Genomic DNA, 57,671 nt, shown 5'->3' with positions numbered 1-57,671 from the left:
CGCAGTTCGATGTCGCGCATGACAAGAAGCGGCCCTTCATCGTCAATGCCGACGGAACGCTGGTGCGCGCCGTGGGCACGATGTTCAACGTCCGCCTGCGCGCCGACGTCACCGAACTGACCGTGATCGAGGGGATCGTGGCGGTCCGCAACGGCGACTCCGCCGTCCGCCGGATCGAAAGCGGCCGCAGCGCCGCCGTGCGCAGCGGCAGCATCGCCGTCACCCATTTGGAACCGGCCAAGATCCGGCAGCGCACCGCCTGGCAGGCGGGCATGGTCGAATTCGAGGGCGACACGCTCGCCCAGGCGGTCGAGGAGTTCAACCGCTATCGCCCCACCCCGCTGGTGATCGGCGATCCGGCGATCGCCAGCCTGCGGGTCGGCGGTGCCTTCCGCCTCGATCGCTCGCAGGATTTCGTCGACGCGCTCGAAAGCGGCTTCGGTATCCGCGCCGTTCCGGGCAGCGACAATTCGATAATTTTGGTGTCCGCCGAAGGCAGTTAGCAGAACGCACCGGGCCGTCCGTATCAACGGGGATGGAAAATGTTTCGTCTCTCTCCCCAGCCAGTCTTTCCCGCCAGGATCGCCTGAAATCCATCCTTGGCGGATCGATCGGTAATCTGATCGAATGGTATGACTGGTATGTCTATTCCGCCTTCACCCTCTATTTCGCGCCAGTCTTCTTCCCCTCGGACGACAGCACCGCCCAGCTGCTGAATGCGGCGGCGATCTTCGCCGTCGGCTTCCTGATGCGGCCGATCGGGGCCTGGGCGATGGGCATCTATGCCGACCGCAGGGGGCGCAAGGCGGGCCTCACCCTGTCCGTCATGATGATGGCCGGCGGATCGCTGATGATCGCCGCCATCCCCGGCTATGCCAGCATCGGCGTCGCCGCGCCGGTCCTGCTGCTGCTCGCGCGCCTGATGCAGGGGCTGTCGATCGGCGGCGAATATGGCGCCAGCGCCACCTATCTGTCGGAAATGGCGCAGAGCGACCAGCGCGGCTTTTTCTCCAGCTTCCAATATGTGACGCTGATCGCAGGCCAGTTGCTGGCGCTCTGTGTCCTGCTGCTGCTCCAGCTGTTCCTCACCGAACATCAGCTGGAAGGCTGGGGCTGGCGGGTGCCGTTCGTGATCGGCGGGGTGATGGCGGTCGGCGTCTATCGCCTGCGCCGCGGCCTCAAGGAAACCGAAGCCTTCGTGGAAAGCGCGGCGGTCGGGGAACAGCCCCGCTCCAGCGGCCTCAACCTCATCCGCCGTCATCCGCGCGAAGTGCTGCTCGTCATGGCGCTCACCGCCGGCGGCACGCTCGCCTTCTATGCCTACAGCACCTATATGCAGAAATTCTTGGTCAACAGCGCCGGCTTCGGCCGCCAGACCGCGACCGCGATCATGGCCTCGGCGCTGTTCATCTACATGCTGTTGCAGCCCATGGCCGGCTGGCTGTCCGATCGCATCGGCCGCAAGCCCCTGCTGATCGGCTTCGGCGTCAGCGGCGTCCTGTTCACCACCGCGATCTTCACGGCGCTGGAACGCGTCACCTCCTCCTTCGGCGCGTTCCTGCTGGTGCTGGGCGGCCTCGTGATCGTCACCGGCTACACCTCGATCAACGCGATCGTGAAGGCGGAACTGTTCCCGGCCCATATCCGGGCGCTGGGCGTCGCGCTTCCCTATGCGCTGGCCAACACCCTGTTCGGCGGCACCGCCGAATATGCCGCGCTCTGGATGAAGCATGCCGGGATGGAAGGCGGCTTCTACTGGTACGTCACCGCCATGATCGCGGTGTCGCTGATCGTCTATCTGCGCATGCCCGACACGCGCAAAACCAGCCAAATCTGAAAGAAAGAGGGGAATATCCATGCCATCGCTCAACCGGACGCTTTGCCATATCCTGCCGCTGATGCTGCTGTGCCAGCCGGCAGCGGCTCAGGATGCGGCCTCGCCTGCCGAGCCGCCCTTCACCTCCATACAGCCGGGCGATTTCGCCATTGCCGGATCCTTGTCCAATAGCTGGGCGGACTTCGACAATGATGGCGACCTCGACCTCGTTGTCTCGCTCAAGGGCGGCGATATCCGCCTCTATCGCAATGACAACGGGAAGTTCGTCAATGTCGGGCCGCAATTGGGGCTCCCCACATCCGGCCCGGAAATGCGCGGCGTCGCCTGGGGCGATTATGACGGCGATGGCTGGGTCGACCTGCTGGGCGGGGCGACCATGCCGGGCGAACTGAGCCTCGTCTTCCGCAACGAAGGCGGCAAGAAGTTCACCAATGTCGCACTCGAGCTGGGCCTGACCATCCCCAACCGCTCGGCGCGCCAGACCAGTTGGGTCGATTATGACAATGATGGCGACTTGGACGTCTATGCCGCCAATCGCATCGGCCCCAACAGCCTCTATCGCAATGACAAGGGCAAGTTCGTGCAGGTCTCGGCAGGAACTGGCGTATCGGATAGCCGGCCGACCGTCGGCGCCTGCTGGTTCGACTATAATCGCGACGGCTTTCTGGACGTCTTCCTGGCCAATCAGTCAGGTGCGACCGATGCGCTTTGGCGCAACAATGGCGACGGCAGCTTCACCGATGTCGCGCCCGAACTGGGCCTCGATAATCCGGGCCGTTCCAAGGAGGAGGGCGGGGTCGGCTGCGCCGTTGGCGATTATGACAATGACGGCAATCTTGACCTGTTCGTGCCCAATTATGGCGTGAACGCACTCTACCATAATAATGGCGACGGCACCTTCACCAACGTCGCCAAGGACATGGGTGTCGGCATCGACAATCATGCCGTCGGCGCGGTGTGGGGCGATTATGACAATGACGGCTATCTCGATCTCTATGTCACCTCCTATCATGGTCCCCGCGACCAGCAGCAGCCCAGGGATAGTCTCTTCCATAATGAAGGGGGCAAGGGGTTCCGCCAGGTTCTGACCGAAACGTCGCAACTCAATGTCGGCGACCATGGCGTGCAATGGGTCGATTATGACCGGGACGGTGCGCTCGATCTGTCGGTGATGCGTGGCTATACCAGCCAGGGCGGCCATTTCCTGTTCCACAATGATCTGGACCGCGCAGCGGCCAGGCGCAGCCTGTCGGTCACGCTGCTCGACGCGAAGGGGCGTTTCACCCGCATGGGGGCTGAAGTGCGCCTCTATGACAAGGCCGGCAAGATATTGGCGACTCGACAGCTTTCGACCGGCGACGGCTATAATTCGGAAAATGCGGCGCCCCTGCATTTCGGCCTGAAAACCATGGACACGGTCAAGGTCGAAGTCACCTGGATGAGCCGCAAGGGGCGCAAGATCCAGACCTTGCCGAACGTAGATCCGGCCAACTATGCGGGAAAATCGCTCGTCATCAAGGAGCGATGAGGCCGGCAGGTGTGAAAGGCGATGCCGGATCTGGTGACAGTCCGGTGCGCTGACAAACCCCTGGAGTGTGAGATAATCGCGAAAAAGCGCGTGCCGGATAATGCTCAATAACGCGATGTCCCACACCCCCGGCTCCCTCTTTCGTAACAGCCAAGGCATTGGGTAAGGTTGGACGGCAGTCGGGGCTCAATAGGTTCATCAAGCCCCACTAATAAGCCGCGTAGCATTGCTTGACAGACATATCTCTACTTTGTTGATAGATAAAATGCCTCGCAAATTTCGGGGTGTCGACGTATATGAGATGGGCGCTGCAATGGAAAAAACGATGGACGCGTCTGGCACATGCGACACGCAGGGAAGTGCTGCGGGATTCCACGGTCATCCTGTTTGAGCGTGACGCCGTTGCCGTGACGGCGCGGGATGCTGTTGGCGGCCGCTGAGATGGTCTCCAGACGCAATCTGCTGGGCGCGGCCGCGGGTGGCCTGCTGCTTGCCGCCTGTGGCACCGCCGGCAAAGGTCACCCGAAGCTGCGGGTCTCGATCACTGGCAAGGGCGACGGCGACACCCGCCTGCTGTTCAAGGCGGCGGGTATCAAGCCGAGCGGCTTCGATCTCGTCTATAGCGAGTTCCAGTCCGGCCATCTGGTGGTCGAGGCGCTCAATGGCGGTTCGCTCGACTATGGCGGGATGAGCGAAATTCCTCCGATCTTCGCTGCCGCCTCGACCATCCAGAGCTTCCGCCAGATCGCGGTCGCCCATGGCGACGTCAATAATCAGGTGGTGCTGGTGCCCAAGGGATCAAAGGCCCGGACCATCGCCGACCTCAAGGGCAAGCGCGTCGGCTATGTCCGTGCCACCACCGCCCAATATTTCCTGATCCGGATGCTGGAGGAAGTAGGGCTGAGCTGGGACGACATCACCCCCGTCGCGATGGGCGTGTCCGATGGTGCGGCCGCCTTCTCGCAAGGGGCGCTCGATGGCTGGGCGATCTACGGCTTCCCGATCCAGCGCGCGATCGCGACCGAGGGGGCGCAGATCTTGCGCACCGCCGATGGCATCCTCTCGGGCAATTATCTTGTCTCCGCGCATGTCGATGCGCTGGCCGATCCCGCCAAGGCGGCCATCATCCGCGAATATCTGGCGCTGGTGCAGCAGGGCTTTGGCTGGGCGGCGGCGCATCAGGAGCAATGGGCCGGTATCGTCGCCCAGGATATCGGCGTGCCGCGCGACTATGTGCTCGACCAGTTCCGCCGCAAGAGCGCGACCTATGAGCTGCGCCCGGTCACGCCCGAGGCGATCGGATCGCAGCAGCAGGTCGCCGATGTGTTCTTCAAGGCCGGGCTGGTTCCCAAGCGGGTGGATGTCCGCCCGCTGTGGGACGCCCGCTTCAACGACGCCATTCCCAAGAGAGGCTGATATCATGGCCACCCAGGCAATTTCCGTGCAGCCGCTGCCACCCGAAGGACCGGTGCCGGCTGACCAGCTCGACCGGCTGACCCGGCTGCTGGCCGCCAATGCCGAGCAATATGACCGCAGCGCCGAATTTCCCCGCGCCAATTTCGACATATTGGCGCAGCAGGGGCTGATCGCACTGACCGTGCCGCGCGCGCTCGGCGGGCGGGGGGCATCGGTCTCCGAAGCGCTGCGAGTATTGGCGGCGGTGGCGAAGGGCGATCCCTCGACCGCGCTGATCCTGTTCATGACCTATCATTATCATGCCACGCCCAACCGGGCGCGGGGCTGGCCGGCGGACATCTATGAGCAACTGGCGCGCGATGCTGTGGCGGGCAGGGGTCTGATCGGCGGGCTGCGGGTCGAGCCGGAACTGGGCACGCCGGTGCGCGGTGGCCTGCCCGCCACGATCGCGCGGCGCACCGCTCATGGCTGGGCGATCAGCGGCACCAAAATCTATTCGACCGGGTCGACCGGGCTGGACTGGTATTCGGTCTGGGCCAAGACGGACGAGGATGCCCCACGCGTCGGCAATTTCCTGGTCCGGGCCGGCAGTCCGGGGGTGGATATCGAGCCGGCCTGGGATCATCTGGGGATGCGCGCCACGGTCAGCCATGCGGTCCATTTCACCGATACGCCGACGCCGATCGACCATGCGGTCGACATTCGCCGGCCGGAGGAATGGGGCGCCCCCGATCCGGTTCAGACGCTCTGGAATGCGCTGTCCATCTCGGTCATCTATGACGGGGTGGCGCGGGCTGCGAGAGACTGGCTGCGGGCTTATCTCAACGATCGGGTGCCGAGCAATCTCGGCGCGTCGCTCGCCACCCTGCCGCGCGTGCAGGAAAAGTTCGGCGAGATCGAGGCGCTGTTGCAGGTCAACCGGACGCTGGTGCGCGACGCGGCCGCGCGCATTGACGCGGGCGATCCGCCGCCGGCGGTCGAGGCCAATGCGATCAAATATGTCGCCACCGCCAACGCCATCCGCGCGGTCGAGATCGGGCTGGAACTGACCGGCAATCCCGGGATCAGCCGACATAACCCGTTGGAACGCCATTATCGCGACGTGCTGTGCAGTCGCATCCATTCGCCGCAGACCGACACCATCCTGATTGCCGCCGGTCGCGCGGCCCTGGGGAATTGAGCCCATGTCCCTGATCATTGCCAGCCAGATGGAACCGGATTTCAACCGGAGCCTGGCCCGCCATCCGTCCGCCCCCGTGCTGATCGATGTTGCCGAGGACGCACCCTGGAGCGCGGCGGACGAGGCCGACATATTGCTGATCCGCCCGTCGCCGGCCTGGCGCGCGCCGGAGGTGCGTCGTCCTGCGCCCTGGCCGGGGCGCCTGAAATGGGTCTACAGCGCCTCGGTCGGGGTCGATTTCTATCCCGACTGGCTGCTCGATGCGCCGCTCGTCACCTGTGGCCGGGGCGTCGCTTCGGAGGAGATCGCCGATTATGCGATCGCCGCCATCTATGCCCATGCCAAAAATCTGGACGCCGTGACCGTCCGTTCGCGGGCGCAATGGGGGCCGGCACAACTCGGCCGGGTATCGGGCACGACCATCGGCATCATCGGCATGGGGGCGATCGGCGCGGCGGTCGCGCGGCGCGGTCTGGCGCTGGGCGCGCAGGTGATCGGCGTGCGGCGCTCCGGCGCGCAGCCCAGCGTGCCGGGCGTGCAACTGGTCGGCGATGTCGGCACCTTGGTGGATGAGGCGGATCATATATTGCTCGCCGTGCCCGCCACTGCCCAGACCCGCCATCTGGTCGACGATGCGCTGCTGGCGCGGGTGCGGCCGGGCGCACATCTCATCAACGTCGCGCGCGGATCGGTGGTCGATCAGGCGGCCCTGGTGCGGGCGCTGGATGATGGTCGGCTGGGTTTTGCGACGCTCGACGTCACCGACCCCGAACCGCTGCCCGAGGGCCATGTCCTCTACACCCATCCCAGGGTGCGGCTGACCCCGCATATTTCCAGCAATTACCAGCTGGTGCGCCATCGCCTGCTGGAAAAGATCCAGGATGATCTGACCCGCTTCGTCCGCGGCGAGGCGCCGTCCGACATCGTTGATCCGGCGCGCGGTTACTGATGATCGGGGTGACCGGGCGTTAAAGCCCGGTCACCGTCTCGCGCGCCAGTTCCGCCAGCCGATGCGCGGCGCGGTCCAGCTTGTCGCTGGTGCGCAGGATCGCAGCGACGCGGGGCAGGGTGGGCAGGCGCTCATGTTCCAGCACAGTCATGTCATCCTGGAACAAATGGGTGCGCGCGGTGATGCCCAGGCCTGCGGCCACCGCCGCGCGCAGCGTGGCGAGGTTGGGCGTCTCGACCGCGATGCGCCATTGCAGCCCCATATCCTCCAGCGCGCGGATCGCCGCCTCGCGAAAACGGCAAGGCTCTTCCAGCACCGCCAGCGGAATGGTGTCGCGATCGACCAGTTCGGCGGTGCCATACCAGCTCATCGGCGCCACCGTGACCGCGCTGCCGTCATTAGGGGCGGCAAAGCCCAGCAAGATATCCAGTTCGCGCCGGTCGAGCAGCGCCTGCAACTCGGCCGTGCCCGCGACCCGCGCATAGATTTGCGCGTCGGGGTGCAGTTCGGCAAAGCGGGAGAGCAGGCCCGAGAGCAGGCTGTCGGCAAAATCCTGCACCATGCCGATCCGCGCCGGGCCGGCAAAGCGCCCGGCACTGACCGCGGCGACGGCTTCATCATGCAGGCTCAGCACCCGTCGCGCATAGTCGAGCAGCACCTCGCCCGCAGCGGTCAGGTGCAGGCGGCGGCCTTCGCGCAGAAACAGAGACTGCTGGACCAGTTCCTCCAGCCGCTTGATCTGCAGGCTGAGGGCGGACTGGGTCACGAACACCTGTTCCGATGCATTGAGCATCGATCCGGTGTCGACGATCGCGACGAAGCTGCGCAGGAGATTGGTCGGCAGATTGACCGGCACGGCATATCCTTTTGATGGTGAAAGGGGCCGATCCGATGCCGGGCACGGGCCTGCTGCTTATGATCCATGCCAATATATCAATCAAAATAGTAGAGTTTGTCCGGGCACAGGAAAAGCTATCTCGCTCGATCCACGCCGGAACGCCCGGAATTGGGGGCGAATGACCATCTATAATTTTCCCTCATAAGGCGGCGCAATAAAACTCAATTGAATGAGTAGAGAATTGATGTTGGATGAAGCCTTCTTCACCAGCATGACGGATGGACATGACCGCATTGGTAATAGGAAGCGAAACGGCGCCGCCGCGCGCCAGACGCCGCTTTTCCCTCGCCCGCTTCGGCGGCCGGTGGCTGTCACCTTTGCTGTTACTTTTGCTGTGGGAACTGGGCTCGCGCACCGGTCTCATCCCGGAACGGACGCTGGCCGCGCCCTCCGCCGTCATCGGGACGCTGATCGGGATGGTGTTGAGTGGCGAGCTTCCCTCCAACCTGCTCGTCTCCTTCGCCCGCGTCGCCGTCGGCCTGTTGATCGGCGTTAGCCTCGGGCTGGGGCTGGGCCTCGCGGCCGGCCTGTCGCGCGGCGCGGAACTGGCGATCGATCCGCTGATGCAGATCAAGCGGACCATTCCCGCGCTGGCGCTGACGCCGCTCTTCATCGTCTGGTTCGGCATTGGCGAAACACCCAAAATCGCGCTGATCGCGTTTGGCACCATCTTCCCGGTCTATCTCAACCTTTACGCCGGCATTCGCGGCGTCGATCCGCGCCTGCTCGATGCCGCCAAGAGCTTCGGCCTCAGCCGCTGGGAACAGGTGTGGCATGTCGTGCTGCCCGCCGCCTTGCCCTCGCTGCTGGTCGGGCTGCGCTACGCCTTGTCCATCTCCATCCTGGTGCTGGTGGTGGCGGAACAGATCAACGCCTCGGCCGGGCTCGGCTATCTCATCAACAACGCCCGCGACTTCATGCGCACCGACATCATCGTCGTCTGCCTCATGGTCTACGCCATTCTCGGCCTTGGTGCCGACTGGCTGGTCCGATCCCTCGAAACCCGCGCCCTCGTCTGGCGCCCCAGCATAGTGGAGAATTAATCATGGACGCGCGCCTGGGATTTTCCACCATCGACAGCGCGGCAAGTCCGTCGCACCCCGAACCGGTCGTCCGCCTGCATGATTTCGTTCGCAGCTTTGGCGCCAACCGCATCATCGACGGTCTGAACCTGGAAATCGCACCCGGTGAGTTCATCGCCCTGCTGGGCCGGTCGGGATCGGGCAAGACCACCTTGCTGCGCACCCTCGCCGGGCTGGACGATGCCGGGGCACAGGATGTCGAAGTACCCGACAGCCGTGCCGTCGTGTTTCAGGACGCCCGCCTGCTGCCGTGGAAACCGGTCTGGAAGAATGTCGCTCTCGGCCTCAAGGGCGGCGACATTCGGGGCCGCGCCGAATCCGCGCTGAAGGAAGTCGGCCTTGGCCATCGGCTCGACGCGTGGCCGCTGACCCTGTCGGGTGGCGAGGCGCAGCGCGCTGCATTGGCTCGCGCGCTGGTGCGCGAACCCCAATTGCTGCTGCTCGACGAGCCCTTTGCCGCGCTCGACGCACTCACCCGCTATCGCATGCACGACCTCGTCCTCTCGCTCTGGCGGACGCACAAGCCGGCCGTGCTGATCGTCACTCATGATGTCGAGGAAGCGATCGCGCTGGCCGACCGGGTGCTGGTGCTCGACAAGGGACGGATCGTCGCGGAGGAGCGCATTCACGCCGCGCGCGGCGAACGGGCTGGCCTTGCCGGGCGGCTGCGCGAACAGCTTCTGTCCCACCTGGGCGGCGACCATCATGGCGAGGGCGTCTTGCCCTTCGCGCGCCAGGCGGAAGCGGCGGAATGAACGCCGTCACCGCCATCGACCGGCCGGTCGATACCAGCCGGCTGCGCGGCTTCGTCACGGCATTGGCCGACCTGATCGCCTGTACCCGAGACGAACAGGCGCTGCTGGAAAGCGGCCGCACTTTGCTTGCCCGGCTGGTCGCGCGCGACGACTGGCTTCCGCCCGAATATGCCCGACCGGATCCCGATCGCTACCAGCAATATCTGCTCCATTGCGATAGCCGCGAGCGGTTCAGCATCGTCAGCTTTGTTTGGGGACCGGGCCAGTCGACCCCGATCCATGACCATGGCGTCTGGGGCTTGGTTGGCGTGCTGCGCGGCAGCGAGCAGGTCGAGCGGTTCCATCGCCTGCCCGGCGGCGGGCTGGTCGCGCAGGGCACTGACATATTGCGCGAGGGCGAGGTCGATGCCGTCTCGCCCCGGATCGGCGACATCCACCGTGTCTCCAACGGCCGGGCTGATGCACCGTCGGTCAGCATCCATGTCTATGGCGCCAATATCGGCGCGGTCGAGCGCGCGACCTTCGCCGCCGACGGCACGCCCAAAAGCTTCATCTCCGGATACGCCAATCGCGTCATCCCCAACCTCTGGGACAGATCGAGAAACGCATGACCACCGACATACTGGACCGTACCCAGGTCGCCACCCCGGCCGATATCCGCACCGCGCTGATCGCCCGCGACGAGATCGCCCTGATCGACGTGCGCGAGGAACATGAGTTTGCGCAGGGCCATCCGCTCTTCGCCGCCCAGATTCCGCTGCGCCGCATCGATGAGGAAGCGCGCTGGCGCATCCCTCGGCTCGACACGCCGATCATCGTTTATGATGCGGGCGAGGGGCTGGCGCGCCGCGCCGCCGTGCGGTTGCAGGGCCTCGGCTATACCGACGTTCGCGAACTGGAGGGCGGGCTGCAGGGCTGGCGTGATGCCGGCTATGAATTGTTCGAGGACGTGAACAGCTATTCCAAGGCGTTTGGCGAACTGGTCGAGCATCGCCGTCATACCCCCAGCCTGGCGGCGGAAGATGTGCAGGCGCTGATCGACGAAAAGGCCGATATCGCGATCCTCGACGCCCGCCGCTACGACGAATATCACACGATGAGCATCCCGACCGGGACCAGTGTTCCCGGCGCCGAACTGGTGCTGCGGGCCGGCACCATCGCGCCCGATCCCGACACCACGATCATCGTCAACTGCGCCGGTCGCACCCGGTCGATCATCGGCACCCAGTCGCTGGTCAATGCGGGCCTGCCCAACAAGGTCTATGCGTTGCGCAACGGCACGATCGGCTGGACGCTGGCCGGGCAGGGGCTGGAGACCGGCCAGATACGCGCCGCGCCGGAGGTCGATGGCAAGGCGATCGAGGCGGCCCGCGCCCATGCCCGCGACGTTGCCTATCGCGCCGGGGTCAAGTGGATCGGCTGGGACGATCTGGAACATCTGAAGGCCGATACCGCCCGCACCCTCTATCTCTACGATGTCCGTCAGCCGCGCGAATATGAGGCAGGGCACCTGCCTGGCTTCCGCAATGCGCAGGGTGGCCAGCTGGTGCAGGAGACCGATCATAACGCCCCGGTGCGCGGCGCCCGTATTGTCGTTACCGACGATCTTGGCCCGCGCGCCGACATGAGCGCCTCCTGGCTCGCCCAGCTTGGCTGGGAAGTCTATGTTCTGTCGGTCGACTGGTCGGCGGTGGTGCTGGAACGTGGCAGCGACGGCGCGCCGAGTCCGCGCGGACCCGAGGGCCGCTACAAGCGCCCCTATGAGGGCACCGACAACAAGGCCGAGAAGATGCAGGCCTATCTCGACTGGGAATACGGCCTTGTCGCCCAGCTCGAAAAGGACGGCACCCACGGCTTCTACGTCATCTGATCTTCGGGAAGGAATGATCCCATGAGCGTCAAGTTCATCGGCTATATCGGCTTCAATAACGGTTCGGAAACCCAGGCGGCGGTGCGCAGCCGCGTGCTCGACAAGGACTATGTCGAGGCGGCGGCCAGGGCGCAGGAGGCGGGCGGCTTCGACCGCGTCCTCATCCCCTTTGGCTCCAACAGTCCGGAAAGCCAGATCGTCGCGGCCCATGCCGCTGCTTTGACCAGCAAGCTCGGCTTCCTCGTCGCCCATCGCCCCGGTTTCACCCAACCGACCGTGGCCGCGCGCCAGCTCGCGACGCTCGACCAGCTGTCGGGCGGGCGAGTCGCGGTCCACATCATCACCGGCGGCGCGGACGAGGAAATGGCGCGTGACGGCGATACCGGCACGGTCAAGGCCCAGCGCTATCAGCGCACGGACGAATATCTGACCATCCTGCGCCAGGAATGGACGGCGGCCCAGCCGTTCGACCATCAGGGCGACTTTTACGACATTCGCCAAGCCTTCAGCGCGATCAAGCCGGACAATCTGCCGGTTTTCTTCGGCGGGTCTTCGGCCGAGGCGATCGAGGTCGCCGGGCGCCATGCCGATGTCTATGCGCTCTGGGGCGAAACGCTTGAAGCGGTGCAGGACACGGTGCGCCAGGTGCGTCGTGCCGCCGCCCGCCATGGCCGCAATCCCGGCTTCTCGCTGTCGCTGCGCCCGGTGATCGCCGATACCGAGGAAGCGGCCTGGAAGCGCGCGGCCGAGATCGAGGAGCAGGTGCGCGAAAACCGCGTCGCTGCGGGCCTGCCCCTGACCGGCCATCGCCCGCCCAATGTCGGATCGCTGCGCCTGCTGGAGGCGGCCAAGGCCAATCGGCAGGACAAACGCCTGTGGACCGGCGTAGCCGCGCTCACCGGCGCGGCCGGCAATTCTACCGGCCTTGTCGGTACGCCCGAGCAGGTGGCCGATGCGATGCTCGATTATTATGATATCGGCATCGATCATTTCCTGATCCGCGGCTTCGATCCGCTGGGCGATTCCATCCTCTATGGCCGCGAACTGCTGCCGGTCGTCCGCCGCAAGGTGGCCGAGCGGGAGAAGGTCGACGTCGCGCTCGCGGGCTGATCCATGTCGAAGAAAAAAGTCGCCATCCTGTCGGCGGCCCTCGTCGCGGTGGCCGGGCTAGGCCTTGCCGCCGCGACCTTTAAACGCAGTGATGACAAGATACTGCGCGTCGCCAATCAGAAGGGGCAGGTGAAGGCGATGATGCTCGCCTCTGGCGCGCTCGATGGCGCGCCCTATCGGGTGGAATGGTCGGAATTTCCCGCCGCCCAGCCGCTGCTGGAAGCGGTCGGCGGCGGCGCGGCCGATCTGGGCCTTGCCGCCGACGCGCCCTTCATCTTCGCCTATCAGAGCGGCAGTCCGGTCAAAGCGATCGCGGTGCAGGCGCCGGCCAATCAGGCGTCCGAGGCGCTGGCGATCCTCGTGAAGAACGGATCGCCGATCCGATCAGCACAGGATCTGGTCGGCAAGACCGTGGCCACCACGCGCGGATCGATCGGCCATCATCTGCTGCTCCAGGCGCTGGAGCGGGCGCATATTCCAGCCGACAAGGTCAACGTCACCTTCCTGCCGCCGGGCGACGCGAAGGCTGCATTCGACAGCGGATCGATCGACGCCTGGTCGACCTGGACCCCCTACACCAATGTTGCGGTCAAGGAAGGGGCACGGGCGGTTGCCGATGCCAAGGATTATGGCCTGCCGCTCTATATCGACATCGCCCATGATGCCTCGATCGCGCCCAAGCGCGCGCTGCTCGCCGACTTCCTTCAGCGCGAGGCGAAGGCGGTGGCTTGGGCACGCGCCCATCCCGACGAGTTTGCCGCCGTGCTGGCCAGGGAAACCGGCCTGCCGCTGGACATCGCCCGCGCCAGTTTCGAGCGCAGCAACCGCATTTCGCAGCCCGTCGATGCCAAGGTGATCGCCCATGAACAGGCGATCGTCGAGCGTTATCGTCGTGCCGGCCTGATCGATCCCAGGCGGGACGTGGCGCAGGCCTTCGACACCAGTTTCGGATCCTGACGCAAGGAGCTTTTCTCATGGCCACCATCCTCAAGGATGATCGTTTTTCCCGCACCGGCATCAGCGAAGCCGAATGGAAGGTGCGGGTCGATCTCGCCGCCTTCTACCGGCTCTCGGCGCTCTATGGCTGGGACGATTTCATCTACACCCATATCTCCGCCCGCGTGCCGGGGCCGGACCATCATTTCCTGATCAACCCATTCGGCCTGATGTTCGACGAGATCACGGCGTCGAGCCTGGTCAAGGTCGACCTTGACGGCAATGTCATCGGGGAGAGCGACTATGGCATCAACTATGCCGGCTATGTGATCCATTCGGCGATCCACGGCGCGCGCGACGACGCCCATTATATCGCCCATTTCCACAGCGCCGACGGCATGGCGGTGTCTGCCCATGCCGAAGGCCTGCTGCCCTTGAACCAGCGTGCCCTGGCGCTGATTCCGCGCCTGTCCTATCATGATTATGAGGGCGTGGCGCTGAACCTGGACGAGCGCGAGCGGCTGGTGGCGGACCTGGGCGATACCAAGGTCATGCTGCTGCGCAACCATGGCACGCTGGCGCTGGGTGCCTCTCCGGGGGAAGCGTGGAGCGGCATCTATCAGCTCGAATCCGCCTGCACCGCGCAGGTCCGTTCACTCAGCATCGGGCGCGACCATGTACTGATCGCGCCGCAGGAGGCGCAGGAGGAAGTGAAGCGCCAGATGTCACGCGAGCGCCAGCCGGTCGAAGGGCGGCGCACTCATTATGACCTGGTCTGGGAAGCGGCATTGCGCAAGGCATCGCGCCAGGCGCCGGGCTATGACGCCTGATCTATAAGCATTAATCGGCGGCTTTCCGCCAAGTCTCATTGGCGTCGCGTCACACGCGGCGCCATTTTCCTATCTCCAGCAAAGGAGACAGGCAGATGGCGACGATCGTCGGCGACAATTTGAGGGCGCGCTATGCCGCGCTTCAGGCGGAACGGGAACGGGACTGGCCACCCGCCCAACTGGCACGTAACGCGGCGCAGCGGCAGCAGCTGGTGGCGCGCTTCGATGCAGCGACAGTGGCGCAACCCGGCGATGTCCTGCCCGACCTGGCGTTCGATGATGTCGAGAGGGGTGAACTGAAGCTCGACGCGCTGACAGCGCAGGGACCGGCCTTGCTCATCTTCTTCCGCTTCGCGGGTTGCCCGGCCTGTAATATTGCCTTGCCCTATTATGCCGAAACGCTCTGGCCGGTGCTGCGCGCGCGCGGCGTTCCGCTGGTCGCGCTCAGCCCACAGCAGCCCGATCGTCTGGTAGATATCAAGCACCGCCACGATCTGCCCTTCACCGTCGCGACCGATCGCGACAATCAGCTTGCCCGCTTGCTCGGCATCAGCTTCGTCCCCGATGACCGGCCGTCGCCGCCGCCCGCTGGCTGGATCGGCGAAGTGACCGGCACGGGCAGCTGGGAATTGCCGCAGCCCGCCGTGCTTCTGCTGGGGGCGGGCCGGGTGGTGCAGCGGTTGCAGGTCAGTCCCGATTGGCTCGATCGGCCGGAGGCGGGCGATATTCTCGCCTGGCTGCGCTGACGGTCCGACGAAAAAAAAGCGCCCGGCAATTGATTTGCCGGGCGCTTTTGCGTGTGTTCGGTTGGATCAGGCGGCCGACTTGGCGTTCCGTGCCGTGCTGTAGCGATTGTCCGGCACAGTTAGTCCCAGATGCTCGCGGAAGGTCGTCCCTTCATAATCGGTGCGGAACAGGCCGCGCTGCTGCAGGATGGGGATTACCTTCTCGACGAACTGCGCCAGTTGCCCCGGCAAGGGTTCGAACAGGACGAAGCCGTCGGCGGCACCGCTCTCGAACCAGCGCTGCAACTGGTCGGCGACCGTTTCGGCCGAACCCACGAAGGCGCCGCGCGGCGTCGCCAGCCGTTCGGCCACCTGGCGCAGGGTCAGGCACTCCGCCTCGACTTCGGCCAGGATGCGTAACGTCCCGCTCTGCTGGCTGTTGAGGCCCAGATGCGCGACATCGGGGAAGGGCGCGTCCAGATCATATTGGCGGAAATCATGGTCGTTGAAGGTGCGCGACAGGAAGCCGAGGCCAGTATCGATCGATTCCAATGCCGCCAGTTCGCGGTAACGCGCTTCAGCGTCCTCATCGCTGTTGCCCACGATCGGGGCGATGCCCGGCAGGATGAACAGCTGGTCGGCATCGCGACCAAAGCCCTTCGCCCGCGCCTTCACATCGGCATAATAGGCCTGACCCGCCTCGATCGTCTCGGCATGGGTGAAGATGACCTCGGCCCGGCGCGCGGCGAAGTTGCGGCCATCGTCCGACGCGCCGGCCTGGAAGATTACCGGCTGGCCCTGCGGCGTGCGCTTGATGTTGAGCGGGCCGCGCACCTGGAAGAACTCGCCCTTGTGGTCGAGCGCATGCAGCCGGTCGGGATCGACGAACTGGCCGCTCGCCTTGTCAGCGACATGGGCGCCGTCTTCCCAGCTGTCCCACAGGCCCTGGACCACATCGAGATATTCGGCGGCGATGCGATAGCGCACGGCATGGGCAGGATGTTCGGCCTTGCTGAAATTGGCAGCGGTATCGCCCAGCCAGGAAGTGACGACGTTCCAGCCGGCGCGCCCGCCGCTGAGATGATCGAGCGAGGCGAATTGCCGCGCGACATTGAAGGGCTCGGAGTAACTGACCGTCAGCGTGCCGACCAGGCCGATCCGGCTGGTGGTCGCAGCCAGGGCCGACAGGATGGTGATCGGCTCGAACCGGTTGAGATAATGGGGGCTGGATCGGTCGGTGATCGACAGGCTGTCGGCGACGAACAGGAAATCGAACTTGCCGCGCTCGGCAGTCGTCGCTTGCTCCTGATATCGGGCGAGGCTGGTGCTGGCATTGACGTCGCGGTCGGGATGGCGCCAGTCATGCCAGGTGCGGCCGACGCCATGCAGGATGAAGCCGAGCTTGATATGCGGAGAACGGGCCATGGCCTTGTCCTTCTGCTGGAGGGGAGGGTGAGCCCATTCCATCTATGCCGGTATGCCCAGCGCGACCAATGCGGTCTCATCAAGCGCATATGAAATGGGCCAATAGGGCGGGCGTCAGTAGGAAAAGCGGGCGCTCAGCAGCACCGTCGCGGGATCGGCGTAGTTTTTATAATAGACCCCGGTCGAGGGGATGTAGGCCGAACTGACCGGCTTGTTCGCGCCCAGGATATTCTTGCCCTGGATGGCGAACTGGAAACGGTCGTCCGGCAATATCCAGGTGATCGAGCCGTTGACGAAGGTTTGGCCCGGCACCTCGTCCTGCGGCCGGGCGAGGGCGTTCTGATAGAAGCTGCTCTGATATTGGGCATTGGCCGACAGGCGCAATATGCTGCCGGACGCGCCCAGCGGCAGCGCATAATTGGCACCGCCCGAGAGGGACCATTTGGGTGCGTTCAGCAGTGGATTGCCGTCGGCATCCACGCCATTGCCGCCCGCGCCCTTATAGTCGTCATATATCGCCTTGAGATAGCCGGCCGATGCCTGGAGCGAGAGGCGCTCCGACAGGCGCAGGTCATTTTCCAGCTCCACGCCCCAGCTATGCGCCTTGCCGGCATTGCCCCGGCGCGAGCCGACATAGGCAGGGTCGTAGAAGGAGACCTGGAGATCTTTGTAATCATTGTAGAAGATGGCGAGATTGCTGCGCAGCGCGCTGCCGAACAGGGTGGCCTTGAGGCCCCCTTCATAGGTCGACACCTTTTCCGGATCGAAGGGCAGGGTTGCCAGATCAAGCCGGGTCGCGCGATTGTCGAACCCGCCCGATTTGAACCCACGCGAATAGGTCAGATAGTTGAGAAGGTTGGGCGTCCATTGCGCCTGTACTGACACTTTCGGCGTCAACGCCTTCCAGGTCTTGTCCGCCTCGCCGGCGATCGACTGGGCCACGACATTGCGATCATCATCGATCACTTTGTTGTCGAAGACGAAGCGCTTCTTCTCGATCGTGCCGCGCAGGCCGGCGGTCAGGCTGAATATGTCGTTCGCCTTCCACGTGCCCTCGCCGAACACGGCATAGGCGTCGGTATAGGTGATGTTGTGGGCGCGCAGCCGGTTGATGGGAGCGGTCGCGGCGGTGCCAGTGCGGCTGAAGCCGTCACGCTCCACGAAGAAACGTTCGTGCAGGTAGAAGAGGCCGCTGGTGAAGCTGATGTCGCCAAAGTCGCCGTTCAGCTGCACCTCCTGGCTGAAGGCCCGGTCATTATAATGGATCAAGTTCTTCTGGATCAGTGCGGCCTCGCCGTCATTCTCGTAATTGACGGGGTTGAGGTTGAAGCCGGTATAGGCGCTGATCGACTTGATCGAGAGGCTGGGCGACAGATCATAGACCAGCCGCAATGACGCGCTGCGCGAATTGAGATGCTGGTCCGGTTCGACCTCCGAATAGGATCGGCGACGACTGAAGCTGCCGGGCTGGTTGACCGGAATATAGGACCGCGTATCGCTGCGATCGCGCAGGATGTTGACGGTCAGCAGCGCGTCGAGATTGGCGATGCCGGTATAGCGCAGCTTGCTGCGCCAGGCGTCGAGGTCGATCCGGTTGACGTCATGGCCCAGCGTCGGGTCATAGGTGACACCGTCGCGGCTGCGGTGAATCCAGGCGATGCTGCCTGACAGGTCGTTCGCGATCTTGCCGCTGACCAGCGCCCGGCCCTGTACGTCATTATAGCTGCCATAGCCCAGTTCGGCGGTGACATGGGTGGTCTCGTCGGGCGCGCGGGTGATGATGCGCAGCGCACCGGCCGAAGAGTTGCGGCCATAGAGCGTCCCCTGTGGTCCGCGCAGCAGCTCGATCCGTTCCAGATCGACGAACTCGCTCATCGAGGCGATCTGGCGCGGGATGTAGACATCATCGACATAGATGGCGAGCACCGGCTCCTGGATGGGGTCGGATTCGCCCACGCCGCGCAGCGAGAAGGTCTGGGTGGTATGGCTGATCGACGTCCGCGCCACGAAGAGGTTGGGCACCTGGCCGGCCAGGTCGCGGACATTGGTGATGTTGCGCTGCTCCAGCGTCTCGGGCGTGAAGGCGGAAATCGCGATCGCGGTCTTCTGCAGGTCGGTCGCGCGCCGTTCGGCCGTGACGATGATGCCGCCGCCCCCTGCTGCATCGATCGCCTCGGCGCTGTCCGCCGGCTGGACGGTCTGGGCATCGGCATTCGCAACGGTCAGTGCGATCGCGGCAATGCCGGCGCTCGTCAGCAATTTGTTTTTCATGAGTCCCCGCTTGTCCTGGTCCGCCGGGGCCTGGCCCCAGCGGTATATTGCCAACTAAAGAGGTAGACAAATTGAACAAACGAGTTCGACCAATGCGATCGGCCTGAAACTCATAGATGTAGCACCGGTCAATCGCGCAAGTGGCGAGACGATCATTGAACGGGTAGCATAGGTTTAAACGGTAGCGCTTCGGCTGGTGGGAGCACGTGCGCTCGCAAGTCCGTTGGAGTCATTTTTCGTATCGAAAATCCTGAAAAATTGACGATGAATTTGACGTTTATGCATATTCCAGGTCTTCTGCTCGAGAATAGCAAGGGAACAGTTGGATCAGCAACTGCCGCCAGAAATGCGCGCCCATGTTCTGTCGGCACCTTGTGTATCACGCCTTTCGCTATCGACCAGGAGCTACGCAAGAATTCTGAAGGCGGGACTATTTGAAAAAATATAATATATTTCATTGCATTATCAAAATATTATGAAACTTCTTAATAGGGGGGGGCTGCCCAAAGTCTTGATGGCCAATGCCTTCGATATTAATCACGGATCTATTGCCAGGGTCGCGCCGGGCCGAATCATTTCCTATCGGGAAAATTTGGCCTCTCTTGATTTAAAGGGAGGTGGGACATGACTGATTACTATGGCGGCTCTGAAAATAATAGCTACATCATAAGCTTATCAGATGGCACATCCTATATTGATGGGGGCGGAGGAAATGACGCCCTGACGCTGGATTGGTCCGGGTCATCGGGGCCGCAATATGGCTATGCCTATGGCTCCGCCTATAGTTACTCAAGTTCTTTCTATGATTATTCAACCGGTTATTCAGTAAGCGGTACGAATGTGGAGAAATTGACGATCAAATTTGGCGGTGGGGATGATAATTTTTACGCGTACGACAACGCTATCGTGATCTTCAATGGCGGTACGGGCGTCGACCTGTTTAACGGCGATTTTTCGTCCAGTATTGCCAACATTAGTTTCACGTTGAATGCGACGGCGGGCAGTAGCTCGACCTTCACCGGTCAGGGCTCCTCGCTCACCAATGTCGAGCGCGTCTCGATCACGACAGGCGCGGGTAATGACAGCCTGACGGGTGGCGCCCTAGACGACAGCTTCAATGCGGGCGCGGGCACCAACACGGTGAACGGCAGAGCTGGTAACGACAACATTATATCGTCCGGTATCGATATCATCGATGGTGGGGCTGGCATTGATAATTGGACCGGCAATTACGGCGCCATGACCGCCGCCTTGACCATCACAGAAGCTGTCGGCGTCTTCACCTTCTCGAATGGCACGAGCGTCACTGGTGTAGAGAATTTTACGGTTACCAGTGGTAGCGGCAATGATAGCCTGCTGGTGAAGACGCAGGGCAATTTCTATGCCGGTGCGGGTGCCGACGCGCTGACGATCGACTGGTCGAGCAGTGTTGGTCAACAATATGGTTATGCCTATGGCGCCTCCTCCGGCTTTTCGATGTCGGCCTATGATTATGGCACGGCCTATTCGGTCAGCGGAAACGATATAGAACAGGTGACTGCCAAGTTCGGCAGTGGCGACGACAGTTTCTATGCCTATGACAATGCCGTCGTAGCCTTCAATGGCGGCGCAGGTGTCGACCTGTTTACTGGCGATTTCTCGCCCAGCGTTGCCAACATCAGCTTCACGTTGAACGCGACGGCGGGTAGCACATCAACCTTTAGCGGCCAGGGCTCCTCGCTTACCAACGTCGAACGGATCTCGATCACGACCGGCTCAGGCAATGACAGCCTGACCGGCGGCGCTCTTGATGACAGCTTCAATGCTGGTGCGGGTACCAACACGGTTAACGGTGGCGCAGGTAATGACAGCATTACGTCGTCCGGTGTCGATACCGTGAATGGCGGGGCCGGCATCGATACCTGGACCGGCACTTACGGCACGATGACTGCCGCCTTGACCATCTCAGAGGCAGCGGGCGTCTTCACCTTTTCGAATGGCACGAGCGTCACTGGCATAGAAAATTTTACAGTTACCAGCGGTAGCGGCAATGATAGCCTGCTGGTGAAGACACAGGGCAATTTCTACGCTGGGGCGGGTACGGACGCACTGACGATCGACTGGTTGAGCAGTGTTGGCCAACAATATGGCTATGCCTATGGTGCTTCCTCCGGCTTTTCGATGTCGGCCTATGATTATGGCACGGCCTATTCGGTCAGCGGAAACGATATAGAACAGGTGACTGCCAAGTTCGGCAGTGGCGACGACAGTTTCTATGCCTATGACAATGCCGTCGTAGCCTTCAACGGCGGCGCAGGTATCGACCTGTTTACTGGCGATTTCTCGCCCAGCGTTGCCAACATCGGCTTCACGTTGAACGCGACGGCGGGTAGCACGTCAACGTTTAGCGGTCAGGGCTCCTCGCTGACCAACGTTGAACGGATATCGATCACGACCGGTTCAGGCAATGACAGTCTGACCGGTGGCGGCCTTTCCGACATGATGAGCGGTGGCGACGGGAACGACATTATCGATGGCGGAGCAGGTGATGATCTCCTTTATGGTGGGGCAGGCAGCGATACGCTTAGCTTTGCCTCATCGCTCAACGCGATCACCATATCGCTCGCAGCAAACCAAGGCGGCTATTATGATTTCGGTAATGGCCTCGACCATGTCGAAGGGTTCGAAAATCTGACGGGGTCGGCGCTCAATGACATGTTGAGCGGCGATAGCGCGGCCAACATGATCGATGGCGGCGGCGGGGCAGACACAATGGCCGGCGGCGGCGGTAACGACATCTATATCGTCGATAATGTCGGTGATGTCGTCACGGAATCGTCCAGCGCCGGCGTTGACGAAATCCGCACGGCGCTCGCGAGCTACACATTGGGCAATAATGTCGAAAAGCTCAGGGGGACGGCCTCAACCGGCCAAAGTTTGGTTGGGAATTCGCTGGCAAATACCATTACCGGGGGGAGCGGCGCAGACAGCCTGAATGGCGGCACCGGCGCCGACAGCCTGGCCGGTGGCGCAGGCAACGACCTCTATTATGTCGACAATGTGGGCGATGTGGTGAGCGAAGGAAGCGCCGCGGGCATCGATGAGGTGCGTACCAGCCTCGCTAGCTACGTGCTTGGCAGCAATCTCGAAAATCTGACCGGTACCAGTGCGTCGGCTCAAACGCTCACCGGGAATGACCTTGCCAATCGGATCGCCGGTTCGGCGGCAGCGGATGTGCTGGCCGGCGGAGGCGGCAATGATGTGCTCGACGGCGGAGGCGGCGCGGACAATATGTCGGGTGGTTCCGGCGACGATGTCTACTACGTCGACAATGCAGGGGATGTCGTAACAGAAGCGGCATCGGCCGGCATCGACGAGGTCCGCACCAATCTAGCCAGCTACATGCTAGGCAGTAATATCGAAAATCTGTTCGGCACTCTCGCCGCTGGCCAGACGCTGACCGGTAATGATCTCGCCAATAGCGTTACCGGCGCAGGTGGAGCGGATCTCATTGACGGGGGAGCCGGCGCGGACATCATGGCTGGCGGTGCCGGCAATGATATTTATTATGTGAACGATGTTGGGGACGTGGTAACCGAAATCGCATCGGCGGGTGCCGACGAAGTACGCACAGGCCTGGCGAGTTATACATTGAGCGCCAATGTCGAAAATCTGGTTGGCACCCTGACTTCTGGCCAAACGCTCACCGGCAACAGCCTTGCAAATACTATCACTGGCGGCGCTGGTAACGACGTCATCGATGGCGGTGGAAATGCCGATGTCATGGCGGGCGGTGCCGGCAGCGACATCTATTATGTCAACAACAGCAGTGACATGGTGGTCGAGGCAGCGTCGGCTGGCACGGACGAAGTGCGTACGACGCTGGCCAGCTACGCCCTGACTGCTAATGTCGAGAAATTGACCGGGACGTCAAGCAGCGGTCAGACGCTTATCGGCAATAGTCTTTCCAACACAATCAAGGGATCGAGTGGAAACGATATAATCGATGGTGGCAGTGGTTCCGATACGATGAGCGGCGGTAGCGGCAATGACATATATTATGTCAATAGTGGCGGCGACAATGTTGTCGAAACATCATCGGGTGGTACGGATGATCGGATTTTCTCTTCAACATCCTACTCGCTCTCGGGCCGATATGTCGAAACATTGACGCTGACGGGTGCGAGCGCGATTAACGCGACCGGCAATGACCTCGCGCAAACACTCAATGGCAATAGTGGAGCGAACCTGCTGACGGGACTGGACGGAAACGACATATTGAACGGCAATGATGGTGCGGACATTCTGGATGGCGGCATTGGCGACGACCTGCTGAATGGCGGTGCTGGCCTCGATACAGCCTCTTATGCCGCGGCGGCAGGAGCGATTACCCTAAGCTTGGCTGTCACCGGTGCCCAAGCCACCGGTGGAGCCGGTAATGACACGCTCACCGGCATCGAAAATATCACGGGCTCGGCTTTCGGCGATCAACTGACGGGTGATTCGGCGGCCAATATATTGAAGGGCAATGCAGGTAACGACATTCTGGATGGTGGTAGCGGCGCGGATACGCTGGACGGCGGCAGCGGCGATGACCTTTATTATGTCGACCATGCCGGTGATCTGGTGGTTGAAGCTGCAGCGTCCGGCGCAGATACGGTGCGCACCACACTAGTCAGCTATGCTCTTACTGTGGAGGTTGAGAATTTGGTCGGCACCCTTGCCACTGGGCAGGCATTGACTGGTAACAGTTTGACCAACAGCATCACGGGCGGCGGCGGTGCCGACATATTGGACGGAGGCAGCGGTGCAGATACATTGGCAGGCGGCCTGGGCAACGACATCTACTATGTCGACAATGTCAGCGATGTGGTGACCGAAGCCGCATCGGCAGGCACGGATGAAGTGCGCACTGGCCTTGGCAGTTATACGCTCGGCGCCAATGTCGAAAACCTGCTCGGCATCTTGGCAGGTGGACAGACCCTGATCGGGAACAGTCTGGCCAACAAGATCGCCGGCGCAGATGGCAACGACATCATCAACGGTGGTACCGGCGCAGACACGATGGCCGGCGGATTGGGCAGCGACACCTATTATGTCGACAATAGCGGAGACGTCGTGCTGGAAAATCTGTCTAGTGGCGGAACGAACGATATGGTTTTCACGTCGGTGTCCTACAATCTCGCTGGACTATATGTCGAAACGCTGACCTTGACCGGGACGTCGGGCATTAGTGGCACTGGCAATGATTGGGCACAGACCATCAATGGCAATAGTGGTGCAAACAAGTTGTCTGGGTTGGGAGGCAACGACATCCTCAATGGTAGCAGTGGCAACGACACGCTGAGTGGCGGTGGTGGCAACGATACGCTGAACGGAGGAAGCGGCAATGATCTGCTTGATGGTGGGGCGGGAACCGACACGCTTAGCGGCGGTTCGGGAATCGATATCTTCGCCTTCATGAATAGCCTGAGCGGTAGCAATATCGACGTCGTAACCGATTATTCGGTGGCTAATGATTCGATCCAGTTGAACGATACCGCCTTTGCCGGACTTGCCGTTGGCGCCTTGTCGGCGAATGCCTTCTTCATCGGCACGGCCGCCCATGATGCCGATGATCGGATCATCTACAATGATGTGACTGGCGCGCTGCTTTTCGATGCTGACGGCAGTGGTGCGGGGACCGCAGTCCAGTTCGCGACTCTGTCTACCGGACTTGCATTGGCAGCTTCCGAGTTCGTCATCGTCTGACAGACGGGCAAGGGCGCGCAGGGAAGGGGAAATTGTCCGAGGCCCTGCGCGCTGCCTTTGACCGCGGCCTTTCGTTGGATCGCACTATGTCAGCGGGATCATCACCTGTTCGGCATAAGCTGGTTTCGCGCGCAGCCGGTCATACCATGCGCGCAGATTGGGCAGGTCCGGCCGCGCCATGTCGAGCGTGAAATAGGTGTGAGCGTAGACGCCCATCGGCACATCCGCGACACCGAAATTGACACCCGAAAGCCATTTTTGACTGGCCAGCGCCCGGTCGAGGATCGCCATCGCCGCGCCGGACGCCCGCGCGGATGTCTCGATGACCTGTAAATTTCGCTGTCCACTTTGGCGTCGCACAAGCTGAATGAAGGCATCGCGCTGGTCGTCGGCAAAGCTGAATTGCCAGTCCATCCATTTGTCGCCCTGCGCGCGCAGGGCCGGGTCGGCAGGATACATCTCCTCCGGCGCATAGCGATGGGCGAGATAGCGCAGGATCGCGTTGGACTCCCACAGCACGACATCGCCATCCTCGATCGTAGGGATCAGCCGATTGGGGTTCATCGCCAGATAGGCGTCGGACATGCCATGTTCCATGCCGACATCATGGCGGACGAAGGTCAGGCCGATTTCCTGCGCGAACCAGGCCACCTTCTTCACATTATGCGAATTGAGGCGGCCCCAGATCGTCAGCATTGTCGGTGTTCCTTCGGTCAGGCGTAATAGGTCTTGGCCGCCAGTTCCCAGAGGCGCGGCGAAGATGCGCCCATCAGGCCTCGACGCTGTTCACCGACCCGATAGGCACTGCCGTCGAGCCGGCGGCAGCAGCCACCCGCCTCATTGACGAACAATGTGCCGGCCGCATGATCCCAGGGTAGCACGCGCGCGAAGATTGACACGTCATTCTGCCCCAGCACTAGCCGTGGATATTGCTCGGCGGCGCAGCGGGGAATGTCCACCATCGTGAAAATGGCCTGCGACTTGCGCGCCATCTCGGCCCGCTCCTCGGACTCCATGAAGATGGTGGAGATAGCCGCAATCGGCAGATCGCCGGTGCTTTCCTTCGCCATGATCCGTTCGCCATCGACATGGCTGCCGCCGCCCAAAGTCGCGTGGCACAATCGCCCGGTCAGCGGATCGAGGATCCAACCGGCCAAAGTAGCGCCATTGTCGGCCAGCGCGATCATGATGCCGAAGGGCGGCTTGCCCGAGGCGAAATTGCCGGTGCCGTCGATCGGGTCGATGATCCAGTTGAGGCCGTCGCTGGCGCGGTCAAGGATCGACGGGTCGGCAGCGCAGGCCTCTTCGCCGATGATCCCGGCTTCGGGCAGGATCGAGGTCAGCCCTTCGGCCAGCCGAATCTCGCTTTCCTTGTCGGCGATGGTGACGAAGTCGTTCGCCGCCTTCTCGCTAATCTCTTCCGCCGAAAGATTCTGGTAGCGGGGCATGACGATGTCGCGCCCGACCTGTCGCATCAGCGCGACGACGGGATCATGCAGTTCCACCATCATGCGCCGGTCCCCTTAGCTGCGATAGTCCGCGTTGATCGAGATATAGCCGTGGGTCAGGTCACAGGTCCACACCGTTGCGCGGCCTTCGCCCAGGCCGATATCGACGCCAATGACGATATCCTGTCCCTTGAGATGGGCCGCGACCGGTGCCTCGTCATAGCCGTCAAGCGCCAGCCCACCGGCGGCCACCTGGGTAGAGCCGAAGCGGATGGCGAGTTTGTCCCGCTCGGCCGGCTCGCCGGCCTTGCCGACAGCCATGACGACGCGGCCCCAATTGGCATCCTCGCCGGCGATCGCGGTCTTCACCAGCGGCGAATTGGCGATGGAGAGGGCAATGCGATGGGCGCTGGCGTCGCTTTCGGCGGCCTCGACCGTGATTTCGATGAACTTGCTGGCGCCTTCGCCGTCGCGCACGACCAGATGGGCAAGTTGACGGCACAGGTCCGCCAAGGCGGCTGCGAAGGCGTCGGCGCCGGCATCGTCCATCGACGCCAATGGTGCATTACCGGCCTTGCCGGTGGCAAAGGCCAGGACCGTGTCGCTGGTCGAGGTGTCGCTGTCGACCGTGATACAGGAGAAGGTCCGCTTGTTGGCGGCCGACAGCATCTGCTGCAGCAGCGCCGGATCGATCGCGGCGTCGGTGAAGATATAGCCGAGCATCGTCGCCATGTCGGGCGCGATCATGCCCGACCCCTTGATGATGCCGACCAGATCGACGCGGGTGTCGCCGATCATCGCTGAGACATGGGCGCCCTTGGCATAGGTGTCGGTGGTGCCGATCGTGTTTGCCGCATCCTCCCAGCCGCAGGGCGGGGCGACGAAGGCTGCATCCAGGCCTGCCTCGGCCTTGTCGATCGGCAACGGCACGCCGATCACACCGGTCGAGGAGACGAAGATGTCGGACGGCTGGCAGGACAGGTGATTGGCGACCTTGGCGGCGATCGCCTCCACGGCCGCGCGACCGCGATGGCCGGTAAAGGCATTGGCGTTGCCCGCATTGACCACGACGGCGCGGGCTTGCCCCATCGGGATGGCGTCGCGGCACCATTCGACCTCGGGCGAGGGGCATTTGCTCTGCGTCGTCACGCCCGCAACCGATGTGCCGGCGTCCAGTTCGACATAGGTAAGGTCGCACCGATCCCAATTCTTGTATCGAGCCCTGGCCACACGCAGCGTCACGCCGGCAATGGCGGGCAGGGCGGGGAAGGCAGCGGGCGCAAGGGGGGAGCGGTCGGTCATGGCGGCGGGATGGGGGAAATCTTCTGCTCCGTCAATCCGATCCCTAGGCAAAGATCGCCGGCCGCATGGCGCCCGGGACGGGCGGACTTGCAGGCGGCGTGCCGTCATGGGCATGATAGGAAAAATTTAGGGTCGAATCTGGTCATGACATCTTCGGGCGAGGGCCGTTTTGCCTTCTACGCCAAACGCTATTCGCGAAAGAAGGCAAGCATCCGCCTGCGCGTGCTGGAACCGATGGCGGCGCTGCGCGAAGCGGGCGTTTGGGTGCGGCGCTATCCCAAGCTTATCGGGCCGAAAGGATATGATGCGGTCATCATTTCCAAGGCGTTCGGACGCGGGGCAAAGATAGCGATGCGCGCGGCGCAGGCCGCAGGTTGCGGTTTGATCTTCGACATATGCGACAATCGCTTCGCCAATAATCGGGTCAAGGGATCAGCCCACCATGGCGCCCGAACCAGCCAGTTGCTGGCGCAGGCCGACATCGTCACCGTGCCTACTGAAGCAATGGGTGACCTCCTCACCGCTTCGACGCCAGAAATCGCCGGCCGGGTGCGTGTCGTCCCTGATATGCTGGAGGATATTTCTACCCTTTCCAGCCTGCGGCTGAGTCTGGGCGAACGGTTTCAACTGCGGCGTCTAGGCGCTTTTTTGGCGGCGCACCCCGACGCGCTTCATGTTGTGTGGTTCGGCAACAATATGGCCGGCGTCTCGGGCGTTGGTTTGCTCGACGAAGCGTTAGCGCAGCTACGGCAATTTGCGCAGCGGCATCCCGTCACCCTGACCATCATCAACAACCAGCCATCGGCCTATCGCGCAGCGTCAGCGAAATGGGACATCCCCAGTTTCTACATGCCCTGGTCGCTGGTCAGCTTCCCGGCCGCACTCAAACTCCATCGTGCAGCAATCATTCCGGTGGCGCGAAACGATTATACTGCAGGCAAGTCAATCAATCGCCCGGCGACGGCGATCATGGCCGGCCTTGGCGTGATTGCGGATTCGATCGGCTCCTATGAGGAGTTGCGGCCGTTCATCGCCCTTGACGACTGGCAGGACGGGCTGGCGCGCTATGCCTTTGGTTGGGAGGCGGAGCAGGAGCGGCTGGCGCAGGCGCGTGCCCATCTCGACGAGCATTATGGGCGGCGGCGGATTGCAGCCCGCTGGATCGAGGTTCTGAACGAATTGCAGGCTCGAAGATTGCGTCGCTGAACAGTCAAGCATAGATTTCTCGACATCCGCCGAACTGCTGCAGCGCATAGTGGCAGTGATGCCTTGAAACCAACTTGTACCTGTAGAGCAAAGCCTGCATAGGGCTGGCCCTCACGCGTTCTGGGGAAGCGTGGAGGGGCGGATTTGCTCGAAGTTTTTTTTGGGGGGGGGCGGCATGAATTATTGGTTGAGTGGCGGCGCTTTAGCCGCAGCGTTGTTACTTGCTGGCTGCGGTGGCGCTGACACGGATACATCGCCGACACCGATGCCCACTCCAACTCCCACGCCTACCCCGACACAGAGTTATACCAAGTTCGAAGCCCTCGTCGGGGACCAGCGCTATGCTTCCGCATGTTCAGTCGACGAACTCCTGATTGCAGATGGAACCCCCTCATTAGCAGGCAGTGCAACGTTCGGCCGCGATGGTGGCATATTCCTCTCGGATACCCGAAAGGAATATCAGATTAGTTTGCCCAATGTGTTTGGCGCTATTGCCATTCCACTGTCCGGTCGAACATCGGCAACCGCGAATCTCGTAAGCTATGAGACAGATATAGATGCGCGAACGCGCGCGTATCTTACCTTAGAACGCCCGCTGTCCTTGGATTATGCACGTAGAATCCATTTTCGCACTCTTTTTAGCAACAATGGCCACCAGGATTCGCGATTAAACGCTTATTGTATTTTGGGGGTGCCTACTCGAACGGATGACGTACCGAAGGCGCCGTTGGTCCGCTTCACGCAATTTGCGATCGACGGCATAATTTATGATCGTCGGACGAGCGCCATCGCACAGCAATATTTGGTGGAAAGCGGCGTTGCGACACTTAGTGTCGATTTGTCGACGGGTATAATTCGAACCGAGCTTACACTTGAGGGGCGATCTACCAGCGGTGCGATCACGCATGTTGGTCCTTATCAATTCTCGGCAGGGATCGATGTCAACACTGCCGGTTTCTTTGGAGGACTGGCCACGGTACCCAATTCGGAAATCGGGATGTTAGGTGGCGGATTTTTCGGCCCACAGGGCGCGGAATTCGGATATGTATTTGATTACAGGCATATAGACGGCACCGGAAGCTATGACCTGGTCTTCAAGGGCACGGTCGTCGGCCGTCGTTGAACGGTCAAATGGCAATCGGGACAATCATGTTGGAGGAATATTCCCTCAACCGCAAACTTTGCAGTCGTTTGGATCGCCTTTGATTGACTAAGGTCCGCGCCAGTCCTACATCGCGGCGCATATCCGTATCGGGCCTGCGCGCCCGCGAAATATAGGAATTTGCATGTTCGGCGCACTCGCCAAGTCCATCTTCGGATCGTCCAACGAACGTTATGTGAAGTCGCTGGGCAAGATCATCGACCAGATTGCCGCCTTCGAACCAACGATCCAGGCGATGAGCGATGAAGCGCTGGTAAACCAGACGGCGCGCTTTCGCGAGCGTCTGGCCAATGGCGAGACGCTGGACGGCCTGCTGCCCGAAGCCTTTGCCACCGTGCGTGAGGCATCGGTCCGGGTGCTGGGCATGCGCCATTTCGATGTGCAGATGATCGGCGGGATCGTCCTGCATCGTGGCGAAATCGCCGAGATGCGCACTGGCGAGGGCAAGACGCTGGTGGCGACGCTGGCCACCTATCTGAACGCGCTGGAAGGCAAGGGCGTTCACGTCGTCACCGTGAACGACTATCTCGCCAGCCGCGACTGCGAGTGGATGGGCCAGGTTTATCGCTTCCTGGGTCTCACCACTGGCGTGATCGTGCCGAACCTGTCGGAAGACCAGCGCCGCGAGGCCTATAATGCCGACATCACCTATGCGACCAACAACGAACTTGGCTTCGACTATCTGCGCGACAATATGAAGTTCGATCGCGGCGCGATGGTCCAACGGCCGTTCAACCATGCGATCGTCGACGAAGTCGATTCGATCCTGATCGACGAAGCCCGCACGCCGCTGATCATCTCTGGTCCCACCGACGATAAATCCGAACTATATGTGTCGGTCGATGCGATCGTGAAGCAGCTGGTCGGCGATGATTATGAGAAGGACGAGAAGCAGCGCACGATCACGCTGACGGAAGACGGCACTGAGAAGATCGAACGCCTGCTGGAGACCGCAGGGCTGCTGCAGGGCAGCAACCTCTACGACTTCGAAAATACCCAGGTCGTCCATCACGTCAACCAGGCGCTGCGTGCAGTCGTGATGTTCCGCCGGGACATCGACTATATCGTCAAGGACGGCAAGGTCGTCATCATCGACGAGTTCACCGGCCGCATGATGGATGGTCGCCGCTGGTCCGACGGCCTGCATCAGGCGGTGGAAGCCAAGGAAGGCGTCCAGATCGAGCCGGAAAACCAGACTCTGGCCTCGATCACCTTCCAGAATTATTTCCGCATGTACCCCAAGATTTCGGGGATGACCGGCACCGCATCGACCGAAGCGACCGAATTCTACGAAATCTACAAGATGAACGTCGTCACCATCCCGACCAACCGGCCGGTGCAGCGCGTTGACGAGGAAGATACATTCTACAAGAATCTGGAAGACAAGTTCCGGGGGATCGCGCGCACCATCAAGGAGCATGCCGAAAAGGGTCAGCCGGTGCTGGTCGGCACCGTGTCGATCGAAAAATCGGAAATGCTGTCGGAATTCCTCAATCAGGAAGGCGTCAAGCACGCAGTCCTGAACGCGCGCTTCCACGAGAGCGAAGCGCATATCGTCGCCCAGGCGGGCCGCAAGGGCGCGGTGACGATCGCCACCAACATGGCCGGCCGCGGCACCGACATCAAGCTGGGCGGCAACCTGGAAATGCGGGTTGAAGACGAGTTGCGCGATGTGCCCGAAGGCGCGGAGCGCGACGCGGCGATCGCCCGTATCGAGGTCGAGATCGAGGCAGAGAAGCAGGAAGTGCTGGCTGCAGGCGGCCTGTTCGTGCTGGCGACCGAGCGGCATGAAAGCCGCCGTATCGACAATCAGCTGCGTGGTCGTTCGGGCCGTCAGGGCGATCCGGGTCTGTCGCGCTTCTACCTCAGCCTCGACGATGACCTGATGCGCATCTTCGGCCCGGATACCATGTTCGCCAAGATGATCCGCTCCAACCTGGAGGATGGCGAGGCACTCCCCCCGTCCAAATGGCTCAGCAAGGCGATCGAGACCGCGCAGCGCAAGGTCGAGGCCCGCAATTACGACATCCGCAAGCAGGTCGTCGAATATGACGACGTCATGAACGATCAGCGCAAGGTCATTTATGAGCAGCGCAGCGACATCATGGACGCCGACACGGTAGACGATGTCGTCACCGACATGCGCCACGAGACGGTCAATGATCTGGTCGGCGCATCCTGCCCGCCTGGCACCTATCCCGAGCAGTGGGATATCGAACGCCTCAAGATCCGCACTGCCGAAGTACTGGGCCTGGAGCCGGATTTCGACGCGTGGCTGGCCGAAGATGCAGTCGATCCAGAAATCATCGAGGAGCGATTGGCGGCCCTTGCCGATGCCTCGATCGCGGACAAAGCCCAGGAGGTCGACGCTACTGACTGGCACATGATCGAGAAGAGCATCATGCTCCAGAGCCTCGACCATCACTGGAAGGAGCATCTCTCGACCCTCGATGCGCTGCGTCAGGTCGTGCATCTGCGCGCCTATGCGCAAAAGACTCCGATCAACGAGTATAAGCAGGAAGCCTTCGCCCTTTTCGAGCGCATGCTGGAGAATATCCGCGAGGATGTGACCGGTTCGATCGCGCGGGTGCAGTTCCGCATGGAAGCGCCGCAACCGCAGTTCGACCTTCCGGTGCTGCCGGACTTCATCACCACCCATATCGATCCCTTCTCGGGCGAGGATAACAGCGCGGACATTGATGGCAGCCAGCTGGCGGGCATCACCACCACCATTCCGCGCGCGCCGGTGGACAATGTCGCGCCGGGCGAGTTTGCCAATCTCGACATCAGCCGCAATGCGCTGTGCCCCTGCGGTTCGGGCCAGAAATACAAGCATTGCCATGGTGCGCTGAGCTGAGGTTCAAGCCAAGGCGAGAAACAGGGAAGGGCGCAGCCAATGGCAGCGCCTTTTTTTGTTTTGATCCTGCAATGAAATTGGAGAACTCTTGCGTTTATGGTAATGGTCCGGACAACAGGCCGTCCGGTCATAATGGCAGGCCTGGCCCTGGTGCATCCCACGGCAAGCCCTCGCATGATAAGGGGCGTCCGCCTTCGCTGGGCAAACCGGCGCATTCCGCCTCCCACAGCGGCAAATATTATCCTGACCAGCATTATCGCCCCGGCTTGTCGCGGGATCGTTATCGCATCGACCGGAATACCCGCGTCTATCGCGGTGGGAATGGGCGTTATTATTGCCGCCGCAATGATGGCTCGACCGGCCTGATCGTGGGCGCCGCCGTCGGCGGCCTCCTGGGCAATGCACTGGGTGACGGCGACTCCGGCCTGCTGAGTACGATTCTCGGCGCTGGGGTCGGCGGCGCGCTGGGTCGCGAGATCGATCGCGGCAACGTCTATTGCGAATAGGTTAGATTGTTGCTCGCAATGAGCCTCGCTGGCTTTTGGCCGGCGGTGCTGTTTTGCTTGTCATCACCCCCCGTCTGAAATCGGAGCATCTATCTCGCAAAATGACTGCGATAACCGTAATCTGATCGCGTCCGCCTCCATGCTTGGCGCAACTGGGCATTGACGAAACTCATCCCAATACTGCTATGGCATGGTGCAAAGGGGCAGCGATGCGAATTGTCATTATCGACGACAGTGGGCTGCGCGCGACGGTCCTGGAGGAGGGCCTGCGCGAAGCGGGCTATGACGATATCCATATCGTCCCGCCGCGTGGCGCCTTCGTTGCCCGGCTGGAGCGCATGGCGCCCGATGTGGTGCTGATGGATCTGGGCAGCCCCAGCCGCGACACGCTGGAGGAGATGCTGACGGTCAGCCGCGCGCTTGCCCGGCCGATCGCGATGTTCGTCGATCAGTCCGACGATGCGATGATCGGCGCGGCGATCGATGCCGGCGTGTCTGCCTATGTCGTCGACGGTCTGCGCAAGGAGCGGGTGAAGCCGGTGCTGGAACTGGCGGTGCGCCGCTTCAACGCCTTTGCCCGGATGCAGTCGGAACTGGACGAGGCGCGCACAGCGCTGGCCGACCGCAAGATCGTCGATCGCGCGAAATCGATCCTGATGAACCAGCGCAGCCTGTCCGAGCAGGACGCCTATGCCCTGTTGCGGTCGAGCGCGATGAACCAGGGGAAGAAGATCGTGGAGGTGGCGCAGGCACTGATTACCGCCAGCGACCTGTTGGGAGGGGGTATATGAGCGACGTGTTGCGGGTAGCCTTTCTGCCGCTGACCGATGTGGCCGTGCTGGCGGTCGCGCGCGAGCGGGGCTTCGCCGAGGAAGAGGGAATCTTCCTCGACCTGGTGCGCACCACCAGTTGGGCGACGCTGCGCGACCGGTTGGTCTATGGCCAGGTGCAGGGCGCGCAGATGTTGGCGCCGCTGGCTGTGGCGGTCACGCTCGGCCTCAGCCAGCAGCCCGCGGCTTTGGCCGCGCCCTACAAGCTCAACGTCAATGGCAATATGCTGGTAATGGCGCCGGATTTTGCCAAGGCGCTGGAGCCGGACATCGCCCGGCGGCTCACCGACCCGCTGGGCACGGCGCATGATTTTGCCGCCGCGATCGGCCTGTGGCGGCGCAAGCCGGTGATCGGCGTCGTCCACCGCTTTTCCAGCCATGCGATCATGTTGCGCTACTGGCTGGCGAGTGCGGGCATCGATCCCGATCGTGACGTCGTGCTGCGCGTGCTGCCGCCCTCGCTGACAGTCGAGGCGATGCGGGCGGGTGAAATTGACGGCTTCATCGCCGGCGAACCCTGGGGTAGCGCGGCGATCGAGGCCGGGCTGGCGGAAACGGTCGCGATCGGCGAACGTATCTGGCAGCGCGGGGTGGAGAAGGTTCTGGCCTTCCGGCAGGACTGGCTGGAGGCGAACCCGGAAACGGTCGATCGCCTGTTGCGCGCGCTGGCGCGGGCGGCCGCCTGGTGCGACGATCCGGCACATCATGAGGCGCTGGCTGTTCTCCTGTCCGATCCCCGCTATGTCGATCAGCCGGCCGAACTGATCTTTGGCGCCCTGTCGGGACGGATCAGCGCCCGCTTGGGCGAGGCGCCCGTCGCCAATCCCGATTTCATGCTGTTCGCACGCGAAGCCACTGCCTTCCCTTGGCGCAGCCAAGCGCTGTGGATATACTCGCAACTGGTGCGCTGGGGCATGGTCGCCCATGATGCGGAAACCGCGGCGCGCGCCGCCGCCGTCTTCCGGCCTGACATCTTCCGTCGCGCGCTGGCGGACAGCGGCTTGCCGATGCCGGGCGCCAGTATGAAGCTGGAAGGGGCGGTCAGCGCGCCGATGCCGGTCGGTGCCCATCGTGGCGACCTCACCCTTGGCCCCGACCGCTTCTTCGATGGCCGAATCTTCGACCCCGAACGGATCGAGGACTTTCTGCGGGATTTTGCGCCGCAGCGTTGAAAACCGGGCCTATTTTGTGCCTTGCAACATGATGCGTTCTGCGGGATAACATAAGCGACCGCGCGACGAGGCGCGTCCACAGGAACAGGCCCTCCCAAGGTCGGGACCGCCGTTCCATTCACCTATCGCAGCAAAGCCGCTGACTGGACCACGCAATTTGTGCGCGTGTCCGGCCTGCGGCTTTTTTCGTTTCCAGTTCCATTGGTTGGGGGACGTCATATGGCTACTGCATATTGGGATCGCGACGAGGACGCCGCATCGGCGGCCGCCGCGACAAGCTTCTGGAAGGCCGGCCATGCACCGACCCTGGTCGCCGCCTTTCTCTATTTCGACCTGGCCTTCATGGTCTGGGTGCTGCTCGGGCCGCTGGCACCGATGATCGCCAAGACGCTGGCGCTGACGCCGGCAGAAAAGGGGCTGATGGTGGCGACACCGACGCTCGCCGGTGCGCTGCTGCGTGTCGTCAATGGTCTGCTGGTCGATCGGATCGGTCCGAAACGCTCAGGCGCGATCAGCCAGATCATTGTCATCGTCGGTCTGTTCGCGGCCTGGCTGATGGGCGTCAACAGCTTCGGCGGCACATTGGTGCTGGGCGTCATTCTGGGCTTTGCTGGTGCCAGTTTCGCAATCGCTCTGCCGCTCGCCAGCCGCTGGTATCCACCCGAGCATCAGGGCAAGGCGATGGGCCTTGCCGGCATGGGCAATTCGGGCACGGTTCTGGCCTCGCTGTTCGCGCCGATGCTGGCCAAGGCATTCGGCTGGAACGCGGTGCTGGGTCTGGCCTGTATCCCGCTGAGCATCGTCTTCGTCGCCTATATGATCATGGCGAAGGATGCGCCCAATGCGCCGCCGGCCAAGCGGCTCGTCGATTATTTCGAGCCGCTCAAGACGGCGGACGCCTGGTGGCTGATGGCCTTTTATGCCGTGACCTTCGGTGGTTTCGTCGGCCTTGCCGCGTCGCTGCCCATCTATTTCACCGACCAGTTCGGGCTGACCCCGATCATCGCGGGCTATTGCACGGCGGGCTGCGTCTTTGCCGGGTCGCTGGTGCGGCCGATGGGCGGCGCGCTGGCGGATCGGATCGGCGGCGTGAAGGCGCTGATGATCGTTTATGTCGTGGCGGCGCTGGCGCTGGCGGGTGTGTCGCAGGCGACGACGCTGGTCAGTGCGCTGGCGCTCTTCGTCCTCGCCATGCTGGCGCTGGGCACCGGTAACGGCTCGGTCTTCCAACTGGTGCCGCAGCGTTTCCAGGCGGAAATCGGCGTGATGACAGGCCTTGTCGGCATGGCGGGCGGCATTGGTGGCTTCTATCTCGCCAGTTCGCTCGGCCTTGCCAAGCAACTGACTGGCAGCTTCGCACCCGGCTTCCTGATCTTCGCCGGTCTTGCCGTGCTCGCTTTGCTGGGCGTGGCGCTGGTCAAGGTGAAGTGGCGCGCCAACTGGACCAGCGGCGCCCGCATCTGAGTTGGAGAGGAGGGCGGCGGCCTCTTTGAGGACTGCCGCCCCGCGCCACGCTCTTTCCGTCCGAGGGGGGACGATCTTCCATGAAATATCTTCTCGCATCGGCGGCCACATTGGCCGTCGCCGGGCCTGCTTGTGCCCAGCAGATCGACCTGAAACCCGTAGCCGAGGCGCGGCTGCGCTACGAACATGTCGACCAGGATGGCCTGGCGCAGCAGGCAGACGCGCTCACCGTCCGCGCCCGCGCCGGCCTGGTGGCCAGCAGCGGCGCGCTGTCGGCTACATTGGTGGGGCAGGGGACGTTGGCGGTGATCGACCGCTATTTTGACGGTTTCGACAATGCAGCGACCAAGCCGCTGGTGGCCGATCCGCAGAATGTCGCCCTCTATATCGCCCAGCTGCAATATCGGACCAGGGCGCTGACCCTGACCGGCGGGCGGCAGAAGATCGTGCTGGATGACGAGCGCTTCGTCGGCAATGTCGCCTTTCGCGACAATGGCCAGACCTTCGACGCGGTGCGTGCCGAACTGACTCCGGCCAAGGGGCTGAAACTGGACGTCTCCTACGCGTGGAGCGTGCGCACCATTTGGGGCTTTCAGGGCAAGGGCGCGCGCCAGCAAGCGGTGAGCGGCGACAATATCCTGGCCAATCTTTCCTATGCCACGCCGCTGGGCACGCTCAGCGGCTTTGCCTATCTGGTCGATCAGGATGAGGCGGCGGTGCAGGCCTATCGCCTGTCGAGCCAGACCTATGGCGTGCGCCTGGCGGGCAATCAGTCGCTCTCCAAGTCGACCAAGGTCGCCTATCAGCTCAGCTATGCCCGTCAGTCGGACTATCATCGTAATCCCAATGACTATGCCGCTGATTACTGGCTGGCCGACGCCACGCTCGACCTGCATGGCTGGAAGCTCAATGTCGGCTATGAGGTGCTGGGCGCCAGTCATGGTACGGCGCTAACCAGCTTCCAGACGCCGCTCGGTACGAATTTCAAGTTCCAGGGCTGGGCCGACAAGTTCCTGACCACGCCCGCCAACGGCATGCGCGACCTCTATGTCGGCACCGGCTATGGCTGGAAGCAGGTGGGGCCGCTGTCGGGCGTGGCGTTTGCGGCGACCTGGCACCGGTTCGAGAGCGACCGGCTCGATCAGCATTATGGTAATGAGTGGAATCTCATCGCATCTGCGAAGCTGCGCAAGACCGCCCTGTCGGTGCGCTATGCCCATTATGATGCGCGGGCGATGGCGACCGATACCGACAAATTATGGCTCCAGGCCGACTGGAGCATCTGATTGAAAAGCCATGAGAGGAATCGCTTGAGCGTTCGGGCGATTCCCCATATGCTGCGCTGCAAGGGACAAGGATGTCCCGCTTCACATCGCTGAGACGGTTCAGGGTAGGACCGGCAAGGCACTAGATGATGGCAAAGCCGCCATCCAGACTCTCGGGTTTCAATCCCCGAGGGTCTGGATGGCGGCTTTTTTCTTTTCTGGAGTAACGGGGATGGACTTTCAGGACGGGATCGACCCGGTCACGCAGGATGAGGACAATGTCCTGCCGCCCTTGGCGGAAGCACGGGAGCATCTGGTCGTTATCGGCAACGGCATGGCCGGCTGCCGCGCGGTCGAGGAATTGCTGGCCCGGGATGCGGGGCGCTATCGCGTCACCATCTTCGGCGCCGAACCCTATGTGAACTATAACCGCATCATGCTGTCGCCGGTGCTGGCGGGTGAGAAGACGTTCGAGCAGATCGTGATCAACGACGCCGCCTGGTATGCCGACAATGGCATCGAGCTGATCGCCGGCGACCCGGTGAGGGCCATCGATCGGGCCGCTAAGACCGTCTCCAGCCAGTCGGGCCGCACCATCGGCTATGACAAGCTGCTGATCGCGACCGGTTCCGATCCGTTCATCATTCCGGTGCCCGGCAAGGATCTGCCCGGCGTCATCAGCTTCCGTGACATGAAGGATGTCGACACCATGCTCGCCGCCGCCGCGGATGGCGGCAGCGCGGTGGTGATCGGCGGTGGCCTGCTCGGCCTCGAAGCCGCCCATGGCCTGACCCTGCGCGGCATGAAGGTGACCGTCATTCACCTGATGGACACGCTGATGGAGCGCCAGCTGGACGAGGCGGCTGGCTGGCTGCTCAAGACCGCGCTCGAAGGACGCGGCCAGACCATCCTGACCGGCGCCAATACCGAAGCCATTTATGGTGACGGCAAGGTCGAGGGCGTGCGGCTGAAGGACGGTCGCGATATCCCGGCCAGCCTGGTGGTGATGGCGGTGGGCATCCGCCCCGCGACGGCGCTGGCCCGCGAGGCTGGCCTGGCCGTCAATCGCGGCATCCAGGTCGACGACCATATGGTCACCAGCGACCCCAATGTCCTCGCGGTCGGCGAATGCGTCGAACATGACGGCAATGTCTATGGTCTGGTCGCGCCGCTATGGGACATGTGTCGCAGCCTCGCCGATGGCCTGACCGACCAGCATAGCGGCTATAAGGGATCGGTCACCTCGACCAAGCTCAAGGTCGCGGGCCTGGACGTCTTCTCCGCCGGTGACTTTTCCGGCGGTGAGGGCTGCGAGGATATCGTCCTGCGCGACGCCTCTCGCGGGGTCTACAAGCGGGTCATCGTCAAGGACGACAAGCTGATCGGCGCGGTGCTCTATGGCGATACCGTCGATGGCGGCTGGTATTTCGACCTGCTGAAGCGTGAGGAAAATGTCGCCGACATGCGCGACATGCTGATCTTCGGTCAGGCCTTCGCCTCGGGAGGGGGCGCGCTGGACCCTAAGGCGGCCGTTGCGGCGCTCTCGGACGAAGCCGAGATTTGCGGCTGCAACGGCGTCAGCAAGGGCCAGGTCGTGTCCTGCATCGCCAAGGGTGCGCACAGCCTGGATGCGGTCCGCGCCACCTGCAAGGCGTCGGCCAGCTGCGGCAGTTGCACCGGCCTGGTCGAAACCCTGCTGGCGCTGACGCTGGGCGAGGATGTCCAGTCGGGGCCGAAGACGATGTGCAAATGCACCAGCTTCACCCATGACGATGTCCGTCGCGAAATCGTGGCGCAGGACATGCGCTCGATCCCCGAAGTCATGCAGAAATTGAACTGGTCGACGCCGGAGGGCTGTTCCTCCTGCCGCCCTGCGCTCAATTATTATCTGCTCTGCGCGCTGCCGGGTGAGTATCAGGACGACCAGCGCAGCCGCTTCGTCAACGAACGGATGCACGCCAACATCCAGAAGGACGGCACCTATTCGGTCGTGCCGCGCATGTGGGGCGGCCTTACCAACCCGAGGGAACTGCGCGCGATCGCCGACGTGGTTGAGAAATATGATGCCCCGATGGTCAAGGTGACGGGCGGCCAGCGGCTCGACATTTTCGGCATCAAGAAGGAAGACCTGCCCGCCGTCTGGGCCGATCTCAATGCTGCCGGCATGGTGTCGGGTCATGCCTATGGCAAGTCGCTGCGCACGGTGAAGACCTGTGTCGGTTCCGAATGGTGTCGCTTCGGCACCCAGGATTCGACCGGCCTTGGCGTCAAGATCGAGCATATGACCTGGGGGTCGTGGATGCCCCACAAGTTCAAGATCGCGGCGTCCGGCTGCCCCCGCAACTGCGCGGAGGCGACGATCAAGGATTTCGGCGTGGTCTGTGTCGACAGCGGTTACGAACTGCATGTCGGCGGCAATGGCGGCATCCATGTCCGCGCCACCGATCTGCTCTGCAAGGTCGCGACCGAGCAGGAGGCGATGGATTATTGCGCCGCCTTCATCCAGCTCTATCGTGAGGAAGCCCGCTATCTGGAGCGCACCGCGCCATGGATCGAGCGCGTTGGCGTCGACTATGTGAAGGGCCGCATCGTCGCGGACGATGCCGGTCGCGAAGCACTGCGCGCCCGTTTCCTCTTCTCCCAGCAGTTCATGCAGGACGATCCCTGGGCGCGTCGCGCCGCTGGCGAGGACGCCGAACTGCACCAGCATCTGGCCGAAGTCCGCCCCATGGAGATCATCGCATGAGCCTGAATACCCAAGTCGGCACCTGGCTGGACATCGGTCCCGTCGATCAGATCTCGCCCGGCAATGCCCGCACCCTGCCGGTGCGCGGCGGCGAGGAGATTGCCATCTTCCATACGCAGGACAATCAGTTCTACGCGCTGGTCAACAAATGTCCGCACAAGCAGGGGCCGCTGAGCCAAGGCATCGTTCATGGCTCGGTCGTCGCCTGCCCGCTGCACAACTGGAACATCTCGCTCAAGACCGGCAAGGCGCTGGGCAACGACGAAGGCTGCGTGCCCACCATCCCGCTCAAGGTGGAGGCGGGACGCATCTTCCTGCTGCGCGAGGCGGTTATTCCCGTGCCGACCGAGGCGAAAGCGGCCTGATGGCGCAGGCGATCCGCACCACTTGCGCCTATTGCGGCGTCGGCTGTGGCATCGCCGCCACGCCGACCGGACCGCGCTCGGTGATCATCAAGGGGGACGAGGCGCATCCGGCCAATGGCGGACGCCTCTGTTCCAAGGGGACGCATCTGGGCGAGACGGTGGCGCTGACCGGCCGGCTGCTCCACCCGATGATCGGCAAGCGCCGCGCCGGCTGGGACAAGGCGCTGGATCTGGTCGCGCGGAAATTTCGCGAGACGATCGAGCGTCATGGCCCGGACAGCGTCGCCTTCTATGTCTCGGGCCAGTTGCTGACCGAGGATTATTATGTCGCCAACAAGCTGATGAAGGGCTTCATCGGATCGGCGAACATCGACACCAACAGCCGCCTGTGCATGTCGAGCGCGGTTGCCGGCCATAATCGCGCCTTCGGCGAGGATGTGGTGCCGGCCAGCTATGATGATCTGGAACAGGCCGACCTCATCGTCCTGGTCGGCTCCAACACTGCCTGGTGCCACCCGATCGTCTATCAGCGCATCCAGGCGGCCCGCGCCGCGCGCGGCACCAAGCTGGTCGTGATCGACCCGCGCCGCACCGAAACCTGTGAGGGTGCCGACATCCATCTGCCGATCCGGCCCGGCAGCGATGTGGCGCTGATGACCGGGCTGCTCGCCTGGTGCGATGCACAGGGCGTGATCGATCCGGCCTATCTGGCCGATCATGTGAACGCGCCCGACGGCTTCTGGGACCATGTCCGCACCGGTCATGACCTGTGGACGACGGCCCAGAGCTGCGACATCGACCCGGCGCTGCTGAAACAGTTTTTCGAGCTGTTCGCGGCGACTCCGCGCACCGTCACCCTGTTCAGCCAGGGCATCAACCAGTCGATCCGCGGCACCGACCAGGTCAATGCGATCATCAATGTCCACCTCGCCACAGGGCGCATCGGCAAGCCGGGCGCGGCGCCCTTTTCCATCACCGGCCAGCCCAACGCCATGGGCGGGCGCGAGGTCGGCGGCCTCGCCTCGACGCTGGCGGCGCATATGGATTTCGCGCCGGAAAATGTCGCCCGCGTCGGCCGATTCTGGGCCGCGCCACAGATGGCGACCAAGCCGGGACTGAAGGCCGTCGACCTGTTTCGCGCGATCGACGAAGGCCGGATCAAGGCCTTGTGGATCATGGCGACCAATCCCGCCGTATCGCTGCCCGATGCCGGCCGGGTGCGCGACGCGCTGGAGGCTATTCCCTTCCTCGTCGTGTCGGACATCATCGCAGACACTGACAGCTCTGCCCATGCCCATGTCCGCCTGCCTGCCGCCGGCTGGGGCGAAAAGGACGGCACGGTCACCAATTCGGACCGCACCATCAGCCGCCAGCGCCCGTTCATGGCGCTGCCCGGCGAGGCCCGGCCCGACTGGTGGATCATCACCCAGGTCGCGCGCCGCATGGGCTGGAAAAACGCCTTCGCCTATGATCGGCCGGCTGACATCTGGCGCGAACATGCGCGCCTGACCGCTTATCAGAATGACGGGCAGCGGCTGCTCAACCTGCGCGCGCAGGCGGTGATCGGCAACGACGCCTATGACGCGATGGACAGTTTTCGCTGGGGCGGGACACCCTTTGCCGATGGGCGTTTTTCGACCCCGGATGGTAAGGCGCGGCTGGTGCTGACGAAGCAGATGGATTTGCAGGGGCCGCTACGCGACTGGCCGTTGACGCTCAACACCGGCCGCTATCGCGATCAATGGCATACGATGACCCGCACGGGTCTGGCGCCCAAGCTGGCGCGCCATCGCGAGGAGCCCCTGGTCGACATCCACCCGCGGGATGCCGATGCGCTGGGCCTGGCCGATCGCGATCTGGCGCGGGTGTCGACCGCGCAGGGCAACAGCCTTTTCCGCGTCAGCATCAGCGACGGGCAGCGGCCGGGCGAAATCTTCACGCCGATCCACTGGACCGACCAGATATCGAGCGGCGGGCGCACCGGCCTGCTGCCGCGCCCGCTGGTCGATCCGCATTCGGGCCAGCCCGGCTTCAAGTCGACCCCGGCCGCGGTCCAGAAGGTCTCGACCCAATGGCAGGGCTTCCTGATCCTGCGTGGACAGGCGCCGGTGAAACTTCCGTGCCTCTGGGCAACGCGGGTCGCCGTGCCAGGCGGTGCACTCTATGAACTGGCCGGCAATGGCGATGCCGCCCGGCTGGAAGCCTGCCTGCCCAGGGGCGAGCGGGTCGAGGCGATCGATCATGTGCGCGGCAGCCGACGGGTCGCCATCATCCAGGACGGCCGGCTGGCAGGCGTGCTGTTCGTCACCCGCACCGGCCTGTTGCCCTCGCGCGACTGGCTGATCGGCCAGTTGGCGGCCGACGACGTCGGCGCAACCGTGCTGGCGGCACGCGGGCCGGGCAGCCAGCCGGACAAGGGCGCCACCATCTGCGTCTGTTTCGATATCGGCCTCAACCAGATCGTTGCGGCGATCCGCGACCAGAAGCTGGTCGACGTGCCTGCCATCGGCAAGGCGCTGGGGGCCGGGACCAATTGCGGTTCCTGCCGCCCCGCCATCGCCAATATCCTGGCCCAGACCTCTCAGGAGACACTGCATGCAGCCGAATGACCTCATCGCGCCAGGCGACGTCTGGCTGGTCGGTGCGGGGCCGGGCGATCCCGACCTGCTGACGCGCAAGGCCGAAAGGCTGATCCGCGCGGCGGACATCATCTTCTACGACGCGCTGGTGGGGCCGGGCATATTGGATCTCATTCCCGATCATGTCGAACGGATCAGCGTCGGCAAGCGATCGGGCCGTCATTCGAAGGACCAGCAGACGATCGATCAGTTGCTGGTCGCGGCGTCGCAGGCAGGAAAGCGCGTCGTGCGCCTGAAGGGCGGCGATCCCGCGATGTTTGCCCGCACGGCTGAGGAAATAGCGGCGCTGCGCGGGGTCGGCGCCAACATAGGAATCTGCCCTGGAATTACGGCGGCTAGCGCCGCAGCAGCTTCGGCTGGACTGTCCCTCTCGTTGCGGGGCGTCGCACGCCGCGTTCAGTTCGTAACGGCGCATAGCCAGGGCGGGAAGGCGATTGATCTCGACTGGGAGGCGCTCGCCGACCCGGCATGTACACTTGCCGTCTATATGGGGCGCGACGCTGCATCCGAACTCAGTCGCGCCTTGATTCTCGCCGGCTTGCCGGGAGCTACACCTGCACTCATCACATGCGATGCCTCCATGCCGCAGGAGAAGAATCTGCGAACAAGATTGGATTTATTGCCGCTGGTAATGAAGGCCTTTGCTGAAAATCGTCCGACACTCATCCTAATAGGAGAGGTCGTTGCACAGGCCGATTTAACGGCATGTGCCGAAGCAACCACGCACAAGGCGTCGGTATGAGGATATGCGCTCTCGTGCCTTCCACCTAAGGTGCGTTCTTGACGAAACGAGGTGCCAGCACATGGGGGAAAGCCGCAATCTGATTGTCGATGAATGCGTTTTTCTTCGACACAAGATCGGCCGACGAACACCTCTTTCACGTGGACATGCTTCGACAATTTCCCAGTCCATGCTGAACGCATGGAGGTACCTGTTCCGGCGGGTGTCCGCCTTGCATTAAGCTCGCCCTAGTCGCATCCGCAACGCCGTTTAGAGCAGGGTAAAAATGCCTTGAAATTTTGGCCGTTTCCGACCCCGCCAGGGCGGAAGTTCAGCGAACTAAAGTGGCTCCCCGAGTAGGATTCGAACCTACGGCCATTCGATTAACAGTCGAATGCTCTACCGCTGAGCTATCGGGGAGCAGCCCCGCTTGCGCCGGGCAGGCCGCGCATATGCAGCGGCTTGTCCCAAATGGCAAGCTCTGTTGTCGGCGCAGTGCAAATAAATTCCTCGCTACAAAAAATTGGGCTTTATGAATAAGATGCAGCTCACTTGTCGCCGATATGGACGGCTAGCCAGATCGTGGGATCATCGCTGTAGGTAACGCGGTGGGCGACGCCGGCGGGTATCAGCAAATGATCGCCTGCCTGAAGGTGATGGTGGCCCATACCGTCCAGTTCCAATTCTGCGCTTCCTGAGAGCAACAAGACCCATTCGTCCCATGCCTGGAAATAGGGGTGCTCAGCAGGGGTGATATGACCGTGCGAAATGATCCGTTCGATTCTCACGCCCGGACGCTGCAACAATTCTTCGAAGCGCTCGTCGTCCGTAGAGGTGTCCGGTATATTAAGCAGATTGGTGGACGTTGAAATGGGAATGTTCATCAATGCATCATGCTTGATGATCGATAGAAAGATATAGGAATTTGTCTGTGCAGCCATGCTGCGCGATCACCGGATGGTGATGGCTCCCATTTCAGGATACGTCTAAAACAATTTTGCTTTTCGCGTCCGACGAGGCCAGGAAAACCCTATCACGTTTTCGTGCTTTAGCAAGAAGGTCCTCGTACCCGCAGTCCGGCGAGGCTGGAATCTTCGCTTCCGATGCGCCGCTTCTGCCTATAAGAGAGCCCACGGGCGGCATTCGGAAGCGCGAGCGTGATCGCGCTGAGCGGGTCAGGTCGGAAGGCAGCCCGAAGCCATCTTTGAAGGAACGCGCTGTTGCCTTTGCTCGAGAACGAGGTGTGATTCGAACGAAGGATCTCACCAGCATCGGCATCCCCCGCTGCTATCTCTCCCCAATGTGCGACGAGGGCTTACTTGTGCGGGTAGGCTATGGCCGCTACATAGTAGCATCCCAATAGCGTCGCCTCAGAGTTACGGGAAATCGTAGCGAGTCAAGAGGGCATTCTCACTGTAATCAATCTCCTTCCAAACGTAAAGAGGAGCTCATCCGGGGGCGGTCCAGATGAGAGCGGATGAAGTAAGCCCACGACTGCTTTGCGCGTCTCATCGCGTTCGGTGAACGGCGATCACAGACCAGAGAAGATCAGTGGCGGTAGTCCCCGCGATGGCAGCGCCAACTCACGTCCGAGTGGAAGGCGGGGGCTGCCAGCGGCTTGCTCGTTCAGCCATTTGTGGACGGCGGATACTTGGTCCGGTGTCACCTCCCCGGAACTGCTTTGGTATCAGGGACGATCCCTCAAGCTCTTATAGGTAGCGGGCGTGGGCGCAGGACCCTGTTGTAGCGCCTTGCAATTTGCATTAGTCGGCCCGGCGACGCGGCGATCGAGGTCGGTTAAACGGCTCTAGTATCGTTTCATGCCACGGACAAGCCAACCGCGCCTCCGCCGATACGGAATCGCAAGTCAGACGGGCTATTAGCCGCCATAGCGAGCCTCGAGCAGATCAATCTCGCGAATCAGCTTGCGTGAAAGTTCGCTGCCCAGCTCTCCATGGCGCGTTCGCCTGAAAATTTCCGCCCTCTCAGCCTTGAGGGCCGCCAGACCCAGTTCACGTTCGATCTGTTCGAGAATCCGCTCGGTCGCGATCGTCTCAGCATCGCCTCGGCGACTTTCGATGCGCTGCCGATAGGTGTCCATGATGCGGGAAGCCGCAGCGACATAGAGGTCTGCATCCGACCGTCCCTCAGCGCGCGCATGCTCGATGCGCTCGACTGCGGCGATTGCCGCCTCGGCCGCGGCGACGCGCGCCGCGTTCTCCTCGGCCTGATGAGAGGGTTCAGCCGGCATCTGCAGGCCGTTGAGCAGTAACGGAAGCCCGATGCTGGCAACGATCAGCGAGACTATGATCACGCCCATCGCGAGGAATATCGCAAGGTCGCGCGCGGGGAAGGGGGAGCCGTCACCCATAGCCAGAGGCAGCGTGAGCACACCGGCCAGCGTGATCGCGCCGCGCACACCGGCGAACGACATGGCGGCGACGACCCGCCAGTTTGGACTCTGCTTCCATTGGCCGACGCGGAACAGGGTGAGACGGAACGAAAGCCAGACCCACAGGAAACGCAGTCCAGCAAGGCCGATGTTGATGGCGACCACATAGATCGCCAGCCACCATGGCTCATGATGGCCGGTCGTGCGCACGGTTTCGGCGGCGTTCGCAAGGATAACCGGAAGCTGCTCGCCAAGAAGAACGAAGATGATGCCGTTCGCCGTGAACTGGATCGTGTCCCACACGGTGCTGCGCCGGATGCGGGTTGTCGCCTCGATCTCACCCGTCCGTTCGACGAAGCCCATGGTCAGACCCGCCGCGACGGCGGCCAGGATGCCGGAACAATGGAGATGCTCGGCCACGAGATAGGAAGCGAACGGGATCAAAAGGCTGATCAGGATCTGGGAGCCGCCCTCCTCGCCATAGTGCCGGCTGATCCAGGTCTTTGTGCGGGCGATAGCCCAGGTGACGCCCGTGCCCACGGCGACGCCACCAAATGCCACCCACAGGAAGTTGAAGGCGGCATCCTGGATCGAGAAGGCGCCGGTCAGCGCGGCCGCGATCGCGAAGCGCAGGCAGACCAAGCCCGACGCATCGTTGAGCAGGGACTCGCCCTCGAGGATGTGCATCATGCGTTTAGGGATCGGCACGCGCTTGGCGATGGCTGAGACCGCAATCGGGTCAGTCGGCGAAACAACGGCTGCGAGAGCGAAAGCGACCGCCAGCGGCATGGATGGGATCATCCAGTTTATGAACAGGCCCATGCCCAGGACAGTGAACACGACGAGGCCGAGGGCCAGCTCGAGGATGGTCTTGCCGTCCTTGAACAATTCTTCCCGAGGGATGCGCCACCCGTCGAGAAACAGCAGCGGCGGAAGGAACAGGAGGAAGAAGATTTCGGGATCGAGCGTAACCCGCCAGTCCGCTGCGAGGCCGATGCCGGCGCCAAGAGCGATCTGGAAGAGGGGGCGGGGGAAAGGCAGCGGCAACACCCGGGACAGGATGCCGCTCAGTATGACTGCGAGCAGCAGCAGAAGAATGATCGAGATGGTCTCCAAGGCCCCAACGGCTCCTTCAACAATGGTTTCTGCGTTCCAATAGTCCATGAGACTAGATTGGGTCGCCGGCTTGCACATCCCTCAGGTCCGAAGGGCGATCTCCGCAAAACTTGCCCTCGTGGATGAATGACGCACCGATCCGCCCGAGTGCGCAGCGCAGCGCGCCATTTTCCGGGAAGCGGATCTCGGCCAGCTCAATTGCCCTCTGCAGAAACTTAGCATGAAGCTGCTTGCGGATTTCAACGCTGTGGGTTGCTGCGTCAAGCTGGTTGAAGGCGTTGATCACGGATCGTTCGATCATGCCGTTCGCGAGCCGAACCGCCTCGGCATTGTTTCTGCTAACCCGGCATCCTGTCAATCCTCAACGTTCATCGCGCATCGACTCCACAGTTCCAAGCCATTTTCCCAAAGGCGTACAAAGCGGGGCAATCAGTCACGATGCATATAGCTTCTATCTGCCGGTGAGCCGGATCATCCTCGCGACAAGCGATCGCGGTTGAGCGGAAGGCAGCCTGCGGCGACCGGCCGATAGCCCACACCAGGCTCGGTCAGCAGGAGGCGTGGATCCGACGATCTTCTTCGATCTTCCGCTGCAGCAGGCCGATATAGATCCGCAGATATTGTTTGTCGGTGGTCTCCTGACCCCAGCCGGCTGCAAGCAGTCGCTTGTGGGTGAGATCTGGCCGGCGCTGCGCGCGAGAACGGTGAGCAGGTCATATTCCTTCGGACAGGGCCTCACCTGCTCATTGCACAATGTCATACTACGATCGGATCGGATGAATTCACGTCGCACGTCTTTTCGCTGATACTCGGTCTTTGCCATGGATTGCCTTAGTCCTCATCAAAAGGACGCCGTTATCATGTGTGCGGACGCCAGATTGAGGAGACTACGTATTGCGCCTGACATGGGGCCAGACCGCATATCCCCTGTCATCCAAAGGGGCGAGGCGATGAACGAGACACAAACCGAAGTGCATGGTGGCAGTTGCTGCCGTGGCCATGAACCGGAGAAAGCGGGGCCGATCATCGACCCGGTTTGTGGCATGGCCGTCGATCCGGCAATCACCGTGCATCATGCCGCCCACGGTGGAGGAACGTACCATTTCTGCAGCGCGGGCTGCCGGACGAGATTCCTTACCGATCCGCAGCGATATATCGGGTCGTCTGTGCCATCGGTCCGGGTCGCCGAAGGGACGATCTGGACGTGCCCCATGCACCCGGAAATTCGGCAGGACCATCCCGGCGCCTGTCCGATCTGCGGCATGACGCTCGAGCCTGCAACTGTGAGCGCCGACAGCGGCCCCAGCAATGAGCTGGTCGACATGACCCGGCGCTTCTGGATCGGCCTCATCCTCGCTCTGCCTGTATTCATCCTCGAGATGGGCGGCCATATCTTCCCAGCTGTCCATCATATCGTGCCGATGTCTGTGTCGATCTGGATCCAGTTCGCGCTTGCGACGCCGGTCGTGCTTTGGGCTGGCTGGCCTTTCTTCGAGCGGGGCTGGGCGTCAATCCAGACGCGCAATCTCAATATGTTCACCCTGATCGCCATGGGGACTGGCGTCGCCTGGGGCTACAGCGTTGTCGCGACGCTCGCCCCGCAGGTCTTTCCGCCGGCATTCCGCAACGCCGACGGCATGGTCGCCGTCTATTTCGAGGCGGCGGCGGTTATCACCGTGCTCGTGTTGCTCGGACAGGTGCTCGAATTGCGCGCGCGAGAACGCACATCCGGCGCGATCAAGGCATTGCTCAATCTCGCGCCCAGGACCGCGCGGCGCATCGGCGCCGACGGCAACGAGGAGGAAGTCAGCCTCGATCTCGTGGCAGTCGGCGACCGCCTGCGCGTGCGCCCAGGCGAGAAAGTGCCCGTCGATGGCGTCGTCGAAGACGGCCGCTCATCGCTCGATGAATCCATGGTGACCGGCGAGTCCATGCCCGTCACCAAGGCGAAAGCGGACAACGTCATTGGCGGCACGCTCAACCAGACCGGCGCGCTCGTGATCGTTGCGGACAAGGTCGGTCGCGACACGGTTCTGGCGCGGATCGTCCAAATGGTTGCCGAGGCACAACGCTCACGCGCGCCGATCCAGCGCATGGCGGATCAGGTCGCGGGCTGGTTCGTGCCGGTGGTGATCGGCATTGCGGTCGCAGCGTTCATCGCATGGAGCATCTGGGGGCCAGAACCGCGCTTCGCCTACGGGCTGGTGGCTGCCGTCGCCGTGCTCATCATCGCCTGTCCCTGCGCGCTCGGCCTGGCGACGCCGATGTCGATCATGGTCGGCGTCGGCCGGGGCGCGGGGCTCGGAGTTCTGATCAAGAATGCCGAGGCGCTTGAGCATATGGAGAAGGTCGACACGCTTGTGGTCGACAAGACCGGCACGCTCACGGAAGGACGACCGGCGGTTACGCAGATCGTACCGGCAGCAGGGTTCGACGAGGCCGAGCTGTTGCGACTTGCCGCGTCTGTTGAGCGGGTATCGGAGCATCCATTGGCCCTCGCGATCGTCGAGGCCGCAAAGGCGCGCGGGCTCTCGACAAGCGAGGTCGGGGATTTTGATTCCCCGAGCGGACGCGGCGCGCTTGGTACCGTCGATGGCCGTCGGATCGTCCTCGGCAACGCCCGCTTCCTTGGCGGCGAGGGAATTGCGACTGATACGCTGGCTGAACAGGCCGACACGCTTCGGCGCGACGGTGCCACCGCGATTTTCATTGGCATCGACGGCAAGGTCGGCGGCGCGTTCGCGATCGCCGACCCTGTCAAGCAGACGACGCCCGAGGCCCTGACCGCGCTCAAGGCCGAGGGCATTCGGGTCGTCATGCTGACGGGCGACAACCGCACGACCGCCGAGGCGGTCGCGAGGCGGCTCGGGATCGATAAGGTCGAGGCCGAGGTCCTGCCGGACCAGAAGAGCGCCGTAATCGCCAGGCTCAAGCGTGAAGGCCGGGTGGTTGCCATGGCCGGCGACGGCGTCAACGATGCGCCGGCCCTGGCCGCCGCCGATGTCGGCATCGCCATGGGGTCGGGCACCGACGTCGCTATCGAGAGCGCGGGCATCACGTTGCTGAAAGGCGATCTCACCGGCATCGTCCGTGCCAGGCGGCTGAGCCAGGCGACCATGTCCAACATCCGGCAGAACCTGGTGTTCGCCTTTATCTACAATGCGGCAGGCGTGCCGGTCGCGGCGGGTGCGCTCTACCCGCTGTTCGGCGTGCTCCTCTCGCCGATGATCGCGGCGGCTGCGATGGCGCTGTCTTCGGTGAGCGTGATCACCAACGCGCTGCGCCTCAACCGGCAATTGCTGTGACCATTGTCCAGGCATCTAGGATCTTCGCTGAGCGCTGCCACCGCTGTGCGTGGCCGGTTCGTAGGATGATCGGTGACACGATCGTCGGTCGAGGCACGGGAAGCAGCCTGTTGTAAGATGTCATCGAGACCGCCCGCGGATCTCCGGTCGTTGGCAGACCTTCCGCGTTACTCCTTAATTGGTAGGCGCTTTTGGCGATTGCCAAGTTCGGCGGCGAAGGCGATGCGTAGGACATCGGACAGAGTTCTGGCCCCGAGCTTGAGCATCAAGCCGGCGCGGAGGATTTCCACCGTTCGCGACGAGACTCCCAGCTTATAGGCGATGATCTTGTTGGGGGAGCCATCGGCAAGTCCTTCCAGCACTGTCTGTTCGCGCCTGGTCAGTGCTGCGATCTTGGACAACGCTACGGCCTGTTCGGCAGCACGCGCAGCTGTGTTTTCAAGCTGGGCAAAGGCCCGGTCAATCGCTGCCATGAGCACGGCCTTCTCTATGGGCTTCGCCAGAAAATCCACGGCGCCGGCTCTCATTGCCTGCACCGCCCGAGCAATGTCGCCGCTCGCGGTGAGGATGACCACAGGCATCACGATTTTTCGCTTCGCAAGCGCCTTCTGCACCTGGAGACCGTCAATATCCGGCATATGCAGGTCGAGGATCACACAGCCGGTTACCGCCTCGTCCACCATTTCGAGGAAGTCGGTTCCCGATGCGTAGCTGTGCACCGCAAAGCCCGACATACGCAGCATGAATCCTGCCGATTTGCGAATAGCCTCCTCATCATCGACGAGGTGTATGACGCGCTTGTCCCCCATAGCTCTCCAGACAAAGGATCAGGATACGGCGTCCAGCTGAGCGCCGACTTCATGGGGGCCTCTTGAGCAGGTTGGACCATGGTCCAAGGTCAAGAGGGTATATCCGCTCTTGTGCTTATATGTGGCTGCCGAACCAGCAATCGGGGTTTCCCTTATAGCGGGAGGGCGGAACGTCGTGGACTAGATGCACCGGGCTTGCAGCTTGTGCGTGCTCGAGGCCGGGAAGTCGATCATGCGCAGGCTGGGCTGGCTGAAGAAACTGTATAATTCACACGTTGCAAGGAGACAGACGCCATGACCGGTTCTAATCCGCCCCACAGCATTTTGTTGGCCACCGATCTCAGTCATAGATGCGACCGGGCCCTGGACCGCGCCGTTCAACTCGCACAGCAGTGGAACGCGAAGCTTTTGGTGGTTCACGCGGTCGAGAAAGAGGTCGACGAAAGCTATAGCTTGCATTCAACCTACGATGTTCCTTCCTGGCGCAGACCGGCCGACCCGGTCCGGGCGGTTCGCGATCGTCTTTATCAGGACCTGCTACACGAAGGACATGGGTTGGACATCGACATCCATGTCGAGACAGGCGACCCTGTCGAAATCATATTCAGGGCGGCCGCCCGTGCGCAATGCGATCTCATCATTACTGGTGTGGCGCGTGATGAGACACTGGGCCGGCTTATACTGGGAAGCACGGTCAATCATCTCGCACGCAAAACGACTGTCCCGCTGCTGATCGTGCGTGATCGCCCGTTCCGCCCCTATGACCGTCTTCTCGTCGCCACAGACTTCTCGCCATCTGCCCGCGTTGCGCTCGAGACCTGCATCAGCTTCTTCCCCGCCGCCTCGATCACCCTGTTTCACGCCTATGACGTGCCTTTCGCCGGCTATCTTGGCCGGTCTGAGGTCGAACGGGAATTCGAGACATATGGGGTCGAGGCATCGAACAAGTTTCTTCAGGAGGCCGGTATGGTCCCGCATGCGGCGAACCGGGTCGTACGGCTCATTGAACATGGCGTTCCCGAGGGGCTGTTGCGTGATTATTCGCGCAAGTCGCAGCGACATCTAACGGTTGTCGGTAGTCATGGCGGCGGCGTGGTCTACAATGCGCTGATCGGCAGCACTGCCCGCAAGATCATCGATGCGGTTCCTGGAGACGTTCTGTTGGTGCCCGACCCGGGTAAACGGAGGACATGACCGCTGTGGACCGATGGGCTGCGTGAGCTGGTTGTCGTTGCCCTTGGCTGCGCCGCAGCCCTGACCGAACTGCTGGCAGGTGTCGAGATGGTACGCGCGGCGGAAGCGCGCTAGGCGGTAGGCTCGGCATATCGCCAGTCGTTATAGGTTTCACGATCGCCGTAACAGGTTCGAGCGCCCTGGACTTGCGGCTGGGATCGACGCTGCGCTTCAGGGTAATGGCCTCTCTCGCAGGCGGCGACTTCGCAGGCGCTAACACCGTGAGCATTCTGCTCATCCTGCGGCTCAGCGCTGTGATCTGGCCGCTGGGTGTCCGCCGTCAGTTCCAATGGTGCAGATTTGAGGTAGTGATCGAAGTAGGGCGGGAGCTTCATCGCAATGGCGAGCGAGTCGATGAGTGCGCGTCCGCATAAAATTGCTGAATGCGAGCGGCAGGCGTGACATCGCCCGTTCCAACTATGGGAGATGTCGGTCGAGAACATGCCTGTCAGCGCCGTAGTCCCGGCTCTGAAACGCATCCCATCCCGCTTGCGGAGCAGCCCGAATGTCCAAGGATGACGTATCTAGAATCCGGCTGGCAATTTGGATCCCATCATTTCTTTACGGTCGAATCTGCGACCATCCGCCACGAATGTGCCATCGCCGATGGCATGGATCATCCGCTTCTCCTCACGGGTTTCGTCGATATAGGCTGCAACACCTTGCAGCACGACAATGCTGTGGCGCTCGACAATATCGATGACCTTGCATTCGATGTTGGCGAGGCATTCGAGAATAAGAGGTGCCCCGATATGTCTGGCATTAACGGGGGTCAGGGCGAACCGGTCGAACTTGTCGACATTCTTACCGGAGCAGGTGCCAATAGCGACAGCGGTGTCAATCATGTCGACGGTGGGGATTGCGATAACGCATTCCCTTCTCTCCACGAGCGCGCGATAACTGTGGTTCCAGGGCCCTGTGGTGACGGCGAAGGTGGCAGAGAAGTCCATCACCATGGTCCAGGTGATAGTCATCACGTTGTTCCTTTGACCATCATTGGTCGTGATAAGGACAACGGGACCGGGTTCGATTAGAGTGAAGGCCTTTCCGAGATCTAGATCATCCATAAGCACCTCGAGTCAGCGTTGGATATGTTATCGCATCGGCGTGCCGAACCAAGCCCGTGGAGGAGCGCGGCTTGTGTGAGAGAAAGAGGCTGAGGTCGTATCGTGCGAAAAAAGAGTGGCTTCCCATCAGCCGGCCGATAGGCGGCTTGAGCCGTTTCGTCGGATGATGTTTTCGCCGAACGCTGGCTTTAAGCGACAATCATTAGGGCGCGATAAATATCAGCCTCGCCAGCCCGGTCGAGGCTATGCGGCTGTTGAGGCGTGCGTTCACAGTGCTCCAGAGTTGGCCGCCGCGATCGTTCGACTGACCTCGACGCGGATGGCCTCCGGGAGTTGCTGGGCGTCGAGATTGAGGAAGCCCTGGACGATAAGATCCCTGGCCGCGTCCTCGCTCATCCCGCTTGCCATCAGGTAGGAAAGCTTGGCCTGGTCTATCATGCCGATGGAGGCCTCATGCGAGAGCTGCGCCTGGGCACTGCGGGCTCGGAGCGCCGGCACCGACAGAATCTCGCCCTCGTCGCTGAGCTTGAGTCCGTTGCAGCCAAGGAAACCCTTCGTGTCTCGTCCTTCGCCAACCAGAGTGGTGCGATTGGTGATGGTGCCGCCGCCGGTTACCATGCGTGCGATGCTCTCCGAGCGCGCGTTGACGCCCTTGAGATGGATCTCGCTTTCCATGACGCGCCCGGTGCCGGCCGGCGCGAAGATGACCGACTGGTCGTTCGAGACGCCGCCGTCCTCGATGACAGTTCGGCTCTGCGAATAGTGATGCTTGACCGGAGAGACCTGGATGTTGCTTTCAATGACGCGGGCGTTCGTTCCGACATGGGTGCGCGCGTAACTATGAACTTCCATAGCCGGCCCCCAATGTTCAATGGATACGGAGCGGCAAGTCGCGCCTTCCCGGAGATAGGTCTCGGAGATTGAAAGATGGTGTCCGGCGTGAACCGAAGGCGGCACTGCGGATCCCGAGATCATTTCGACCTCGGCACCTTCCTCGATGACGGTGATGTTGTGATGGAACTGCCGGCCTTGCGGCGTCTCGAGCAGCGTGAAAACCTGGACGGGGAGTCGTACTTTGGCGCCCTTGCGGACGCGGATGAAGTGACCGACAGGGGCGTGGCGGCTTTCAGCGGCCTGGGCGACATGATCATTCTCGGTCGGGTTGATGAGCTTGAACATGAGGTCTTGCACCCAGTCGTAGCGTGTCAGCGCGTCCTTGAGAGGAAGGATTTCGACATCCGGGTCATTGACCGCAATATGGCGGACATCCTGATCCACCAGCACGCAGGTTGCGCTGTGCTCGCCTTCGATGCTGTAGCCGACGGGCGCCAGCTGTTGCTTTTCTTCCGGAGTGATATCGGCGCCAAGAAGAGTGGCCATGGGAATACCTTCCTTCAGATGGTTTGCGAAACGTTTGCGGTGACCGGCGGCATTGAGTAGCCGTGCGCCTTGATATGGCTGAACAGGGTACGCGGGTCTGCAGATCCGACGATCCGACCGTCGACCATCAGATGTCCGACATCGGCATGGATATAATCGAGAATGAAGCCGGTGTGGGTGATGACCAGCGCGGTGCGTTGCGGATCGGCCGGTGTATCCGCTCCCAGCAACCTGTCGATCGCTTTGCCTACGGCGGCGATATGCTCAAGGTCGACCCCGCTCTCCGGCTCGTCGAAAAGGCTCAGATCTGGACGCTTGAGGAGGAGCTTCAGGATTTCCCATCGTTTGATCTCGCCGCCCGAGAACCCGGCATTGACATCACGCTCGGCAAAACCGTTGAAATCGAGCGCCGAAGCCTCCGATTCCAGTAGCGCCGAGGATCCGATCGCCGCCGTGAACGCCTCGACCGTGACGCCTTCCAGGGCCGGCGGCCGCTGGAACGACATGCCGAGGCCCATCTGCGCGCGTTTGTCCACCGGGAGTGCGTCGATGCGCTGACCCTTGAACCAGATCTCCCCGCTCGTGACGCGATAGGGTGCAAGACCCATGATCGTCGCAAGAAGCGATGATTTGCCCGATCCGTTCGGGCCGAACAGCACATGCGTTTCGCCGATCGGGATGCTAAGATTTACCCCGTGAATGACTGGCGAGCCGTCGGCTTCCACGTGCAGATCGCGGATGTCTAGAAGGGGGGTGGTCAACGCTGAGGCTCCTTTGTGCATTCAAGCTCTCACGTCGCCTGCTGCTGGAACATCTGTAAGGTTACGTAGTCCCTCGCGGGGCCAGCCAAGGGCAGGCTGAGGCGCACGGAATGAACTCGCCTGTGGACATGCGCCAACTAAAATCATAGCGTGCGCCGGCCTTTTCCGATCTTGATCGTGAGGAAAAGGTCGCAAGTGGCGCGTTGAACATAGGCTCTCGGCTTCGGTCGGGCGGCCTGCGAAATAAAAGACCTTCGGGGAATACGCGGGGCGCGTTTTCCTATGTTTGCGCGCGATCAACTGTCCGCCGTCAGCACCAATGGCACAGATTTGAGGTTGTGATTTAAGGAGGATCTGGGCTTCGTCGTAGTGACGAAGGAACGAAGATGAAGCCCAGATCCTCCAATGTAAAATCGCCCGCCAAGGCCCCAGCAGAGCGGGTAGTGAAGGACATCCGCCGACAGACCCGGCGCCACTTTTCGGCCGAGGACAAGATCCGCATCGTGCTGGATGGCCTGCGCGGGGAAGACAGCATCGCCGAGCTATGCCGCAAGGAAGGCATTGCCCAGAGCCTGTATTACACCTGGTCGAAGGAGTTCATGGAAGCTGGCAAGCGCCGCCTGGCCGGCGACACCGCCCGTGCCGCGACCACCGGAGAGGTCCAGGACCTGCGCCGCGAAGCCCGGGCCCTGAAGGAATGCGTGGCCGATCTGACACTGGAAAACCGTCTGCTCAAAAAAAGCATGGTCGCGGATGGGGGCAACGACGAATGAGATATCCCGCATCCGAGAAGCTCGAGATCATCAGAACCGTCGAGCAGTCGCACCTGTCGGCCAAGCGCACGCTGGACCAACTCGGCATCCCTCGTCGGACATTCTACCGCTGGTATGATCGCTACCTCGAAGGCGGGCCGGAGGCGTTGGAAGATCGGCCATCGGCGCCGAGCCGGGTGTGGAACCGCATCCCGGCGGGCATCCACGACCAGATCATCGAGCTGGCGCTGGAACAGTCTGAGCTGAGCCCCCGGGAACTGGCCGTGCGCTTCACCGATGGGCAGCGCTACTTCGTGTCGGAATCCACGGTTTACCGCCTGTTGAAGGCCCGCGACCTGATCACCAGCCCGGCCTATGTCGTGATCAAGGCTGCCGATCAGTTCCACACGAAAACCACGCGGCCGAACGAGATGTGGCAGACCGACTTCACCTACTTCAAGATCATCGGGTGGGGCTGGATGTATCTGTCGACCGTGCTCGACGACTTCTCGCGCTACATCATCGCCTGGAAGCTGTGCACCAACATGCGAGCCGAGGACGTCACCGACACGCTGGACCTCGCCCTGGCGGCTTCTGGTTGCGACAGCGCCACGGTGCTGCACAAACCCCG

At 62.3% G+C, this 57,671-nt stretch carries 44 protein-coding genes, 1 tRNA gene and 1 pseudogene (1 of these 46 running past the window's edge); 32 read left to right on the top strand and 14 right to left on the bottom strand.

Annotated features, from left to right (window positions below; all coding sequences use genetic code 11):
* The 6 genes from GGQ90_RS05410 to GGQ90_RS05385 form a co-directional block, all read left to right on the top strand.
* Window positions 1-503, top strand: the 3' portion of a protein-coding gene (locus GGQ90_RS05410; protein WP_188081196.1) for a FecR family protein. The gene continues 499 nt to the left of window position 1, outside the view; 503 of the gene's 1,002 nt are visible here — the last part of the coding sequence; its start codon lies beyond the left edge, outside the window; it ends in the stop codon at window positions 501-503.
* 32 nt (window positions 504-535) lie between these two features.
* Window positions 536-1,837, top strand: a complete 1,302-nt coding sequence (locus tag GGQ90_RS05405; protein ID WP_188081195.1) for an MFS transporter — start codon at window positions 536-538, stop codon at window positions 1,835-1,837.
* Window positions 1,838-1,856: 19 nt separating this feature from the next.
* A complete protein-coding gene (locus tag GGQ90_RS05400) occupies window positions 1,857-3,365 on the top strand; it encodes a CRTAC1 family protein (RefSeq protein ID WP_188081194.1) in 1,509 nt (502 codons plus the stop codon).
* Between the two features lie 441 nt (window positions 3,366-3,806).
* Window positions 3,807-4,781: an ABC transporter substrate-binding protein gene (locus GGQ90_RS05395; RefSeq protein ID WP_188081193.1), complete on the top strand. Its 975-nt coding sequence runs from the start codon at window positions 3,807-3,809 to the stop codon at window positions 4,779-4,781.
* Window positions 4,782-4,785: 4 nt separating this feature from the next.
* Window positions 4,786-5,961, top strand: coding sequence for an acyl-CoA dehydrogenase family protein (locus GGQ90_RS05390; protein WP_188081192.1), 1,176 nt, complete (start codon window positions 4,786-4,788; stop codon window positions 5,959-5,961).
* A 4-nt stretch (window positions 5,962-5,965) separates the two neighbouring features.
* On the top strand, window positions 5,966-6,910 hold the full coding sequence (locus GGQ90_RS05385; RefSeq protein ID WP_188081191.1) for an NAD(P)-dependent oxidoreductase: 945 nt from the start codon (window positions 5,966-5,968) through the stop codon (window positions 6,908-6,910).
* Between the two features lie 19 nt (window positions 6,911-6,929).
* Here the strand turns inward: GGQ90_RS05385 and GGQ90_RS05380 are convergent, their stop codons facing one another.
* On the bottom strand, window positions 6,930-7,766 hold the full coding sequence (locus tag GGQ90_RS05380; protein WP_004207521.1) for a LysR substrate-binding domain-containing protein: 837 nt from the start codon (window positions 7,764-7,766) through the stop codon (window positions 6,930-6,932).
* A gap of 266 nt (window positions 7,767-8,032) precedes the next feature.
* Between GGQ90_RS05380 and GGQ90_RS05375 the strand changes: the two genes are divergently transcribed.
* The 8 genes from GGQ90_RS05375 to GGQ90_RS05340 all read left to right on the top strand — a co-directional run bounded on the left by GGQ90_RS05375 (window position 8,033) and on the right by GGQ90_RS05340 (window position 15,137).
* Complete coding sequence (locus GGQ90_RS05375; protein WP_246428140.1) at window positions 8,033-8,851, top strand: ABC transporter permease; 819 nt, start codon at window positions 8,033-8,035, stop codon at window positions 8,849-8,851.
* A 2-nt stretch (window positions 8,852-8,853) separates the two neighbouring features.
* Window positions 8,854-9,645 (top strand): ABC transporter ATP-binding protein, encoded by a 792-nt coding sequence (locus GGQ90_RS05370; RefSeq protein WP_188081190.1) that lies wholly within the window; start codon window positions 8,854-8,856, stop codon window positions 9,643-9,645.
* Window positions 9,642-10,256 (top strand): cysteine dioxygenase family protein, encoded by a 615-nt coding sequence (locus GGQ90_RS05365; RefSeq protein ID WP_188081189.1) that lies wholly within the window; start codon window positions 9,642-9,644, stop codon window positions 10,254-10,256. Before GGQ90_RS05370 ends, GGQ90_RS05365 begins: the two co-directional genes overlap by 4 nt.
* Entirely contained in the window at window positions 10,253-11,515 is a 1,263-nt protein-coding gene (locus tag GGQ90_RS05360; protein ID WP_188081188.1) for a rhodanese-like domain-containing protein, read from the top strand. Before GGQ90_RS05365 ends, GGQ90_RS05360 begins: the two co-directional genes overlap by 4 nt.
* Window positions 11,516-11,536: 21 nt before the next feature.
* Complete coding sequence (locus GGQ90_RS05355; protein WP_188081187.1) at window positions 11,537-12,625, top strand: LLM class flavin-dependent oxidoreductase; 1,089 nt, start codon at window positions 11,537-11,539, stop codon at window positions 12,623-12,625.
* Window positions 12,626-12,628: 3 nt separating this feature from the next.
* Window positions 12,629-13,582: an ABC transporter substrate-binding protein gene (locus GGQ90_RS05350; RefSeq protein WP_188081186.1), complete on the top strand. Its 954-nt coding sequence runs from the start codon at window positions 12,629-12,631 to the stop codon at window positions 13,580-13,582.
* A 17-nt stretch (window positions 13,583-13,599) separates the two neighbouring features.
* Window positions 13,600-14,391 carry a class II aldolase/adducin family protein gene (locus tag GGQ90_RS05345; protein ID WP_188081185.1) on the top strand — a complete coding sequence of 264 codons (792 nt, stop codon included), beginning with the start codon at window positions 13,600-13,602 and terminating at the stop codon, window positions 14,389-14,391.
* A gap of 95 nt (window positions 14,392-14,486) precedes the next feature.
* Window positions 14,487-15,137, top strand: coding sequence for a peroxiredoxin-like family protein (locus GGQ90_RS05340; protein WP_188081184.1), 651 nt, complete (start codon window positions 14,487-14,489; stop codon window positions 15,135-15,137).
* Window positions 15,138-15,203: 66 nt separating this feature from the next.
* On the opposite strand, the gene GGQ90_RS05335 is transcribed toward GGQ90_RS05340, so the two are convergent.
* Window positions 15,204-16,541, bottom strand: a complete 1,338-nt coding sequence (locus GGQ90_RS05335) for an LLM class flavin-dependent oxidoreductase (protein ID WP_188081183.1) — start codon at window positions 16,539-16,541, stop codon at window positions 15,204-15,206.
* Between the two features lie 114 nt (window positions 16,542-16,655).
* The gene (locus GGQ90_RS05330) at window positions 16,656-18,812 is read right to left on the bottom strand and encodes a TonB-dependent receptor (RefSeq protein ID WP_188081182.1); all 2,157 of its coding nucleotides are present in this window, start codon (window positions 18,810-18,812) and stop codon (window positions 16,656-16,658) included.
* Between the two features lie 624 nt (window positions 18,813-19,436).
* Here GGQ90_RS05330 and GGQ90_RS05325 point away from each other — a divergent pair.
* Entirely contained in the window at window positions 19,437-24,542 is a 5,106-nt protein-coding gene (locus GGQ90_RS05325) for a beta strand repeat-containing protein (protein WP_188081181.1), read from the top strand.
* Between the two features lie 84 nt (window positions 24,543-24,626).
* Here GGQ90_RS05325 and GGQ90_RS05320 read toward each other — a convergent pair whose 3' ends face one another.
* The 3 genes from GGQ90_RS05320 to argJ are packed head-to-tail and all read right to left on the bottom strand — an operon-like array spanning window position 24,627 to window position 27,292.
* Window positions 24,627-25,238: a glutathione S-transferase family protein gene (locus GGQ90_RS05320; RefSeq protein WP_188081180.1), complete on the bottom strand. Its 612-nt coding sequence runs from the start codon at window positions 25,236-25,238 to the stop codon at window positions 24,627-24,629.
* A 17-nt stretch (window positions 25,239-25,255) separates the two neighbouring features.
* On the bottom strand, window positions 25,256-26,053 hold the full coding sequence (locus GGQ90_RS05315) for an inositol monophosphatase family protein (protein WP_188081179.1): 798 nt from the start codon (window positions 26,051-26,053) through the stop codon (window positions 25,256-25,258).
* A gap of 12 nt (window positions 26,054-26,065) precedes the next feature.
* Window positions 26,066-27,292, bottom strand: a complete 1,227-nt coding sequence (argJ, locus tag GGQ90_RS05310) for a bifunctional glutamate N-acetyltransferase/amino-acid acetyltransferase ArgJ (RefSeq protein WP_188081178.1) — start codon at window positions 27,290-27,292, stop codon at window positions 26,066-26,068.
* Between the two features lie 144 nt (window positions 27,293-27,436).
* On the opposite strand from argJ, the gene GGQ90_RS05305 reads away from it, so the two are divergent.
* From GGQ90_RS05305 to cobA, 12 genes are all read left to right on the top strand, one after another.
* Complete coding sequence (locus GGQ90_RS05305) at window positions 27,437-28,498, top strand: hypothetical protein (RefSeq protein WP_188081177.1); 1,062 nt, start codon at window positions 27,437-27,439, stop codon at window positions 28,496-28,498.
* Between the two features lie 175 nt (window positions 28,499-28,673).
* Window positions 28,674-29,621 (top strand): hypothetical protein, encoded by a 948-nt coding sequence (locus tag GGQ90_RS05300; RefSeq protein ID WP_188081176.1) that lies wholly within the window; start codon window positions 28,674-28,676, stop codon window positions 29,619-29,621.
* Window positions 29,622-29,784: 163 nt separating this feature from the next.
* A complete protein-coding gene (secA, locus tag GGQ90_RS05295; protein WP_188081175.1) occupies window positions 29,785-32,517 on the top strand; it encodes a preprotein translocase subunit SecA in 2,733 nt (910 codons plus the stop codon).
* A gap of 266 nt (window positions 32,518-32,783) precedes the next feature.
* Window positions 32,784-33,023 carry a glycine zipper 2TM domain-containing protein gene (locus GGQ90_RS29255; RefSeq protein WP_246428139.1) on the top strand — a complete coding sequence of 80 codons (240 nt, stop codon included), beginning with the start codon at window positions 32,784-32,786 and terminating at the stop codon, window positions 33,021-33,023.
* 209 nt (window positions 33,024-33,232) lie between these two features.
* Window positions 33,233-33,814: an ANTAR domain-containing response regulator gene (locus GGQ90_RS05285; RefSeq protein WP_188081174.1), complete on the top strand. Its 582-nt coding sequence runs from the start codon at window positions 33,233-33,235 to the stop codon at window positions 33,812-33,814.
* On the top strand, window positions 33,811-35,025 hold the full coding sequence (locus GGQ90_RS05280) for a CmpA/NrtA family ABC transporter substrate-binding protein (protein ID WP_188081173.1): 1,215 nt from the start codon (window positions 33,811-33,813) through the stop codon (window positions 35,023-35,025). The genes GGQ90_RS05285 and GGQ90_RS05280 overlap by 4 nt, the downstream gene beginning before the upstream one ends.
* 219 nt (window positions 35,026-35,244) lie before the next feature.
* Window positions 35,245-36,489, top strand: coding sequence for a nitrate/nitrite transporter (locus GGQ90_RS05275; RefSeq protein ID WP_188081172.1), 1,245 nt, complete (start codon window positions 35,245-35,247; stop codon window positions 36,487-36,489).
* A gap of 80 nt (window positions 36,490-36,569) precedes the next feature.
* Complete coding sequence (locus GGQ90_RS05270) at window positions 36,570-37,775, top strand: hypothetical protein (protein ID WP_188081171.1); 1,206 nt, start codon at window positions 36,570-36,572, stop codon at window positions 37,773-37,775.
* Between the two features lie 211 nt (window positions 37,776-37,986).
* On the top strand, window positions 37,987-40,500 hold the full coding sequence (gene nirB, locus GGQ90_RS05265) for a nitrite reductase large subunit NirB (protein WP_188081170.1): 2,514 nt from the start codon (window positions 37,987-37,989) through the stop codon (window positions 40,498-40,500).
* The gene (gene nirD / locus GGQ90_RS05260) at window positions 40,497-40,865 is read left to right on the top strand and encodes a nitrite reductase small subunit NirD (RefSeq protein WP_188081169.1); all 369 of its coding nucleotides are present in this window, start codon (window positions 40,497-40,499) and stop codon (window positions 40,863-40,865) included. Before nirB ends, nirD begins: the two co-directional genes overlap by 4 nt.
* The gene (locus GGQ90_RS05255; protein WP_188081168.1) at window positions 40,865-43,474 is read left to right on the top strand and encodes a nitrate reductase; all 2,610 of its coding nucleotides are present in this window, start codon (window positions 40,865-40,867) and stop codon (window positions 43,472-43,474) included. The genes nirD and GGQ90_RS05255 overlap by 1 nt, the downstream gene beginning before the upstream one ends.
* Window positions 43,461-44,246: a uroporphyrinogen-III C-methyltransferase gene (gene cobA / locus GGQ90_RS05250; protein WP_188081167.1), complete on the top strand. Its 786-nt coding sequence runs from the start codon at window positions 43,461-43,463 to the stop codon at window positions 44,244-44,246. Before GGQ90_RS05255 ends, cobA begins: the two co-directional genes overlap by 14 nt.
* A 324-nt stretch (window positions 44,247-44,570) precedes the next feature.
* Here the strand turns inward: cobA and GGQ90_RS05245 are convergent.
* Window positions 44,571-44,645, bottom strand: a tRNA-Asn gene (locus GGQ90_RS05245).
* A gap of 128 nt (window positions 44,646-44,773) precedes the next feature.
* Window positions 44,774-45,166, bottom strand: a complete 393-nt coding sequence (locus GGQ90_RS05240) for a cupin domain-containing protein (protein ID WP_246428138.1) — start codon at window positions 45,164-45,166, stop codon at window positions 44,774-44,776.
* 56 nt (window positions 45,167-45,222) lie between these two features.
* Between GGQ90_RS05240 and GGQ90_RS29815 the strand changes: the two genes are divergently transcribed.
* Complete coding sequence (locus GGQ90_RS29815; protein ID WP_343053547.1) at window positions 45,223-45,588, top strand: type IV toxin-antitoxin system AbiEi family antitoxin domain-containing protein; 366 nt, start codon at window positions 45,223-45,225, stop codon at window positions 45,586-45,588.
* 516 nt (window positions 45,589-46,104) lie between these two features.
* Here GGQ90_RS29815 and GGQ90_RS05230 read toward each other — a convergent pair.
* On the bottom strand, window positions 46,105-47,733 hold the full coding sequence (locus GGQ90_RS05230) for a Na+/H+ antiporter (protein ID WP_159365922.1): 1,629 nt from the start codon (window positions 47,731-47,733) through the stop codon (window positions 46,105-46,107).
* A gap of 52 nt (window positions 47,734-47,785) precedes the next feature.
* Entirely contained in the window at window positions 47,786-48,034 is a 249-nt protein-coding gene (locus tag GGQ90_RS05225) for a hypothetical protein (protein WP_048577492.1), read from the bottom strand.
* A gap of 649 nt (window positions 48,035-48,683) precedes the next feature.
* Between GGQ90_RS05225 and GGQ90_RS05220 the strand changes: the two genes are divergently transcribed.
* Entirely contained in the window at window positions 48,684-51,038 is a 2,355-nt protein-coding gene (locus GGQ90_RS05220; RefSeq protein ID WP_188081166.1) for a heavy metal translocating P-type ATPase, read from the top strand.
* Between the two features lie 167 nt (window positions 51,039-51,205).
* On the opposite strand, the gene GGQ90_RS05215 is transcribed toward GGQ90_RS05220, so the two are convergent.
* Complete coding sequence (locus GGQ90_RS05215; RefSeq protein WP_159365924.1) at window positions 51,206-51,847, bottom strand: response regulator transcription factor; 642 nt, start codon at window positions 51,845-51,847, stop codon at window positions 51,206-51,208.
* Window positions 51,848-52,141: 294 nt separating this feature from the next.
* Between GGQ90_RS05215 and GGQ90_RS05210 the strand changes: the two genes are divergently transcribed.
* Window positions 52,142-53,041: a universal stress protein gene (locus tag GGQ90_RS05210; RefSeq protein ID WP_159365925.1), complete on the top strand. Its 900-nt coding sequence runs from the start codon at window positions 52,142-52,144 to the stop codon at window positions 53,039-53,041.
* Window positions 53,042-53,088: 47 nt separating this feature from the next.
* Window positions 53,089-53,454 (top strand): hypothetical protein, encoded by a 366-nt coding sequence (locus GGQ90_RS29985; protein WP_380765459.1) that lies wholly within the window; start codon window positions 53,089-53,091, stop codon window positions 53,452-53,454.
* A 150-nt stretch (window positions 53,455-53,604) separates the two neighbouring features.
* Here GGQ90_RS29985 and GGQ90_RS05200 read toward each other — a convergent pair whose 3' ends face one another.
* From GGQ90_RS05200 to GGQ90_RS05190, 3 genes are all read right to left on the bottom strand, one after another.
* A complete protein-coding gene (locus GGQ90_RS05200) occupies window positions 53,605-54,147 on the bottom strand; it encodes a flavin reductase family protein (protein WP_048577485.1) in 543 nt (180 codons plus the stop codon).
* Between the two features lie 267 nt (window positions 54,148-54,414).
* Complete coding sequence (locus GGQ90_RS05195) at window positions 54,415-55,527, bottom strand: SufD family Fe-S cluster assembly protein (RefSeq protein WP_159365928.1); 1,113 nt, start codon at window positions 55,525-55,527, stop codon at window positions 54,415-54,417.
* Window positions 55,528-55,541: 14 nt separating this feature from the next.
* Window positions 55,542-56,288 (bottom strand): ABC transporter ATP-binding protein, encoded by a 747-nt coding sequence (locus GGQ90_RS05190; protein WP_159365929.1) that lies wholly within the window; start codon window positions 56,286-56,288, stop codon window positions 55,542-55,544.
* 386 nt (window positions 56,289-56,674) lie between these two features.
* On the opposite strand from GGQ90_RS05190, the pseudogene GGQ90_RS05185 reads away from it, so the two are divergent.
* Window positions 56,675-57,671: pseudogene (locus GGQ90_RS05185) on the top strand (IS3 family transposase); the annotation flags it as partial.

The organism is Sphingobium scionense (assembly GCF_014197035.1).
Taxonomy (GTDB): domain Bacteria; phylum Pseudomonadota; class Alphaproteobacteria; order Sphingomonadales; family Sphingomonadaceae; genus Sphingobium; species Sphingobium scionense.
Note: the sequence above shows the minus strand (reverse complement) of the source record. Positions and strands in the feature narration are given on the sequence as shown.

What these genes read in the sequence shown, in the direction of transcription:
- GGQ90_RS05405 (WP_188081195.1), top strand. Translation starts at nt 536, where the DNA reads ATGGAAAATGTTTCGTCTCTCTCCCCAGCCAGTCTTTCCCGCCAGGAT.
- GGQ90_RS05400 (WP_188081194.1), top strand. Translation starts at nt 1,857, where the DNA reads ATGCCATCGCTCAACCGGACGCTTTGCCATATCCTGCCGCTGATGCTG.
- GGQ90_RS05395 (WP_188081193.1), top strand. Translation starts at nt 3,807, where the DNA reads ATGGTCTCCAGACGCAATCTGCTGGGCGCGGCCGCGGGTGGCCTGCTG.
- GGQ90_RS05390 (WP_188081192.1), top strand. Translation starts at nt 4,786, where the DNA reads ATGGCCACCCAGGCAATTTCCGTGCAGCCGCTGCCACCCGAAGGACCG.
- GGQ90_RS05385 (WP_188081191.1), top strand. Translation starts at nt 5,966, where the DNA reads ATGTCCCTGATCATTGCCAGCCAGATGGAACCGGATTTCAACCGGAGC.
- GGQ90_RS05375 (WP_246428140.1), top strand. Translation starts at nt 8,033, where the DNA reads ATGACCGCATTGGTAATAGGAAGCGAAACGGCGCCGCCGCGCGCCAGA.
- GGQ90_RS05370 (WP_188081190.1), top strand. Translation starts at nt 8,854, where the DNA reads ATGGACGCGCGCCTGGGATTTTCCACCATCGACAGCGCGGCAAGTCCG.
- GGQ90_RS05365 (WP_188081189.1), top strand. Translation starts at nt 9,642, where the DNA reads ATGAACGCCGTCACCGCCATCGACCGGCCGGTCGATACCAGCCGGCTG.
- GGQ90_RS05360 (WP_188081188.1), top strand. Translation starts at nt 10,253, where the DNA reads ATGACCACCGACATACTGGACCGTACCCAGGTCGCCACCCCGGCCGAT.
- GGQ90_RS05355 (WP_188081187.1), top strand. Translation starts at nt 11,537, where the DNA reads ATGAGCGTCAAGTTCATCGGCTATATCGGCTTCAATAACGGTTCGGAA.
- GGQ90_RS05350 (WP_188081186.1), top strand. Translation starts at nt 12,629, where the DNA reads ATGTCGAAGAAAAAAGTCGCCATCCTGTCGGCGGCCCTCGTCGCGGTG.
- GGQ90_RS05345 (WP_188081185.1), top strand. Translation starts at nt 13,600, where the DNA reads ATGGCCACCATCCTCAAGGATGATCGTTTTTCCCGCACCGGCATCAGC.
- GGQ90_RS05340 (WP_188081184.1), top strand. Translation starts at nt 14,487, where the DNA reads ATGGCGACGATCGTCGGCGACAATTTGAGGGCGCGCTATGCCGCGCTT.
- GGQ90_RS05335 (WP_188081183.1), bottom strand. Translation starts at nt 16,541, where the DNA reads ATGGCCCGTTCTCCGCATATCAAGCTCGGCTTCATCCTGCATGGCGTC.
- GGQ90_RS05330 (WP_188081182.1), bottom strand. Translation starts at nt 18,812, where the DNA reads ATGAAAAACAAATTGCTGACGAGCGCCGGCATTGCCGCGATCGCACTG.
- GGQ90_RS05325 (WP_188081181.1), top strand. Translation starts at nt 19,437, where the DNA reads ATGACTGATTACTATGGCGGCTCTGAAAATAATAGCTACATCATAAGC.
- GGQ90_RS05320 (WP_188081180.1), bottom strand. Translation starts at nt 25,238, where the DNA reads ATGCTGACGATCTGGGGCCGCCTCAATTCGCATAATGTGAAGAAGGTG.
- GGQ90_RS05315 (WP_188081179.1), bottom strand. Translation starts at nt 26,053, where the DNA reads ATGATGGTGGAACTGCATGATCCCGTCGTCGCGCTGATGCGACAGGTC.
- argJ (WP_188081178.1), bottom strand. Translation starts at nt 27,292, where the DNA reads ATGACCGACCGCTCCCCCCTTGCGCCCGCTGCCTTCCCCGCCCTGCCC.
- GGQ90_RS05305 (WP_188081177.1), top strand. Translation starts at nt 27,437, where the DNA reads ATGACATCTTCGGGCGAGGGCCGTTTTGCCTTCTACGCCAAACGCTAT.
- GGQ90_RS05300 (WP_188081176.1), top strand. Translation starts at nt 28,674, where the DNA reads ATGAATTATTGGTTGAGTGGCGGCGCTTTAGCCGCAGCGTTGTTACTT.
- secA (WP_188081175.1), top strand. Translation starts at nt 29,785, where the DNA reads ATGTTCGGCGCACTCGCCAAGTCCATCTTCGGATCGTCCAACGAACGT.
- GGQ90_RS05285 (WP_188081174.1), top strand. Translation starts at nt 33,233, where the DNA reads ATGCGAATTGTCATTATCGACGACAGTGGGCTGCGCGCGACGGTCCTG.
- GGQ90_RS05280 (WP_188081173.1), top strand. Translation starts at nt 33,811, where the DNA reads ATGAGCGACGTGTTGCGGGTAGCCTTTCTGCCGCTGACCGATGTGGCC.
- GGQ90_RS05275 (WP_188081172.1), top strand. Translation starts at nt 35,245, where the DNA reads ATGGCTACTGCATATTGGGATCGCGACGAGGACGCCGCATCGGCGGCC.
- GGQ90_RS05270 (WP_188081171.1), top strand. Translation starts at nt 36,570, where the DNA reads ATGAAATATCTTCTCGCATCGGCGGCCACATTGGCCGTCGCCGGGCCT.
- nirB (WP_188081170.1), top strand. Translation starts at nt 37,987, where the DNA reads ATGGACTTTCAGGACGGGATCGACCCGGTCACGCAGGATGAGGACAAT.
- nirD (WP_188081169.1), top strand. Translation starts at nt 40,497, where the DNA reads ATGAGCCTGAATACCCAAGTCGGCACCTGGCTGGACATCGGTCCCGTC.
- GGQ90_RS05255 (WP_188081168.1), top strand. Translation starts at nt 40,865, where the DNA reads ATGGCGCAGGCGATCCGCACCACTTGCGCCTATTGCGGCGTCGGCTGT.
- cobA (WP_188081167.1), top strand. Translation starts at nt 43,461, where the DNA reads ATGCAGCCGAATGACCTCATCGCGCCAGGCGACGTCTGGCTGGTCGGT.
- GGQ90_RS05240 (WP_246428138.1), bottom strand. Translation starts at nt 45,166, where the DNA reads ATGGCTGCACAGACAAATTCCTATATCTTTCTATCGATCATCAAGCAT.
- GGQ90_RS05225 (WP_048577492.1), bottom strand. Translation starts at nt 48,034, where the DNA reads ATGATCGAACGATCCGTGATCAACGCCTTCAACCAGCTTGACGCAGCA.
- GGQ90_RS05220 (WP_188081166.1), top strand. Translation starts at nt 48,684, where the DNA reads ATGAACGAGACACAAACCGAAGTGCATGGTGGCAGTTGCTGCCGTGGC.
- GGQ90_RS05215 (WP_159365924.1), bottom strand. Translation starts at nt 51,847, where the DNA reads ATGGGGGACAAGCGCGTCATACACCTCGTCGATGATGAGGAGGCTATT.
- GGQ90_RS05210 (WP_159365925.1), top strand. Translation starts at nt 52,142, where the DNA reads ATGACCGGTTCTAATCCGCCCCACAGCATTTTGTTGGCCACCGATCTC.
- GGQ90_RS05200 (WP_048577485.1), bottom strand. Translation starts at nt 54,147, where the DNA reads ATGGATGATCTAGATCTCGGAAAGGCCTTCACTCTAATCGAACCCGGT.
- GGQ90_RS05195 (WP_159365928.1), bottom strand. Translation starts at nt 55,527, where the DNA reads ATGGCCACTCTTCTTGGCGCCGATATCACTCCGGAAGAAAAGCAACAG.